Source organism: Mesorhizobium vachelliae (assembly GCF_033977325.1).
GTDB classification, from domain to species: Bacteria; Pseudomonadota; Alphaproteobacteria; order Rhizobiales; family Rhizobiaceae; genus Mesorhizobium; species Mesorhizobium vachelliae.
On sequence record NZ_JAVIIR010000008.1, the window covers coordinates 111,659 to 164,888 of the forward strand.

Below are 53,230 nucleotides of genomic sequence, written 5' to 3' on the forward strand. Positions count from 1 at the left end.
AGCGATGATCGGCGCTGCGTGCAGGTCGGCCAGCGTCAGCTGGTCGCCGAGCAACCATGGTCCTTTCGCTTTCAGCGATGTCAGAACCTTAAGCACCGTCTCTGCCTGGCGGAGCCCCGCGGCGATCAACGCCTCATCCGGCGGCGTCTTTTCCAGCCGCTCGACGGCGACGTCCCAGACCATGGCGCGGTAGCCATAGGCGTCGAGCATGCCGATGATCTGGCCCATCCGGGCGCGGCCGCGGGCATCCGCCGGCCGCAGCGCGGGACCGTCGAAGGCTTCGTCGATGTAGCGTGCGATCGCGCCGGTCTCGAACAGGCGAAAACCGTCATGCTCGAAGGCCGGGATGAGGCCGAACGGGTGAAGCTCCAGATACCAGGCCGGGACTCCCTCGGCGGCGAAGATGTCGAGCGGCACCAGTTCGTAGCCGACGCCTTTCTCCTCCAGCGCCATCCGCGCGATGCGTACATAGACACTGTAGTCCGCGCCGTAGAGAGTTGGCTTGCCCATTTGGCCTGACCTCGCTTCCCCGCTTGCCGCACAAAAAGCGAAGGCTCCTTTCGGAGCCTTCGGTATGCTGGAAATCCGGGTTTACCCCATGGCCTTCTGCAAATTCTCGTCGATCTTGTCGAGGAAGCCGGTGGTCGAGAGCCAGGGCTGGTCGGGGCCGATCAGCAGCGACAGGTCCTTGGTCATGAAGCCGCTTTCGACGGTCTGGATGCAGACCTTTTCCAGCGTCTCGGCGAAGCGCTTCAGCTCGGCATTGTCGTCGAGCTTGGCGCGGTGGGCGAGGCCGCGCGTCCAGGCGAAGATCGAGGCGATCGAATTGGTCGAGGTTTCCTCGCCCTTCTGATGCTGGCGGTAGTGGCGGGTGACGGTGCCGTGCGCGGCCTCTGCTTCCACCGTCTTGCCGTCCGGCGTCATCAGCACCGAGGTCATCAGGCCGAGCGAGCCGAAGCCCTGTGCCACGGTGTCGGACTGCACGTCGCCGTCATAGTTCTTGCAGGCCCAGACATAGCCGCCCGACCATTTCAGGCTGGAAGCGACCATGTCGTCGATCAGGCGGTGCTCGTACCAGAGTTTCCTTGCCTTGAACTCGGCCTCGAACTCCTTCTCATAGACTTCCTGGAAGATGTCCTTGAAGCGGCCGTCATAGGCCTTGAGGATGGTGTTCTTGGTCGACAGATAGACCGGGAAATTGCGCAGCAGGCCGTAGTTCAGCGAGGCGCGGGCGAATTCGCGGATCGACTCGTCGAGATTGTACATGGCCATGGCGACGCCGGCGCCCGGCGCGTCATAGACGTCGTGCTCGATCACCTGGCCGTCCTCGCCGACGAACTTGATCGTCAGCTTGCCCTTGCCGGGGAAGCGGAAGTCGGTGGCGCGGTACTGATCGCCGAAGGCATGGCGGCCGACGACGATCGGCTTGGTCCAGCCCGGCACCAGGCGCGGCACGTTCTTCATGATGATCGGCTCGCGGAAGATGGTGCCGCCGAGGATGTTGCGGATGGTGCCGTTGGGCGACTTCCACATCTTCTTCAGCTTGAACTCCTCGACGCGCGCCTCGTCGGGGGTGATCGTCGCGCATTTCACGCCGACGCCGTATTTCTTGATGGCGTTGGCCGAGTCGATCGTCACCTGGTCGTTGGTGGCGTCGCGGTTCTCGATGCCGAGATCGAAATAGTCGAGCTTCAGGTCGAGATAAGGGTGGATCAGCTTGTCCTTGATGAACTGCCAGATGATGCGGGTCATCTCGTCGCCGTCGAGCTCGACGACCGGGTTCGCCACCTTGATCTTCGCCATGGAAAGAATGCCTCGTTGCTGGGGGATCTGAACGGCCTTGCCCGCATGGTTTCGGCCAGGGATGCGGGAGCGTATATCAAAGGCTTTTTCGGCGCGCAAACCGCGATCCGCCTGGGCGGACGAGGTGCCGCTGTTGTGAATGCTTCATTTTCCCAGCCGGATGTGGCAGGGGACGCCGAAACGCCGCAAACCCCGGTTACCCACAGCCATGCCAGCCATCGAAGACACAACCAAGACCGCTTCCGCCGGACCGGCGATCATCCTGGTCGAGCCGCAACTTGGCGAGAATATCGGCATGGTTGCGCGGGCGATGGCGAATTTCGGGCTGTCGGAACTGCGCCTTGTCAATCCGCGCGACGGCTGGCCGAGCGAGAAGGCGCGCGCGGCCGCCAGCCGCGCCGACCATGTCATCGACGCCACCAGGGTCTTCGACGATCTGGCATCGGCGGTTGCCGATCTCAACTTCGTCTTCGCCACGACCGCGCGCGAGCGCGACGGCTTCAAGCCGGTGCGCGGTCCGGTGGAAGCGGGCAGGGCGCTCCGGGCTCGCGAGCAGGCCGGGCTGCGTACCGGCATCCTGTTCGGCCGCGAGCGCTTCGGCCTCTATAATGACGAGGTTGGGCTCGCCGACGAGATCGTCACCTTCCCGGTCGATCCCGGCTTTTCCTCACTCAACATCGCGCAGGCGGTGCTGTTGATATCCTATGAATGGATGAAGTCCGGCCTCGCCGACGAAACCCAGACCAATTTCTCCGGACCGGAACTGGCGCCGGCGACCAAGGAGCAACTGCACAGCCTGTTCGCCTATCTGGAAAACGCGCTGGAAGCGCGCGGCTATTTTCGCCCGGAAGAAAAGAAGCCGAAGATGGTCGACAATCTGCGCGCCGTGCTGACGCGCCCGGGCTTCGCCGAGCCGGAGCTCAAGGTGCTGCGCGGCATCATCTCCTCGCTCGACCGGTTCTCGCCGGCGATGCCGCGCGGCGACGGCTCGCCTGGGGATGATCCGCGACGGCAGCCGGCCTCTGCGCGCGCGAAGAAGGAAAGTTGAACCGGGCGAAGAAGAGCGTGCGCGTTCACGCGGCCTGCGGAAAAGCTGCTGGCATTTGCCATTTCAACACCATGATCGTTCAAGATAGGAGCACCGCTGGCCAGATCACGGGCCGGTCTTCTCTGGGGCCGACAAGATGAACCATCGATCAAGCCAACGCCCGATCCTGATGTTCGATTCCGGCGTCGGCGGGCTGACGGTGCTGCGCGAGGCGCGCGTGCTGATGCCCGACCGCCGCTTCGTCTATGTCGCCGACGACGCGGCTTTTCCTTACGGCGCCTGGGAGGAGCCGGCGCTCAAGGATCACATCCTCACACTGTTCGGCAAATTGCTCGATCGCCTGCGGCCGGCGATCTCGGTCATTGCGTGCAATACAGCCTCGACGCTGGTGATCGACGCGTTGCGCGAGACATTCCCGGGCCATCCTTTCGTGGGCACGGTGCCGGCGATCAAGCCGGCCGCCGAGCGCACCCGATCGGGCCTGGTATCGGTGCTGGCGACGCCCGGAACGGTGAAGCGCCAGTACACGCGCGACCTGATCAGCAAATGGGCGCAGAAATGCCATGTGCGCCTGGTCGGCAGCGACCGGCTGGCGGGGCTCGCCGAAATCTACATGCGACAGGGTTTCGTCGACGAGGAAGCCGTGCGCACCGAAATCGCGCCCTGTTTCATCGAGCGCGAGGGCAACCGCACCGATATCGTCGTGCTCGCCTGCACGCATTATCCTTTTCTGGTCAACCGCATGCGCAAGACCGCGCCCTGGCCGGTCGACTGGATCGATCCGGCCGAGGCGATCGCGCGGCGCGCCATGTCGCTGCTTGAGCCTGTCGGAGAAACATCCGGCGACAGCGAGCCCGATCTTGCCGTCTTCACCTCGGGCAAGGTGGATTTTGCCACGCGTCGGCTGATCCAGGGCTTTGGACTGACCGCGCGCTAGACCGGTTCACCGTTCCATGGAACGGTGAACCCCCATCTCTTTGTTTTAACGCAATTCCGGACGGAAAACCGTTTCACACTTTTCCTGGAATTGGCTTAGGCAGCGGGTTCGAAGACGATGCTGCGCTGATCCGGATCGGCCGAGACCAGCTTTAGCGTGAGACTATCGCCCTGCCTGAGCCCGGAGGCCTTCACATTGGCCACGACAGGCATGTCGGCAAGCTGCACGCGCACGCCATGGTCGACGATATCGGTGACGGCGGCCTTGAAAATTTCACCCTCATGTCCCTTGAGCATCACCGCCTCGGCGAGGTCGATGGCCGCGTGGCTGATCTGCGAAGCGCGGGCATCCGCACGCCCCATCACCTTCGGCAACCTGGCGAAGGCGTCGGTAACCGCCTGCGGCACGGGCTGGCCGTTGACGATCGCCAGCGCGCAGCGCACGACGTAGCGGTCGGCCAGCCGCCTGAGCGGCGCGGTGGCATGGGCATAGGTCGCGGCCATCGCCTCATGCCAGGGGACGACGCCCTCCTGGTAGGGCTGGTAGGACGCGCCATTGCCCGCGCGGCGGATTTCCAGCATCAGCGCGGCCTGTTTCGGATCGGCCGGATCGAGCGTGCGCTGATAGTCGCGCAGGCTGGCGGAGGCCGGCCAGGACAGGCCGAGCGCCTGTGCCGCGTTTCGCAGCCGTTGCACCTTGGAAGCGTCCGGCCCCGACATCACCCGGAACAACCCGGTCTTGTGCGCCAGCATGGCGTCGGCGATCGCCATGTTGGCGGCCAGCGAAAGCGCGGCATTGTCCTGCTCGGATTGCAGCAGCGGCCGGAACGAAAGCCGGAACGTGCCGTCGGCTTGCCTGTCCACCTCTTGCTCGGGCGGATCGACGCGCGAAGCGCCGCGGCGCTCCTCGTTTGCCGCCATGCGCCGCGCCAGTTCCGCGAAGCCGGCCGGAACGTCGGAGGCCTTGACGCTGTCATAGGCGAGCTTGGCGCGGCTTTGGATGATCGCCCGCTCCGCGCCATCCAGTTTCACCGCACCGTCCCCGGCAACCCGGATGGTGAAGATGACCGCGGGACGCGGTCCATCGGGCAACAGGCTCGCCGCCGCCTCGGCAAGCAGGGGCGGGTAGAGCCCGGCCTTGCCGTCCGGCAAATAAAGCGTCTCGCCGCGGTTCCAGGCTTCGATATCCACCGCATCGCCGTCCTCGACGAACCAGGCCACGTCGGCAATGGCATAATGCAAGAGAAGATCGCCGCCGCTGGCCTCGATCGAGAAGGCCTGGTCGAGGTCGGTGGAACTCGCGGGGTCGAGCGTGACGAAGGGCACTGCAGTACGGTCGGCATGCTGCCCGGGCACACGCCTTGCCGCCGCCTGCGCCGCGGTCGCCACCTCCGGCGGAAATCCATCCGGCACGTGGAACTCGGTGCGGATTTTCGCAAGTCCGGTGGAGAGTGCCTGTGAGGGGTCGGTCAGCGATTTCATATCGTTGTCCTACACTGGCGTTCCCGGCACGGGAAGGCGTGCCAATGAAACCGCCAAGGCCGGATGAGCATATGCCGGCGCTGGAACTGCCGCTGCGGCGCGGCGTTCTCCTATGATCAGAGGAGAAACGCCATGCCCGCCACTTCGCAAGCCCAGCAAAAGGCCGCTGGTGCGGCCCTTTCCGCCAAGCGCGGCGAGATCAAGAAAAGCGAACTCAAGGGCGCTTCGCGCGAGATGTATGAATCGATGAGCGAGAAGCAGCTCGAGGAATTCGCCGAAACCAAGCGCAAGGGGTTGCCTGGCAAGAAATCCGGGAATTGAGCTCGCCCCGAGTCCAGGCGCCAAGATGATAGAAGGCCCGCGAAACGCGTTGCGGGCCTTAGGATTCGTCTTTTGGATATCGGTTGACTACCAGACGCGGCCGCGGCAGCTCTGCGCCCTTATGAACACCAGTTTGCGGTGACCGTTGCGCCAGACGTATCTCTTTATCTTGACCCAGTGGCACACCGGCTTTGGATGCGCCGCCGCCGGTCCCGACGCCAGCGCGATCGATCCCGCGAGCATCGCGATGCCGGCCAAGGCAAGGAAAAACTTCTTCATGTCAACGGGCTCCCTCTGGCTCCAGTCGTCTTGGTGCCGTTGGCGCAAAACTTCCCGCGACATCGGCATCGCATCGACGTCCTGAACTGTACAAGGCTGCCTTGCGCCACGCCATTCACGAGCTTGACACCGACTGAATCTCCCTTTAACAGGCCCACCAACACCGGGTGGCGACGCCCGGTGGTTTCTTTTGACGTGTCCCGTGGGTTTTCCGTCGCTTTGCGTGGGAAACCCTGTCAGGTCTCGAAAACGGAGGCCAGAGGAGGGCGCGTTTCCTTCGCCCGGAGCCATGGGGTTCCGGGTATATTGTTTTGAAAGGGAATGCGATGAGCAAGCGCGAATCCGCGAAATACAAGATCGACCGCCGTCTTGGCGAAAACATCTGGGGCCGCCCGAAGTCCCCGGTCAACAAGCGTGAATACGGCCCCGGCCAGCACGGCCAGCGCCGCAAGGGCAAGCTTTCCGACTTCGGCCTGCAGCTGCGCGCCAAGCAGAAGCTGAAGGGTCACTATGGCGACGTTTCGGAAAAGCAGTTCCGCAAGGTTTATGAAGAGGCCAACCGCCGCAAGGGCGACACCTCCGAGAACCTGATCGGCCTGCTGGAGTCGCGCCTCGACGCGATCGTCTATCGCGCCAAGTTCGTGCCGACCATCTTCGCCGCCCGTCAGTTCGTCAACCACGGCCATGTCAACGTCAACGGCAAGCGCACCAACATCGGTTCGTATCGCTGCAAGCCGGGCGACGTCATCGAGGTGCGCGAGAAGTCGAAGCAGCTCGTCATCGTGCTGGAATCGGTCGCTCTCGCCGAGCGCGACGTGCCGGATTATATCGAAGCCGACCATAACAAGATGACCGCGACCTTCGCTCGCGTTCCGGGCCTGTCGGACGTTCCGTTCGCCGTGCAGATGGAACCGAACCTCGTGGTCGAATTCTACTCGCGCTGATCGGTATCGATCAGCCGCAACGTTCAAGGCCGCCTCTCGAGGCGGCCTTTTCTTTGGCGCCCATGTCCGCTAATTCGGGCGCCAACAGAACCATGGGGCCGGCGCCATGAACATGCTGCCAGATGTCAAATCGCTTGAGCCGATCGCCGATGAGGCCGAAGGCGGCTTCCATCCGCTGTTCCGCGACGTGCCGTCCTCCGTTGAGTTCAACAAGCTGCGCAAGCGGCTCTTGAAGCTCACCCGCCAGGCGATCGAGGATTTCGCCATGGTGAAGCCGGGCGAACGCTGGCTGGTGGCGCTTTCCGGCGGCAAGGATTCCTACGGCCTGCTTGCCTTGTTGCTCGACCTCAAATGGCGCGGCCTGCTGCCGGTCGAGCTGCTTGCCTGCAATCTCGACCAGGGCCAGCCGAATTTCCCTAAGCACATCCTGCCCGACTATCTCAACGCCAACGGCATCGCGCACCGCATCGAATACCAGGACACCTATTCAGTGGTGACCGACAAGCTGCCGGAGGGCAGCACCTACTGCTCGCTCTGCTCGCGGCTGCGGCGTGGCCATCTCTACCGGATCGCGCGCGAGGAGGGATGTTCGGCGCTGGTGCTTGGCCACCATCGCGAGGACATCCTCGAGACCTTCTTCATGAACCTGTTCCATGGCGGGCGCCTCGCCGCCATGCCGCCCAAGCTCCTCAATGACGAGGGCGACGTTATGGTGCTGCGGCCGCTTGCGTATAGTGCTGAGGCCGACCTGGAGAAATTCGCTAACGCCATGAAATTCCCGATCATTCCCTGCGACCTGTGCGGCAGCCAGGAAGGGCTGCAGCGCAACGCCATGAAGGCGATGCTCGACGATATCGAGAAGCGCATGCCGGGCCGCAAGGACACGATGATCCGCGCCATGACCAATGTAAGGCCCTCGCATCTGTTGGACAGGAAGCTGTTCGACTTCGCAGGGCTCGCCACGAACCCAGGACAAGACATTTCCGATGAGATTTGACGATAAAGCGATCGACTGGCTGGCCGAGCTTCTGGCCGACGCGGCAAAGGCCGAAATCATGCCGCGCTTCCGCCGGTTGGGCGAGGGGGATGTGCGCCAGAAGACGTCCGCCGCCGACCTCGTCACCGAGGCGGACGTCAACGCCGAAAGGCTGATCACCGCCCGGCTGCGCGAACGCTATCCCGATGCCATGGTGGTCGGCGAGGAGGCTTGCTCCGACAACCCGGCGCTGCTGTCGGGCCTTGGAGATGCCGCGCTTGCCTTCGTCATCGATCCGGTCGACGGCACCTTCAACTTTGCCTCCGGCGTGCCGCTGTTCGGCGTCATGGCCGGCGTCGTCGTCAACGGCGAAACAGTCGCCGGCATCATCCACGATCCGGTCGGCAAGGACTGGCTGATCGGCGCCAAGGGCGCTGGCAGCCATATCCGCCACGCGCATGGCGCGCTGGAGAAGGTGGGCGTCGCGGAACCTGTGCCGATGTCGCAGATGACCGGCGCCGTTTCCTGGCAGTTTCTCGAGGAGCCTGAGCGCTCGCGGCTTGCCCGCAACCAGACCAAGACGCTGTCGCAATTCGCCTATCGCTGCGCGGCGCATGAATATCGATTGCTGGCGAGTGGTCACGCGCATTTCGTGCTCTACAACAAGCTGATGCCCTGGGATCATCTGGCAGGCGCGCTGATCCATCAGGAAGCTGGCGGCCATGTCGCGCGCATCGACGGCAGCGCCTACCTGCCGTCGCATGTCGATGGTGGGCTGCTGGTGGCGCCGGACAAGCAAAGCTGGAGCGAGCTGCGCCGCGAGCTCTGGGCCGATTAGGATCGATTCCGTTGCCGGGCTGGGGCGGCCGAACCCCCTGGCTCTGCATAGAATCGGAGGGTGCCAATGAATTTCCGCTACGTGCTGGCGGCTTTTGCTTTCGCCTTGATTGCGAGCCCGGGTTGCGGGAAGGCCCAGGCACAGCAACGCGCCTGCGGCAGCCGCGACCCGGTCAACTCGATCGCGGAGATGTCGGGCGCTATCTACGCGTGCTGGCAACCGCCCGCCGGAACCGGCGGCATGTCGCTGACCTTGTGCTTCTCCCTTCGCCGCGACGGAACGCTTGTCGGCAAGCCGCGTGCAACCTTCTCCAAGCTGGGGCCGGACGACCGTTTGAACAAGGCTTTCGTTGCTTCGGTGCTCGAGGCCCTCAACAAGGAACTGCCGGTGCCTTTCACCAAAGGCATGGGTGGCGCGATCGCGGGGCGCGTACTTTGCCCGCTTTTCAGGGCGGCGGCGGAAGGCAGATCCTGACTTCGTAGCGGCGACGATCAGTGCAGATCGGTGACGTGCCCCGAAACGGGGGGATTGTGGGGCTGGAACATCCTGCCCCGTTCGGCAATCAGGATCATCAGCAAAGCCGCGACCGAGACGCTGCAGAAGCCGGCGGCCAGGGGGGTCACGGTACCGTTATAGGCCTGGCCGATCGCCGCGCCGATGAGGGCGCCGAGAAAAGTCTGCATGAAACCAAGGATGGATGCCGCCGTGCCGGCGAGCTCGCCGAGCGGCTCCATGGCCAAGGCGTTGAAATTCGCGCCCAGTCCGCCGAAGGGCAGCATCGCGCCGGCAAAAAAGGTGACGAAAAGCCAGAGCGGCATCTGCATCTCCAGCGAAACCACCAGCCAGGCAAGGCTGATGCACAGAAAGATGAGCAGCGCGCCTTGCGACAGGCGGCGCATGCCGATCTGTCCGACCAATCGCGAATTGAGATAGTTGGAGAAGGCGAGCACACCGGCGACGCCGGCAAATATCAGCGGGAACAATTCGCCGACGTGAAAGATGTCGATGTAGATCTGCTGCGCCGAACTGATGAAGCCGAACATGGCGGCGAAAATGAACGTGCTGGCAAAGGCGTAGCAAAGCGTGAGCCGATTGGTGAGTACGATGCGGAAGCCGCCCAGCACGGACGCTACCGTCAGCTGCCGGCGATATTCGGGATGCAGCGTCTCCGGCAGGCGCAGCAGGGCCCAGGTCGAAACGATCAACGCGCCGATGGCCATGGTCACGAAAATCCAGTGCCAACTGGCGAACAGCATGACGAACTGGCCGATGCCGGGCGCGATGACGGGGATGGCCATGAACACCATGAAGATCAGCGACATAACCTCGGCCATGCGCCGGCCCTCGAACGTGTCGCGCACGATCGAGACGGCGATGACGCGGGTTGCGGCCGCGCCGATGCCCTGGATGAGACGCCAGGTCAGCAACAGGGCGAAACTGGGCGCTATGGCGGCGGCAGCCGCGGCCACCACATAGACGACCAGGCCAAAGACCAGTGGCGTGCGGCGTCCGAAGCGGTCCGAAATGGGCCCGAACAAAAGCTGCCCGCCGCCGAAGCCGAGCATATAGGCGGTGATGACATATTGGCGGTGGTTCTCGCTCTCGACGCCAAGCGAGGCGCCGATCTGCTGCAGCGCCGGCAGCATGATGTCGATGGCCAGGGAGTTGAGCGCCATCAGCGCTGCGCAGAGCGCGATGAATTCCCAGCGCGGAATGGGCAAGCTGCTTGCCCGTTGCGACGCTTCTACCTGCTTGTCCACGGCAAAGTCCGATCTTTCAAACGAACAAGCGCCGGCTGGCCGGCGCATTGGTTCGTCTCATCCCCGAGATTCGGGGTTTATGAATTGCCGAGGTGGGGGCAGCCCCGGGTGGTGCTTGCCGGCTGGAGGTTTTGCCACCGCGCCGGCGAGCAAAAATTGAATCAGGCGGCGCCTTTGACGCTGACGCCCTTTTCGACCAGGAAGTCCTGCAACTCGCCGGCCTGGAACATCTCGCGCACGATGTCGCAACCGCCGACGAATTCACCCTTCACATAGAGCTGCGGGATGGTCGGCCAGTTCGAATAGTCCTTGATGCCCTGGCGCAGTTCGGCAGAGTCGAGCACGTTGACGCCTTTGTAGTCGGCCCCGATGTAGTCGAGGATCTGCACCACCTGGCCGGAGAAGCCGCATTGCGGGAAGCCGGGCGTGCCCTTCATGAAGAGCACGACGTCATTGCTCTTCACTTCATTGTCGATGTAGTCGCTGATGCCGGTCATGGACAATCCTTTCACGCCTGTGGAAGTCAGGCTCGAAGCATGTCCTTCAAATAAACCCATAGGGTGGCTGAAACAAGACGTTAGCCGCGACGCTACTTGAATGGCGCAAGGGATAACGCGATTTTGGGCCAAGCCTGAGGGACGGCAGCGCTCAGTCGGGGACGCTTGTCTGCAGCGCCAGCGCGTGCAGCACGCCGCCCATATTGCCCTTCAGCGCATCATAGACCATCTGGTGCTGCTGGACACGGCTTTTGCCCCGGAAACTCTCGGCCACCACTTCGGCCGCATAGTGGTCGCCGTCACCGGCCAGGTCGCGGATCGTCACCTTGGCGTCCGGAATGCCTTCCTTGATCAGTTTTTCGATGTCGTGGGCATCCATTGCCATGGCAAAATCCTGTTTCAAGCGGGCAGGCTGTCTGTGTGACTCGGCGTGAGCCTAAAGCCTTTCCAGCCTGGATTGAAGCCGTTCCGTCGGGTGAGGCAGCCTATGGGTTATCCTGGCTCGAATGAACGACGCCGTCTTCGGTGATGTCATCGCGCGTCGAATAGGCGCGGCCGAGGCTGAAAACCAGCACGTAGAGCGGGATGTTGATCAACAGGCCGACGATCGGAAGATAGCTCGTCATCTGCCATGCGGGTGAGAAGAAGGGCTGGCCGTAGCCGTCGCAGGTCAAGGATGTGCCATAGTCCCAGACCGCCCCGATCACCGCGGCGACGGCGAAGAGCTTGATGCAGGTCGCAACGTGCCTTGCTCGCCCCGGCTCTGGAGAAAGCCTGCTCCAGAGCACCAGGCAGACGATCGGAACCGCGTAGATCAGGGTCTGCACGACGAGCATCGGCAGCGTGCCGTTGGCCGCGGCAAGGAACTCGGCGCGGGTTTCCAGTCGCGGACAGACCTCGCTGGAAGTCGTCGACAGCAGGAACAGGACGAACGGTCCGAGAAACCAGAAGAAGAACAGGCACGGCCAGAAGACGACTGCGACCAGCGCCTTGGCGGTAAGCCTCGTCAACTGGCCTGATCCATGAAGCGCGGGAACCAGCCTTCATGGGCGGCGGTCAGCTCGCTGACCGGGATCGACCGTGCGTCGCCGAGCTTCAATTCACGTCCGCCGGTGGTGCCGATCCAGGGCGCGAAGATGCCGAGCTTCTCCTGCTGCTGGCGGATCCTCTCCCATTCGCCGCTTTGCGGGTCAATCGACAGCGTCAGCAGATAGCGCCCCTGATCCTCGCCGAACCAGACCGGAATCGGGTCGGTGCCGGTGAGGCCCGGAATGGTGGCGCCGATGCCAGAGGCCATCGCCATTTCGGCGAGCGCTATCGCCAGGCCGCCATCGGACAGGTCGTGGGCGGCGGTCACGATGCCGGACGCGATCAGCGAGCGCACGTGGTCGCCGACGCGCTTCTCATGGTCGAGATCGACAGGCGGCGGCGGACCGTCGGTGCGGCCATGGATGTCTCGCATATAGACGGACTGGCCGAGATGGCTGCCCCAGCTCGGCGGCGCGCCGACCAACACGATCATCTGGCCCTCGGCGGCAAAGCCGATGCGCGCCATCTTCGACCAGTCGGCGATGAGGCCAACGCCGCCGATGGTCGGCGTGGGCAGGATGCCGCGGCCATTGGTTTCGTTGTAGAGCGAGACATTGCCGGAGACGATTGGGAAGCCCAGCGCGCGGCAGGCATCGCCGATGCCTTTGATGGCCCCGACGAACTGGCCCATGATCTCGGGCCGCTCCGGATTGCCGAAATTGAGGTTGTCGGTGGCGGCGAGCGGCAGGGCGCCGGTCGCCGTCAGGTTGCGCCAGGATTCGGCCACGGCCTGCTTGCCGCCTTCGTACGGGTCGGCCTCGCAATAGCGCGGCGTGACGTCGGAGGAGAAGGCGAGCGCCTTGGTCGGATGGCCTTCGACGCGCACGACGCCGGCATCGCCGCCGGGAAGCTGCAGCGAATTGCCCTGGATCAGCGTGTCGTACTGCTCCCACACCCAGCGGCGCGAGGAGAGGTCCGGTCCGCCGAGCATTTTCAGCAGCGCGTCGGCGACATCGGCCTTTGGCGCATCGTTCGCGGCCAGCGGCGCCGGCTTCTTCGTTTCGACCCAGGGGCGGTCATATTCCGGCGCCTGGTCGCCCAGCTCCTTGATCGGCAAATTGGCGACCTCGTCGCCCTGATGGATGACGCGGAAGCGCAGATCATCGGTGGTCTTGCCGACGATGGCGAAGTCGAGCCCCCATTTGCGGAAGATCGCCTCGGCTTCCTCTTCCTTCTCGGGGCGCAGCACCATCAGCATGCGCTCCTGGCTCTCCGACAACATCATCTCATAAGCGCTCATGCGCTCCTCGCGCACGGGCACCTTGTCGAGGTCGAGCTCGATGCCGAGGTCGCCCTTGGCGCCCATCTCGACAGCCGAGCAGGTGAGGCCGGCGGCACCCATGTCCTGGATGGCGATGACGGCGCCGGACGCCATCAGCTCGAGACAGGCTTCCAGCAGGCATTTCTCGGTGAAGGGGTCGCCGACCTGCACGGTCGGGCGCTTCTCCTCGATCTTGTCGTCGAATTCGGCCGAAGCCATGGTGGCGCCGCCGACGCCGTCGCGCCCGGTCTTGGCGCCGAGATAGACGACCGGCAGGCCGACGCCCTTGGCCTGCGACAGGAAGATGGCGTTGGTCTTGGCAAGGCCCGCCGCGAAGGCGTTGACCAGGATGTTGCCGTTGTAGCGCGCGTCGAAATTGACCTCGCCGCCGACGGTCGGCACGCCGAAGGAATTGCCGTAGCCGCCGACGCCGGAAACCACGCCGGCAACGAGATGCCGGGTCTTGGGATGGTCCGGCGCGCCGAAGCGCAGCGCGTTCATCGCCGCGATCGGCCGCGCGCCCATGGTGAAGACGTCGCGCAGGATGCCGCCGACGCCGGTCGCCGCACCCTGATAAGGTTCGATGTAGGACGGGTGGTTGTGGCTCTCCATCTTGAAGACGACGCAGTCGCCGTCGCCGATGTCGACGACGCCGGCATTCTCGCCTGGGCCCTGGATGACCTGCGGGCCACTCGTCGGCAGGGTGCGCAGCCATTTCTTCGAGGACTTGTAGGAGCAGTGCTCGTTCCACATCGCCGAGAAGATGCCGAGCTCGGTGAAGCTTGGCTCGCGGCCGACCAGATCGAGGATGCGCTGGTATTCATCGGGCTTCAGCCCATGCGCGGCGACGAGCTCGGGGGTGATCGGCACGGAATTGGAAATGGTCATGAGCGGCGATTTTTGTCCGTGGGAGAGGGGAGGTTCTTTGAGTCTCCTCTTATCGCAAGCTTTCGCGCGATACACCCCCACTAGATAGGGAAAACGCCGGAAAACCGCCACTGCTGGCGACGCTCAAGGTCCGAGGCTTGCCGGCTCGGTCAGGAAAAACTGTCGTAGCCGGCGCGGCCTTCATCGAGCAGGCGGCGGATGACCGCGACGCCGCCGGCGACATCCTTGCTTTGCCGGGGTTGCGACACGCCAAAGCGCACGCCGTGAAAGACCTGCTCGGAGCGGCCGGCCTTGAACTCGTCCTCATCGTCGATGAGCACGCCTTGCGCCAGGCAGGCGTTCTTGAAGGTGCCGGACAGCCACGGGTCCGGCAAGGTCAGCCAGACGAAGGGCACGTTGTCACGCGCCTTGAAGTCGAACCCCGCCAGCACGTCACGCACGATAGCGAGGCGCGCCTGGATTTCGGCAATGCAGCGCTTGCGGATCTCGCCCGCCTGGCCGGACGCCACCAGCCTCGTGCCGACCTCGGCCAGCAGGAAAGGCAGGCCGCCGGTCATCATCTTGTGGGCGACACGGATGCGGTGCCGGTAAGCCGACGGGCAGGAGAGCCAGCCGCCGCGCACACCTGCCGCGACGGATTTGGACAGGCCACCGGCGACGATCGTGCGCTCGGGCGCATATTCTGCCAGCAGCGGCGTTGGGTCGTCGGTGAGCTCGCCGTAAAGGTCATCCTCGATCAGCGCAACATTGTACTCGCGCGCGATCTTTGCGATCGCCTGTCGCCGCTCCGCCGACAATGTCACCAGGGTCGGGTTCTTCGCGGTTGGCATCAGGAACATCACTTTTGGATGCTTCTGCGCGCAGACGCGCTCGAAATCATCCGGGTCGATGCCGTCCTCGTCAGTCGAAACCAGCGCCGTGCGGCGGCCGATCAGCCCGGCGCTGCGCGCGATCTGCGAATAAGTGAGGTGCTCGAAGACCACGTAGTCGCCGGGCATGGTCAGCGCCGCGATCGCCGCCATGACCGCGGCGTGGGTGCCCAGCGTCGGCACGATCGAATCGGGCGAGGGGCGGAAGGCATTGCGCGCCAGCCAGCGGCTTCCTGCTTCATACCACCGTTCGGGAAAATCCCGCGTGTAGCTCGAAATGTCGTGCGGATGCTCCTGCGCCGTGCGCGCCAGCATGTCGGCGATCACCGCGCCCTGGCCGACATCGGGCGCGGCGGTGCTGTCGAGGCGCAGCTTGCCGCTCGGCGCGTCGATGGCGCGCGTGCCTTGCAAGCTTGGCTCGACATCGGATTTCGGGGTGTCGGCGCGCTGGGCGAGCACATAGGTGCCGCGACCGACCTCGCCGCTCACCAGACCGCGTTCGCGCAGCAGCTGATAGGCCCTGCCGATGGTGCCGACGGTCGTGCCGATGTCATAGGCGAGGTCGCGCTGCGGCGGCAGTTTTGCACCGGCATCGATGACGCCCTTGTCGATATCTGACTCAATGCTGTCAGCAAGACGCTGATAGAGCGGACCGGAGCCAGAGGAGAGGTCAGGGAGCCAATTTGTCATGGTGACAATTTTCTATATTGCACCGCGTGATGAGTCAATCCATATCGGATCTGCGATTGAAAAGGTACAATCGAGACAAGGCAGAATGGCAATGGGTACAATCGAGACAATTCGCCACGCCGACCCGGCGTTTGGCGCGCAAACCGATCCTCAGAACCGTCGCGGCTTTATCGGCCGCCTGGTATTTGTGCTCCGTTCCGTTGCCAAACAAATCGATCGCATGCTGGAGCGCCGGCGCGGCCGCCTTGCGCTGATGGAGATGACGGACGATCAGTTGAAGGACATCGGCATCTCGCGTTGTGACGCCCACCGCGAAGGCATCAGGTCGTTCTGGGAGTGACGACCTATCCCATGCGGGTTGCGGGTTTTGCCCGCAACCGGCCAATGCCGTGATCGACAAGCACGGCGAGCACGCTCAATCCGATGAACAGGGCTGTGACGCCCAAAGCCGAAACGGCGACGCTGGCCGCGCCGTTCTTGGCTACGTCAAGGAACGGGTAGGGCACTTCACCGGCGAATGGCGCGCGTATCAGCGTGCAGGCGAGATAGGCCAGCGGATAGATCATCCACCAGGAGATATCGCGCCAGCGCGTGCTGCCATCGGCGCCTGCGATGAGCCACCACCCGACGAACACAAACGGCGTGACGTAGTGGAGCAGGATGTCGCAGAGCAGGAACAGGCCTTGCGGTTGCCAAAGCCTTGCCAGCACGGTTGTGTAGACGATGAAGACCAGCATGATGGCGACCGCGACGCCGGCCCGCACGCGCGGCCCGGCAAAGGCCGGGAACCAGGCATAGCCGGCCGGCGAGACCAGCGCGGCATGCACCATCACCGCGGCGGAGTTGGTCAGGACGGTGAAGAAGCTGAAATAGAAGACGATCGAGCCCAGCAAGGTGCGTCCCGCCGCCATCGATGCCGGTATGGTGATGGCGAATTGCAGGACAAGCGCAACCAACCCGATAACCAGCCCCGCGATCTGCAGGAACCGGCCCATCGCAAGCTCAGGCGGCAGCCGCGCAGGACGGATTGCCGGCCTGCCAGCGGGCGATATCGGAGCCGATGCGGGCGCCGAGGGGCTCATTCATCAGCGGCCCGAACACGTCGACGCGGCTGGAATTGCCCTGCGCCTGCACGACCAGCAGCGGCTTGCCGCCATAATGCTTGGCGGGCACCAGCAGGAAGCGCGGCGTGCCGCTGTACGAATTGAGTTCGTTGGCCATCTGGTAGGCCTTGAAGGCCGGATCCTTGCTGGCGATCCAGCATTTATGCGCCGAAATGGCGACCTGTTCCATGGCCAGCAGCGAGGCGCTCTTGCCTGACGGTGCCGGCGTTGTCTTGGGGTTGGACTGGCAGGAAGCCAAGGCGAGCCCGCCGGCGGCCAGGAGAGCAAGGCGAGCGATCGTCAGTCTCATGGTCAGTCCGCCCTTGCGTTCCGATAGGATATTAAAGGATCAAGCCGCGATGCCGAGCGTGCTTTCGAACAGCGCTCGCCCGTCATTGCCGCCATGCGCCGCTTCGATCAGGTTTTCGGGATGCGGCATCAGGCCGAGCACGTTGCCCTTGTCGTTGACGATGCCGGCAATGTCATTGATCGAGCCGTTGGGATTGGTGCCTTCGGCATAGCGGAATACCACCTGGCCTTCGCCTTCGAGCCGGGCAAGCGTCTCGGCATCGGCGAAGTAATTGCCGTCGTGATGCGCCACAGGCGAGCGGATGATCTGTCCGGGACGGTAGCGGCGGGTGAACATGGTGTTGGCGTTGGCGATCTCAAGCTTCACCTGCCGGCAGACGAATTTCAGCGAGGCATTGCGCATCAGCGCCCCGGGAAGCAGCCCTGCCTCGACCAGGATCTGGAAGCCGTTGCAGACGCCGATGACGGTGACGCCCTTGGCGGCCTTTTCGGCGACCGCCCGCATCACCGGCATGCGCGCCGCGATCGCGCCGCAGCGCAGATAGTCGCCGAAGGAGAAGCCGCCGGGGATGGCGATCAGGTCGACATCGGGGATTTCGGTGTCGGTCTGCCAGACGGTCGCCGGCGCCTGGCCGGAAATCTTGGTCAATGCCGCGATCATATCGCGGTCGCGGTTGAGGCCAGGCAGGAGGACGACGGCTGATTTCATTGTCAGGCGATCTCCACCGCGTAATTCTCAATCACCGTGTTCGCCAGAAGCTTGTCGCACATGGCCTTGAGGTCGGCTTCGGCCTTGGCCTTGTCGGTCCCCGTGAGCTCGATGTCGAACACCTTGCCCTGGCGCACCTGGCCGACGCCGTCGAAGCCCAGCCCGGAAAGCGCATGCTCAATCGCCTTGCCCTGCGGGTCGAGAACGCCGTTCTTGAGGGTCACGGTGATACGGGCTTTCATCGATACTCCTGGGCAGACGGTCGTTAGGGAAAAGAGGCCCGCCATTGTCGGGCGGGCCGCCTGGTAATCAGTGCTTCAGGCCCTTGGGCGGCTCGGAGGAGGCGACGAGCACCGGGCCCATCGGGCGCGGCGGCTCGTTCTCGTTGATGATGCCGAGACGGCGGGCAACTTCCTGATAGGCTTCGACCAGGCCGCCCATGTCGCGGCGGAAGCGGTCCTTGTCGAGCTTGTCCTGGGTGGCGACGTCCCACAGCCGGCAGGAATCCGGCGAGATCTCGTCAGCGACGACGATGCGCATCATGTCGCCCTCGAACAGGCGGCCACACTCGATCTTGAAGTCGACGAGCTGGATGCCCACGCCGAGGAACAGGCCGGACAGGAAGTCGTTGACGCGGATGGCCAAGGCCATGATGTCGTCGATTTCCTGAGGGCTCGCCCAGCCGAAGGCGGTGATGTGCTCTTCCGACACCATCGGGTCGTCGAGCGCGTCGGCCTTGTAGTAGAATTCGATGATCGAGCGCGGCAACACCGTGCCTTCCTCGATGCCGAGGCGCTTGGACAGCGAGCCGGCGGCGACATTTCGCACGACGACCTCGAGCGGAATGATCTCGACTTCCTTGATCAGCTGCTCGCGCATGTTGAGCCGGCGGATGAAATGGGTCGGGATGCCCATGCGGTTCAGATGGTTGAAGATGTGCTCGGAAATGCGGTTGTTGAGCACGCCCTTGCCATCGACCACTTCGTGCTTCTTCTTGTTGAAGGCGGTGGCATCGTCCTTGAAAAACTGGATCAGCGTCCCCGGCTCAGGTCCTTCATAGAGGATCTTGGCCTTGCCTTCATAAATGCGGCGGCGATTTTTCATTTGATTTTTTCTCTGGATCTGCGGACAGGCGGCAAAGTGACCGGTTCCTGTCCGTCTGCCTAAATTAGTATGGCGAAGGCGGCGTTCAATGCCGGTGTTATCGCAATCGCCTTGTTTGCTCAATCGGCAAATCCCGCGAATCAACCGCTTTCGGAACCGAAATGCCGCAGCGCAGCATGCGACGAAGCATATTGACCGGCCCGCGGCCTTTTGGTTTGTGCATGCCCATCACACATATTCACTGCCAAGCGAATCGGATTGATCGGAGGGACGTTATGAGCAGCATGAAAGACCGCGAAGAGGGTTTTGAGCGCAAATTCGCCTTCGATGAGGAACTTCGCTTCAAAGCCTCGGCGCGCCGCAACAAGGCGCTTGGCCTGTGGGCCGCCGAGAAGCTCGGTAAATCCGGCGCCGATGCCGAAGCCTATGCCAAGGAAGTGGTGGTCTCCGACATCGAGGAAGCAGGCGACCACGACGTTTTCCGCAAGATCCGCAAGGATTTCGACGCCGCCGGCGTTGACCAATCCGACCATCAGATCCGCCGCACCATGGACGAGCTGATGGCGCAGGCGATCGAGCAGATCAAGAACAGCTGAGCTGTGCGGGCATGATGTTGCCGGAAAGCCGCTTCACGCTTTTCGGTATCGTGCTCTATCTCTTTGTTTTTACGCAATTCCGGACGGAAAACCGTTACACACTTTTCCTGGAATTGCTCTGACTGGACCAATCGACCGCCCGGCAAAATCGGGCGGTTTTTCTTTGCCTTAACGCCGTTTCCGGCCGAAACTGCCGATCGTCAACGAGGAAAGTTCCGATGTCGCTCAAATCCCGCCTGGCCGCCGACGAAACGCTGTTCACCGCCTGGTCGGGCGTCCCGGACGCGCTGACGGTCGAGATCATCGCCAAGCAGGGTTTTGACGCCGTCACCCTCGACATGCAGCATGGCGGCCACCACGAGGACAGCGTGCTGCGCGGCCTGGTGCCGGTTCTGGCCGCCAACAAGCCGGCGCTGGTGCGCATTCCGGTCGGGCGCTTCGACATGGCGAGCCGGGCGCTCGATTTCGGTGCCGAGGCGGTGATTGCGCCGATGGTGAACTCCGTGGCCGAGGCAAGGCAGTTCGCCGCCGCGATGAAATATCCGCCGCTGGGCGAACGTTCCTGGGGCCCGACCTATGCCTTCCCGCGCCACGGCAAGGGCGACCATGCCGAGTGGCTGCGCGACACGAACCAGCGCACCATGGCTTTCGCCATGATCGAGACGCGGGGGGCCCTCGATGCATTGGACGGTATCCTGGATACGCCCGGTATCGACGGCATCTTCGTCGGTCCGTCGGATTTCTCGATCGCCTGGTCGAACGGCGCCACCGTCAGCTCGACGCTGGAGAGCATGATGGAGACGGTCGCGTCGATCGCCGAGCGGACGCGCAAGGCCGGCAAGCATGCCGCGATCTATGTCATCGAGCCGGCGATTGCCGGGCGCGTCGTGTCGATGGGCTTTCGGCTTCTCGCCATGGGCTCGGACCACACGCTGATCTCGCTCGGCGCGAAGACGCTGCTGAAGAGCATGCGGGATTCGATCGGTTCTTGAGGACCGGCCTTACGGCTGCTTCAGTTCCGTCAGGAATTTGGCGAAGGTCATCGAACCCTCGGGCCAGGGGCCGAAGCCGGCGTCATGGTTGAGATGGCCGGCCTCGCCGGCATCGATGAAGAGCGATCCCCAGGCGGCGGCAATGTCCTCGGCGACCTCAAAGGCGCAGAACGGATCGTTGCGGCTGGCGATCACGATGGACGGAAAGGGCAGGGGATCGCGCGAATAAGGGCCGAAGGTCATCAGATGCCTCGGCCTGATTTCCGGATTGGAGACGTCGGGTGGTGCCACGAAAAAGGCGCCGGCGACCGGCTTCTTGAATTGCGGGATAGCCTGCACCGCCGCCGCGACGCCAAGCGAGTGCGCGACAAGCACCACCGGCCGCTCGGCCTCGTTGACGGCGTTCGCTACGCTCGCCGTCCAGTCCTCGCGCACGGGCTTGGTCCATTCCGCCTGCTCGACACGGCGCGCCGTCGACAATTTCGACTGCCAGCGGGTCTGCCAGTGCTCGGGACCGGAATTGGTGTAGCCCGGCACGATCAGGATATCTGCGTCTTTGACTTTCATGGCGCCGATGTAGCGAGCGGTCCTGCCGCCTGCAACCCTGCTTGCATATCGATCGATATCACAATTGTGAACAACCTGTTCTATTCTTGCCGTCTTGTGTGAACGATCGCAATCGACGATTTGAAAGGAGAGCAAGGAACAAGAGCTGGCGGCCTGGAAAATCCCATCTTGGGAAGTGTCGCCCGAACGGAGAGTTTTGATGAGTGAACTGCCTTTTGCCGCGACCACCCCGGTCAGCGTTTCGCGTGTCGGGCTGAAGGCGCGCGACGCCGAGAGCCTGGCCTCCTATTACCGCGCTGTCGTCGGCCTGCAGGAACTGAGCCGAGCCGGAGGCGCGATCACGCTTGGCACCGCCAACCGGCCATTGCTGGTGCTTGAACAGGATTCTTCGGCCAAGCCGGACGATCCACGCAGCGCCGGACTTTTCCACACGGCTTTCCTTTTGCCGTCGCGTGCCGATCTCGGCCGCTGGATCGGCCACGCCGTCGCCAACCGTATCGGCATCGAGGGCGCGTCGGACCATCTGGTCAGCGAGGCGCTTTACCTGACCGACCCGGAGGGCAACGGCATCGAGATCTATGCCGACCGCCGCCCGCTGGACTGGAAATGGAACGGCGACCGGATAGCGATGGCGACCGAGCGGCTGAACCTGCCAGCGGTTGTCGGCAGCGTACCGGAGGGCGATGCCGGCTGGCAGGGCGCGCCGGAGAACACCATCGTCGGCCATGTGCATCTGCGCGTCGGCCGGCCGGAAGATGCGGAGGCCTGGTGGCATGACCAGTTCGGCTTCGACACCGTCGCCAAATATGGCGCCCAGGCGGTGTTCCTGTCGTCCGGCCATTACCACCACCATATCGGCGCCAATGCCTGGCAGAGCGCCGGCGCCGGCCGCCGCGATCCGTCCCGCTCAGGCCTCGCCTGGGTCGAGATGCGCTCGGACAATGTAAAGGCCGAGACGAGCCGCGAGGATCCGTGGGGCACGGTGATCAGGACCGTGCCTGGGAAGGCGTGAGCGAGGCGTTCGTGACCGCGTTTTTCTCCCCGTCACTATACGGGGAGAAATGCCCGGCAGGGCAATGAGGGGCAGCGCCAACGTTTCGGAATTATCGTTCTTGCGCAATAGGATAGGTTAGCTTTATCGCCGAAGTCGGCGCTGCCCCTCATCCGCCCTTCGGGCACCTTCTCCCCGTCAACGGGGAGAAGGAAAGGTCAAGCTTCTCCGAACACCCGCTTGAAGATCGTATCGACATGCTTGGTGTGGTAGCCGAGGTCGAATTTCTCGCGGATCTCGGCTTCGGAGAGGGCCGCCGTCACGTCCTTGTCGGCAAGCAGTTCTTCGAGGAAATCGGCGCCGTGTTCCCACACTTTCATGGCGTTGCGCTGCACCAGCCGATAGGCGTCCTCGCGTGACAGGCCGGCCTGCGTCAGCGCCAGCAGCACGCGCTGCGAATGCACAAGGCCGCGGAACTTGTTGAGGTTCTTCTCCATGTTCTCGGGGTAGACGAGCAGCTTGTCGACGACGCCGGTCAGGCGTGCCAGCGCGAAGTCCAGCGTCACCGTCGCGTCCGGCCCGATCATGCGCTCGACGGAGGAATGCGAGATGTCGCGCTCATGCCAGAGCGCCACGTCTTCCATGGCCGGCAGCGCCATCGACCGCACCATCCGGGCAAGGCCGGTGAGGTTTTCGGTCAGCACCGGGTTGCGCTTGTGCGGCATCGCCGACGAGCCCTTCTGGCCGGGCGAGAAATATTCTTCCGCTTCCAGCACTTCGGTACGCTGCAGATGGCGGATCTCGATGGCGAGGCGCTCGACCGACGAGGCGATGACGCCAAGCGTGGCGAAGAACATGGCATGCCGGTCGCGCGGGATCACCTGGGTCGACACCGGCTCCGGCTTCAATCCAAGTTTTGCCGCCACATGCTCTTCGACATAAGGCTCGATGTTGGCGAAGGTGCCGACCGCGCCCGAGATGGCGCAAGTTGCGATGTCCTCCCGCGCATGCACCAGACGCTCGCGGCAGCGCGAGAACTCGGCATAAGCCTGCGCCAGCTTGACGCCGAAGGTGGTCGGTTCGGCATGGATGCCGTGGCTGCGGCCGATGGTGACGGTGTCCTTGTGCTCGAAAGCGCGGCGCTTCAGGGCGCCAAGCAGCGCGTCGATGTCGGCAAGCAGGATGTCGCTGGCCCGCGTCAACTGCACGGCGAGGCAGGTGTCGAGCACGTCCGACGAGGTCATGCCCTGATGGATGAAACGTGCGTCCGGGCCGACGAACTCGGCCAAATGGGTGAGGAAAGCGATGACGTCATGCTTGGTGACGCGTTCGATCTCGTCGATCTTGGCGACGTCGAATTTGGCGGCGCCGCCTTTTTCCCAAATCGTCCTTGCCGCTTCCTTCGGGATGACGCCAAGCTCGGCCAGCGCATCGCAGGCATGCGCCTCGATCTCGAACCAGATGCGGAAGCGGGTTTCGGGCGACCAGATGGCGACCATTTCCGGCCGGGAATAGCGAGGGATCATCCGTTTTTGAGTCCTGCCTAGATAAGCGTTGGCCGCGTCCTAACAGAGGCAGGCCCAATGCTCAACGCCGCTGCCGCGCAAACCCGATGCTGACCCCGACAAGTGCCGTAAAACCCGCCGGAAAATAGAGCCGCAGCCGATCCGTGAGACCGCGGCGCAACGGAACTTGCTGCAACGGTGTCATGGGCGGCAAGCCCTATCGTGCGTCGCATGGCCGGGCAGACTGAGCGTCATCTGTCTCATCGGCGTCATGTCTATCACGCCATGGTGAACGAGACGTGCCGTGCGATGCATCCAATCCGGCGTTCATTTGTTATTGTCGGCCGTCTCGCATCCGAAAGGGCAAATCGCCATCCAGCGGAGAACCAGCATGAGCACCGACATCAGCAAGATACGCGGACACATGGAAGTGATCGGCGCCGATGGCGTCCATATCGGCACCGTCGACAAGGTCGAGGGTGACCGGATCAAGCTGACCAAAGCCGACAGCGGCATGGGCTCGCACAAGGGCCATCATCACTATATCTCGCTTGCCCTGGTCGCGGAGATCGACGGGCAGAAGGTGTGGCTGTCGGCGAATTCGGATGTCGCCGTCACCTTCGAGGAAGAGAAATCCGATCCGACCTGATCAGCGCGACGACCAGACGGGGAACAAATCGCCGTCTGCAGGTGTCGCGGCGTGCACGCCGCGGCTGATGGCGCGCGCCATGGTGGCGCCGGCCGCCGCGAAAAGGTCGATCGCGGCATCGGCGCTAAGCTCGATGCCGCTCCTGCCGGTCGCCAGCGCAAACACCAGATCGCCGTCGGCCGGCGTGTGCGTCGGCCAGATGGCGCGGGCAAAGCCGTCATGCGCCGAAATCGCCAGCCGCTTGGCCGCGGCCTTGGTCAGCACGGCGTCTGTGGCGATGACGGCGATGGTGGTGTTGGCGCCATCCTCCTGTCCGCCGACACGCCTGTCGCGGTATTTCAGCAGGATCTTCCTGGCGTCTTTGGGCATCTGGACGGGATAGCCCAGGCCGCCGAACTCGTCGCCGATCTCGAAGGGCGCCGCCCAGAAATGGCGGCTCCGGCCGACCGTCACCGAGCCGGTCGGATTGACGGCGGCGAGCGCGCCGATGGCGACGCCGCTGTCGAGCACGGTCGAGGCTGAGCCCAGCCCGCCTTTCAGCCCCGAGGTCAGGGCGCCGGTGCCGGCGCCCGCCGTGCCGATGGCGAAATCCGCCGTCGCCGTCTGCACGGCCTCATAGCCGAGCTCGCGATAGGGTGGATAACGGCCCCAATCCTTGTCGCCGCCATTGCGCAGGTCGAACAGGATCGCGGCCGGCACGATCGGCACGCGGAAGCCGCCGACCTCGACACCGATGTCTTTCTCGCGTAGCGCCGCCTGCACGCCGGAGGCGGCGTCGAGCCCGAAGGCCGAGCCGCCCGACAGGACGACGGCATGGATCGTCGCGATCGAGTTCTGCGGCTCGAGCAGATCGGTCTCGCGCGTGCCCGGCGCGCCGCCCAGCACCTGGATGCCGGCCACCGCGGGCTCATCGCACAGCACTACCGTGACGCCGGATTTCAGCCTGGCGTCGGCGACATTGCCGACGCGAAGGCCGGCAACATCGGTGATGAGATTACGCGGACCGGTGCGGAACATCACTTGTCCTCCAGCGTCACGAAATGCGTGCCGTCGAAGCGGAAGAGACGGAACGGGCTCTGGCTGAGATCGCCCTTGTCGTCGAAGCGGATGGTGCCGATCGCGGTGGTGAAATCATGGCCGGTCAGCGCCTGGCCAAGCGGCTGGCCGGAGCTTTCCGCGCCAGCCAGCGCGGCCTTGGCGACCTCGACCGCGGCATAGGCCGGCAGCGTGTAGCCATCCGGCACGATGTTCTTCGCCCCGAAAGCCTGCACCACCTTAGGATCGGCGACCTCCGCCCATTCCGGCGTAGCGATCATCAGCGTGCCGACGGCGTAAGGCACATCGCCCGGCGGCGTGCGCAGGTTCTCACCGCCGGCAAAGGTGATGCCGGCATCGAGCTGGGCGGCGTCGCGACCCATGATGGCGATGTCGTCGCCGTCGCCGCCGGCGAACACTTTTGTCGCGCCGGCCTTCTTCAGCCGGCCGACCAGTCCGATCTGGTTGTCGAGCTGCGGCCGGAACGTGTCGACGAAGACCGGCTTCAAGGCAGCCTGCTCGGCTGCGGCGCGAAAGGTTTCGGCCATCTCGCGGCCATAGATGGTGCCGTCATCGACGATGGCGAACAGGTCGTCGCGCCAGAGCTGGGTGAGCTTGGTGGCGACCACGTTGCGCTCATCGTCGCCGCGCGGGCCGAGCCGGTAGATCGGCCAGCCGGTCTTGGCGCGTCGGTCGGTCAGGCTTTCGGTGCGCACGCCGACCGTGATCACCGGTATGTTGGCGTCTTTCAGGATCGGCAACGCGGCTTCGATCGCCTCGGTGCAGAGAAAGCCCACCACGACATTGACCTTGGCGTCGATGAATTCCTTTGCCGCCGCGGCGCCGCCATCGGCGGTGCAGGCGTCGTCGACGGCCTTGATGGCGATGCCGCTTGCCTCCGCCGCCAGACCCGCGCCGGCCTCGACCTGGTTGCCCAGGATAGCCGACGGACCGGAAAGCGGCGCCGCAACGCCGATCAGCGTCTCGGCGGCGGCGCTTGCGGCCAGCCAAAACAACGCGGCCGTTGCCGTCGTCAGCGCGGCTATTGTCGTCGTCAGAAGGCGCATTCGGGCGAAGAGATCCTCCGTGCCGGGCGTATGGTTCCGACACTATTCCAAGAAATGCCTAAAGGCTGGCTAAGCGCCGCGCAACACGCGAATTTGCGGATTGCAGTCAAGCACTTCGCCCGTGCTATGCAGCTTGTGGCGTGCGATATGCCGCCATATATAACGAACTGGTTCCGACAGGTGGATTATCGGGTGCTGAAGATCAATGATATCGGGCCGCAGCACTATCGCGATGCGATGGCGCATTTTGCCGGCCATGTGCATGTGGTGACGACGGACGGGCCCGGCGGCAAACGGGGTGCGACGGTGATTGCCGCCTGTTCGGTCTCGGACACGCCGCCGACGCTGCTGGTCTGCCTCAACCGCGAGAACGTCAAGAACGAGGCTTTCGTCAAGAACGGCAAGTTCGCGTTGAACACGCTCGCCTCTGACCAGGAAGCCGTATCCGTCGGCTTTTCCGGCATCACCGGCCTGCCGGCTGAGGAGCGCTTCGCGCTGGCCGAATGGGATGTGATCTCGACCGGCGCGCCGACGCTGAAAGGTGCGCTTGCAGTGTTCGACTGCGAGATCATCGATGCCAAGGACCTTGCCACCCACCGTGTGCTTTTTGGCAAGGTGACAGGCCTGCGCATCGGCGATAATTTGCGGCCGCTGATCTACCACAACCGCGGCTACCACGTTCTGTGAAACAAGCGGGCGGGATCCACGGAGACAAGATGACCGCGCCGCGCCCCGCGCCGAAAACGATCGACGAGACGCTCGATCTTTTGACCGGCGCGGACTATGTCGCGGACCGTTCGCTGGCGACGGTGCTGTTCCTCTCGTTGCGTATGAAGCGGCCCCTGTTCCTCGAAGGCGAGGCGGGCGTCGGCAAGACCGAGATCGCCAAGGTGCTGGCCGACGCGCTCGGCCGCCGGCTTATCCGCCTGCAATGCTATGAGGGGCTCGACGTCTCCTCGGCCGTCTATGAGTGGAACTACGCCGCCCAGATGATCGAGATCCGCATGGAGGAGGCGGCCGGCAAGGTCGTGCGCTCCGACATGGAGCGCAACGTCTTTTCCGAGAAATACCTGATCCGGCGCCCGGTGCTCGACGCGCTGACCGGCAAGGCTGGCGCGGCACCAGTGTTCCTGATCGACGAGCTCGATCGCACCGACGAAGCGTTCGAAGCCTTCCTGCTCGAAATCCTCTCCGACTTCCAGGTCACGGTTCCCGAGCTTGGCACGATCAAGGCGGAAGAGCCGCCGATCGTCATCATCACCACCAACCGCACGCGCGAGATCCATGACGCGCTGAAGCGGCGCTGCCTCTATCACTGGGTCGATTACCCCAATGCGGAGCGCGAGCTGGAGATCGTGCGGCGCAAGGTGCCGCAGGCGAATCGCCGGCTGTCGGCAGAGGTCGTGTCCTTCATCCAGAAGCTGCGCCAGGTGGAACTGTTCAAGGCGCCCGGTGTCGCCGAGACCATCGATTGGGCCGGCGCGCTTACTGAGCTCGACAAGGTGGCGCTTGATCCCGAGACCGTGTCGGACACGATCGGCGTGCTTTTGAAGTACCAGGACGACATTGCCCGTATCGGTGAGGGCGAGGGCCGGCGCATCCTCAATGAGGTGAAGGCCGAGCTTTCGGCGGCGGAGTAGGCGCGATGCCGTCGCCGCGTCCAGAACCCAAAGAAGCGACCGCTGACGGTCGTATCGCCGACAACATCGTCTATTTCGCGCGAGCGCTGCGCAAGGCCGGCATGCGCGTCGGCCCGGCCTCGGTGAAGGACGCGATCGAGGCGGTGCTTGCCGCAGGCATCGGCTCGCGCGACGATTTCTACTGGACGCTGCATGCGGTGCTTGTCTCGCGGCACGAGGATCATCCTGTCTTCGACGAGGCCTTCCGCCTGTTCTGGAAATCGCGCGAGCTGATCGAGAAGCTGCTGGCGATGTTTTCGCCGGTTGCGCCGGACGACCGCGAGAAGCAGAAGCCGCGGGCCGCCGAGAACCGCGTCAGCGAGGCGATGTTCGAGGGCCATCGGAAGAACCAGCCGGTGCGGGAAGTGCCGGAGATTGAAGTCGATGCGCGCCTCACCTTTTCCTGCAATGAGGTGCTGCGGGGCAAGGATTTCGCCCAGATGGACGCGGCGGAGATGGCCGAGGCCAAAAAGGCGATCACGGCCTTGCGCCTGCCGTTCGATCTTGTCCGCACGCGGCGCTTCAAGGCCGACGCGCAGGGGCGCCGCATAGACCCGCGCGCCATGATGCGCTCGGCCGCGCGCACCGGCGGTGAGCTTATACTGCCGAAGTTCCGCTCGCCGCGCGAAGTGCACCCGCCGCTGGTGGTGCTGGCCGATATTTCCGGCTCGATGAGCCAGTACACGCGTATCTTCCTGCATTTCCTGCACGCGCTGACGGAAAAGCGCCGCCGCGTGCATGCTTTCGTCTTCGGCACGCGGCTGACCAATTTGACCCGGCAGATGCGCCATCGCGATCCCGACGAGGCGCTGGCCGAATGCTCGGCGGCGGTGAAGGATTGGTCGGGCGGCACCCGTATCGGCAACACATTAGCCGAGTTCAACCGGCTGTGGTCGCGGCGGGTGCTGGGGCAGGGCGCGGTGGTGCTCCTCATCACCGACGGGCTGGAACGCGACGACGTCACCTGCCTGTCGCAGGAGATGGAGCGGCTGCATAAATCCTGCCGGCGGCTGATCTGGCTCAATCCGCTGTTGCGCTTCGACGGGTTCGAGGCGCGCGCCCGCGGCGTCAAGGCGATGCTGCCCTATGTCGACGAATTCCGGGCGGTGCACAATCTCGAGGCGCTGGCCGACCTTTGCGCCTCGCTCGACCAGCGGCCATCGGCTGCGGTCGATCCGCGTCGCTGGCGGCAAACTGGCGACAGGCGGGCCGCGTAGCCATATGATCCTTGGAATCTTGCCTCGGGAAAAACAGACTTTGTGAGAAGCGACGATGGATGAGAGCATTTATCTCGATGAGGCCCGCGATCCGCTGATTATCGCGGAAGGGTGGATGAAGGACGGCAAGGATGTCGCCATCGCGACCGTGGTCGAGACCTGGGGTTCGGCGCCGCGTCCGGTCGGCAGCCATCTGGTCATCGACGCCGAGGGGAATTTCCACGGCTCGGTCTCCGGCGGCTGTGTCGAGGGCGCCGTGGTGACCGAGGCGATCGACGTCATCGACAGCGGCAAGGCAAAGATGCTGGAGTTCGGCGTCGCCGACGAGACCGCCTGGCAGGTGGGCCTTTCCTGCGGCGGCCGCATCAAGGTCTATGTCGAAAGGCTGGGCTGACCGCCGTGGATCCCTATGTCCTGAAGACACTCAACGAAGAACGCCGCGCCCGTCGGGCGGCTGTGCTTGTCACTGACCTTGGCGATGGCCGCGACCGCATCGTGCGCGAGGGCGACCATGTCGCGGGCGATCTCGGGGCGGCAATCGCCGACGCGTTCCGCACCGGCAACTCACGGTCGGTGGAGGCGGAAGGGCGGACCTTCTTTCTCAACGCGCATTTGCCGCGTCCGCGCCTCGTGGTGATCGGCGCGGTGCATATCAGCCAGGCGCTGGCGCCGATGGCCAAGATCGCCGGCTACCCGGTCGAGATCATCGACCCGCGCACTGCGTTTGCCACCCCAGAGCGCTTTCCCGACGTCTCGCTGCATGCCGAATGGCCGGAGGATGTGCTGAAGCGCGCGCCGCTCGACAGCTATACCGCGCTTGCCGCCGTCACCCATGATCCGAAGATCGACGATTTCGCGCTGAAGGCGGCGCTCGACGCGCGATGCTTCTATGTCGGGGCGCTCGGCAGCCGCAAGACCCACGCCAAGCGTGTCGAACGCCTGCTGGCGCTTGGTGCCGGCGCCGAGCAGATCGCCCGCATCCACGCGCCGATCGGCCTCAATATCGGTGCGGCCAGCCCGGCTGAGATCGCTGTCGCCGTGCTTGCGCAGACCATCCACGCCTTCCGCTCGCGCGGTCTCGAAGCAAAAGGCGCCGTGGCGTGAAATTCGGGCCGGTTTCTATCGACGAGGCGGAAGGGGCGGTGCTGGCGCATGCGACCGCCGCCGGTGAAAAACGGTTCCGCAAGGCGCACCGGCTGAGCCGCGAGGATGTTGCGGCGCTGAAGGCGGCAGGCGTCGGCGAAGTCGTCGCCGCGGTCCTTGACCAGCACGATCTCGGCGAGGATGCCGCCGCAGCGAAGATCGCCGCCGCCATGAGCCATCGCAACATCGAGGTCAAGCCGGCCGCGACCGGGCGGGTGAACCTGCATGCGGGGGCCTCAGGCGTCTTCACCGTCGACGCAGGCATGATCGACGCCATCAACGCCGTCGATCCGGCCATCACCATCGCGACGCTGGCGCAGCATGCGCCGGTCGAGAAGGGCCAGATGGTGGCGACGGTGAAGATCATCCCCTTTGCCGTCGCCGCAAGCCTGGTGGACAGCGTGGTGAGGATCTGCGCCGGCCGCGAGATCTTTGCCGCCAATGCCTATCGGCCCATCACTGTCGGGGTCATCCAGACGGTGCTTCCCGGCGTCAAGCCGAGCGTGCTCGACAAGACGCTGCGCGTCACCGAGGCGCGGCTGGCGCGTTCCGGCGGCCGGCTGGCGGCCGAGCGGCGCACGCCGCATGAGATTGCGCCCGTCGCCGCGGCCGCGACCCAACTGGCGCGCGACAACGACATGGTGGTGATCTTCGGCGCATCGGCGATGAGTGACTTCGCCGATGTCGTGCCGGCCGCGATCGAGCGTGCGGGGGGTACCGTCGTCCGCGCGGGCATGCCGGTCGACCCCGGCAACCTGCTGGTGCTGGGAACACTCGACGGCAAGCGTGTCGTCGGCGCGCCCGGATGTGCCCGCAGCCCGAAGGAGAACGGCTTCGACTGGGTGCTCGATCGCCTGGTTGCCGGGCTCGAAGTGACGGCGCGCGATATTGCCGGCATGGGCGTCGGCGGGCTTTTGATGGAAATCCCGTCCAGGCCGCAGCCGCGCGAGCCGGCGCCGCAGCCGGCAAGGTCGGCGCTGAAGGTCGATATCGTGCTTCTGGCGGCCGGCCGCTCCAGCCGCATGGGCGGGCCGAACAAGCTGCTGGCGCTGTTCGACGGCGAGCCGTTGGTGCGCCGTACCGCTCGGCGGGCGCTGGGCTCGAAGGCCGCCAGCACCATCGTCGTCACTGGACATCAGCGCGAGCGCGTGCGCTCGGCGCTTGGCGGACTCGAGGTGAAACTCGCCGACAATCCCGACTTCGCCGACGGCCTTGCCTCGTCGTTGAAGGCAGGCATCGCCAAGGTCGCGCCCGACGCGGCCGGCGCCATGATCGTGCTAGGCGACATGCCCGGCGTCTCGTCGAGGGACCTCGACAGCCTGATCGATGCGTTCCGCCGCTCCGGCGGTCACGCCGTAGTGCGCGCCTCGCACCAGGGCAAGCGCGGCAATCCGGTGCTGTTGCCGCGATCGCTTTTCGCGGCCGTCGCGCAGCTCGAGGGCGACACTGGCGCCCGGCATCTGGTCGAGGCCGAGGGTCTCGACGTCATCGATGTCGAGATCGGGCAGGGCGCCTCGATCGATGTCGACACGCGCGAGGCGCTGGAAGGGGCGGGCGGCGTTCTGCAGGATTGACAAAGCAGAGCCGAATTTCGCATGCCTTTCGGCATGGCTTTCCGCTTCCGACGTCTCTTCGCCCTGATCGCCGCAACAGCGCTTTCCCTTTCGTCTGCCGAGGGGCAGACGCTGTCGCTGAAGCCGTTCAAGGACGATCTCTTTGCCTATCCGGCGGCGCTTTCGACCGGCGACAACGGTGCTTACACCGTGCTCGACTATCACGAGATGCGCGACATCAATCAGCGTGACGAGGTGCCGGAAAAGCGGGTGCGTGCGCAATACACCGATCCCGGCGTGCGCAAGGTGCAGCAGGATCTGATGCTGAAGACCGACGCCGGCGACATCCGGCATGTCGCGGTCGGCAGGACGGAAGGCGCTTCCATCATCGTGCTCTACCTGCACGGGCAAGGCGGCAGCCGCAAGCAAGGCGTCGACGACTTCACCTTTGGCGGCAACTTCAACCGCATCAAGAACCTGATGGCCGCCAATAACGGCCTCTATCTTTCGCCGGATTTCCCCGATTTCGGCGACAAGGGCGCGGCGCAGGTCGCGGCGCTCATCGACCACTATGCCCAACAGTCGCCGGGCGCGAAGATCTTCGTCGCCTGCGGCTCGATGGGCGGGATGATCTGCTGGAAGCTGGCGGACCGAAAGGACACTGGCGGCCGCATCAACGGCTTGCTGTTGCTCGGCTCGCTCTGGGACGACAGCTTTCTCACCAGTCCCGCCTTCAAGCGTCGCGTGCCGGTGTTCTTCGGCCAGGGCAGCCATGACGTGGTCTTCCCCGTGGAGAAGCAGGAAGCCTTCTTCCGCTCGATCCTGGCCAAAAAATCCTATCCGACTCGCTTCGTGCGCTTCGAGACCGGCACGCATGGCACGCCGATCCGCATGGTCGACTGGCGCGGCACGCTGAACTGGATGCTGACGAAGGCGCCGTGATTGCGCTGCCGAAGCTCACGGCGCTGTGTTGTAATCGATCACGGTCTGCGGATTTACCTCGCCGTCATAGGAGGCATCGACGTCGTACTGGACGAGCGAGAAGTCGCCGTTGCGGAAGAGATACGTTCCCGATGACGAGGCATCCCCAACACCACGCCATTTGTTGGATGTGGTGATGGTTTTGGTGTTGTCGTCATAGTCCGAGTTGGTCGCCCAGCCACTGGTCTTGAACCCGATGATGTGGATCGATTCGACCTTGCCTTCGCTGTTGTTGTTCTCGTAGCGGATGTCGAGATCCGGCTCGGTGAACTGCAGCTGGGTCACACCGTTGACGTCGTCGGCGATGTAGTAGACCGCCGTCTCGTTGTAGGCGGCCATTGAACAGAAGAAGCGGAACAACCGCGTCTCTCGCTCCGGGTCGCTGGGCTGGGCGTCCTTGCCCTTGTAGTGGATGGAATGCGCCTCGGGCTCGCCGATCGGCTTGCCTTCCGGATCCTGCTTGTCGCACTGGCCGCCATAGGTGGCGAGGAAAGCTTTCTTGGCTTGCTCCAGCGCCTCGTCCTTCTTCGGCGGCGGCGGACCGTCGCCGCAGCTTGCCGGCACGGCGCTGTCGAAATCCTCGGTCGACGGCTTCAGCGCGCCCTTGTCGATGAAGATCGGCTGGAAGGGCGGCTCCTGGATCTGCGCATTGACCTGGCGGACAGTGTAGCAGCCCGCGAACACCTTGGCCTCGCCCTTCTTGTCGGTCGCCTCGATGACAACCGGGACGCTGTAATAGATGCTGCCGGCCGCGCCTTCGTTCGATACGGCGCCGGTCTTGACCTCAACGCTATCGGTGCCGTCGTAACCCTTGACGAAAGCGTTGAAGTCCTTAGCCGGCTTCGTATCCCCGAAATAACCCCAGGCGCGGGCGAATTCGTGGCGGTTGATGGCGCTGTAGAGCGAGCGAATGACCGCATCCGCACTTGATCGGTCGTCGATATAGGGCGCGTCGGCCGCGAGTGCCGACTGGCCGATGCCGGCCAGTGAGAAAAAGACAGTCGCTGCGAAAGTGGCTCTTTTCATCGAATCCTCCGCTCGGTAACGAAAATACTACCATGGCGATTGCGGCGGCGCGGTGACGCCATGGGCAGGGCCGCTTGAAGAATCGTGGCGGGAGGCGCTAGGTCACGGCCCGAGGCGCTGGGGCCGCGTGGGAGGTTACCCGTGACCATTTCCATGTACGACATATCGGTGGGCGTCTTCTCCGCCAGGCTGAAGGCGCTGGCCAGCATCCTGACGGCGGCGGAGGAGAATGCCGGCGAGCGCAAGATCGATCCGCAGGTGTTACTCACCGCGCGGCTGGCGCCGGACATGTTCGCGCTGACAAGGCAGGTCCAGATCGCCACCGACCATGCCAAGGGTGCGCCGTCGCGGCTCGCCGGCCGTGAGGTGCCGAAATACGAGGACAATGAAGCGAGCTTTGCCGAGCTCCAGGCCCGGATCGCCAAGACGCTCGATCATCTGGCGACGTTTACGGCGGCCGATCTGGAGGGATCGGAAGACAGGATGATCGAGTTAAGGCTCGGCGGCCGTGAAGCTACGTTGCCCGGCCTGCAGTACCTGCTGCATGTTGCTACGCCGAATTTCTACTTCCACGTCACAACGGCCTACGACATCCTGCGCCACAACGGCGTGCCGCTCGGCAAGCAGACTTTCCTCGGAAATCGTTGACTTTTTAATAGGTTGGAGGTTTCCCGGCATCCCGGGAAACCTCTTTGGTGCAGCGCGTCCTCAGCGGATCGACATTTCGCGCGCGATGCGGGGAAAATCCGCCGGCTTGATGCCGACATCGGCGCGGTCGGCATTGCTCATCGCGTTCAGAAGCGCGAGCGCCGAGCGGTAACGCTGGTGTTCCTGCGGCCTCGGCCGAGCGAACATTTCAGTGAAGAACCCCATGACTCAAGTTGCCCCTGTTGGTCCTCCCGACGCCATGATATAGGTGATTTGTTAAAATTGTGCAGTGCAGCAATTGCATGGCTGCCATGCCGGACGAAATTTTTTCCGCCACAATCGGCTTTTCGTGAAACTTTCGGGCGGGCTCGACCGTAAGGACTGGTGCCGGCTCATGGCTGGCTTTTTCCTCGCCACTCCTGGCGACCTTGCCGGGCTGCACGAATGCAGTCCGGCTTTTTCCTATGGTCATCTTCCAGGTGTAAAAGCCGCCAATTGTTAACGTCGCCAGCATTCATTTTTAACGAGAGCGCCCTATGGTCGCGGCATCAATGCATGCCATCACCACAGGGGGAGGCTGAGATCGGCACCGGGAACAAGCTCGATTTCGCTTCGTTGCTCGACGACCTGATCGTCGCCTCGGAGAAAGGCGAGGAAGAGGGCGCCCGGCCGTCTATCCCATTCGACTATCTGTCCGTGGCCGATGAGCTGCATTCCGGCCGCATCAAGGTCGCGGGCGAAAGCGTCGCCGCCGAATATCGCGAGTCGGGCGCCGACCTTGCGGCCGAGTTCGCGGCACTTCTCGACCAGGCGAAACTGACGCTGGCCGGCGAAGAACACCAGCCGGAGGAAAAGCTGCCGCCGATCGATCCCGAGGCGATCGCTGGCGAGCTCGGCCTCGACCGTCCGGCCAAGAACGCCGATTTCGGCCGCATCCGCCGCAACTTCGCCTTCGCCAACCACCCGGACCGGGTCGCGCCGCATCTGCGCCAGCGCGCCATGATCCGCATGCAGGTGGCCAATATGCTGATCGACGAGGCCAAGCGGCGGGCTTTGGCGGCAACACGTCGGTAGCCGCACGCAATCATTTGAAAGTCTGAGGGTGCAGGGCTTGGAGAAACTCCGGCCTATGCTTTATGCTTGAACTTCCTTCCCGCGCTGCCCGCGCAAACCTCCCGCCGGAGAACCCCATGCATAAACGCCGCCTCGGTCGGACCGATCTTCTTGTTTCGCAAATCTGCCTCGGCTCGATGACCTGGGGTCAACAGAACACCGAGGCCGAAGGCCATGCGCAGATGGATCTGGCGTTCTCGCGCGGGGTGAATTTCATCGATACGGCCGAGCTTTACCCGATCCCACCCAAGGCGGAGACCCAAGGGCGGACCGAGAAGACCATCGGCAGCTGGATGAAGGCCAATCGCAACCGCGACAAGGTCATCCTTGCCTCGAAGGTCGTCGGCCGCACGGCCAACGCGTGGTTCCGCGGCGATCGTCCGTCGAAGCTGGTGCGCGCCGACATTTTCGACGCTGTCGAGAAATCACTGGCCAAGCTCGGCACCGACTATATCGACCTTTACCAGATCCATTGGCCGGACCGGGACATTCCCTGGGGCTCGAACCCGACGCGCGTCGGAGCGGTGGCGCGGCGCGCGGATGCGGCAGGCGCTCCGGGAGACGAGACGCCGGTCGCCGAGACGCTCGCTGTCTTCGAGGAACTGGTGAAAGCCGGAAAGATACGCCATCTCGGCCTCTCGAATGAAAGCTCCTGGGGCGTCATGCGCTTCGTCTTCGAAGCCGAGAAGGGCACCGGCCCGCGCGTCGCTTCGCTGCAGAACGCCTACAGTCTCGTCAACCGCACGTTCGAGGTGAACCTTGCCGAGGTCTGCGAGCGCGAGGAGATCGCGTTTCTTCCCTATTCGCCGCTTGCACAGGGGTACCTCACCGGCAAATACAATCATGGCGCGCGGCCGCAGGGCTCGCGCTCGCAGCTCTTCAATCGCGGCCAGCGCTACGAGACGCCGAATGCGGCGGAAGTGCTGCTGGAATACACCGAGCTGGCGCGTTCCTTCGGCATGGAGCCGGCGCTCTTCGCTAACGCTTATGTGGCGAGCCGGCCCTTCGTGACGGCGAATATCGTCGGTGCGACCACCCTCGCGCAGCTCGAGATGGCGCTGTCCTCGGCCGACGTCACCTGGACCGACGAGATGCAGAAAGCGGTCGACGCCATCCACCAGCGTGTCGGCAATCCGTGCCCGTGATCGGGAATCGTTTAAAAAACAAAGGGGTGGAGACGATGGCAGATTTTCCGATCGAGGCCGTGCGCGGCAAGTTTCCGGCGCTCTCGCTGACCGATGACCGGCGCCGGCGCATCTATCTCGACAATCCCGCCGGCACGCAGGTGCCGCTCGCGGTCGCGGACGCGGTGTCGCGCTGCCTGCTCTCGACCAACGCCAATCTGGGCGGTTTCTTTGAGACCACGGTCGCGGCGCAGCAGGTGGTTGACGGGGCTCATGCCGCGATGGCCGATTTCCTGAACGCGTCAAGCGTCGAGGAGATCGTCATCGGCGCCAACATGACGACGCTGACCTACCACATGTCGCGCACGCTCGGCCGGACGATGGAGCCAGGCGACGAGATCATCGTCACGCGCATGGACCATGAGGGCAATGTCTCGCCCTGGCTGCAGCTTGCCGAGGATCTCGGCCTCGTTGTTCGTTTCCTGCCGTTCGACGAGCGGAGCTGGCAGGTGGAGGAGGCGGCGCTCAAGGCGCTGCTTTCTGACAAGACGCGGCTCGTCGCGCTGAACTATGCCTCCAACCTCACCGGCTCGATCAACCGGGTGAAAGGGCTGACGGCGATCGCCAAGGGGACCGGCGCGCTGGTCTATATCGATGCCGTGCAATTCGCACCGCACGGGCTGATCGACGTGCAGGAACTTGGCTGCGATTTCCTCATCTGCTCGGCCTATAAATTCTTCGGGCCGCATATGGGCATATTGTGGGGACGCCGCGACGTTATCGACGCGCTACAGCCATACAAATGCCGCTGCTCTTCGAACGTCCTGCCCGAGCGGTTCGAGCTTGGCACGCCGCAGATCGAGCTGATGGCCGGGCTGACCGCGGCAATCGACTATTTCGCCGATCTCGGCGCCGCGGCCGGCGAGGCTGGATCGCGGCGGCAGAGGATCGCCAAGGCGTTCGAGGTGTCGATCGCTTACGAGAACACGCTTGCCCGGCAACTGATCGAAGGCCTGTCCGATATCGAAGGGCTGGTCATCCACGGCATCACCGATCCGGAGCGGCTTGCCGAGCGGGTGCCGACCATTTCCTTCACTGTCGAAGGCATCGAGCCGGAAACGATCGTGCGGCAGATGAATGCCGAAAACATCTTCCTGTGGTCAGGTCACAATTATGCGTGGGAGGTCGTCCACCAGCTCGGCATTCCGGCCGAGCAGGGCGTCGTGCGCATCGGCATCGCGCATTACAACACGGCCGCCGAGATCGCGGAGACGCTGGAAAGCGCGCATCGCGTGATCGCGATGCTGAGGCAGCAGCGCGGCTGAACACCGTTATCGCTGCTTGCCGCCGAAGCTTGTGAGGAAGGCGGTGAGGTTGTCGCCGAGCGCATCGCAGAGATAGCCGCCTTCCTGGACGATCACCGTCGGCAGGCCGAGCCCGGCAATCGCCTCGCCGATGCGCGAGAAGCCCGGCGTCGTCACCGACAGGCCGCCGAACGGATCGCCTTCGAAGGCGTCGAGGCCGAGCGCCACCACAAGCGCATCCGGCGCGAAGGCGCGGATGCGCTGGAAGGCTGTCGCCAGCGCTTCGAGGAAGGCTGCGTCGCCTGATTTGCGCGGCAGCGGCAGGTTGAGATTGTAGCCGAGGCCGGGGCCTTCGCCGCGCTCGTTGGCATGGCCCCAGAAGAACGGATAAAAGCGCACCGGATCGGCATGCAGCGAGACGGTCAGCACGTCGGGACGGGCGTAGAAGATGCCTTGGGTGCCGTTGCCGTGGTGCAGATCGACATCGAGGATGGCGACGCGGGCCGCCTGTCTGCGCAGAACCTGCGCCGCGACGGCCGAATTGTTGATGAAGCAGAAGCCGCCGGCGACATCGGCGAAGGCGTGATGGCCCGGCGGGCGGCAAAGCGCATAGGCGGAAGGCGCGCCGGCCATCACCGCTTCAGCGGCCTCCACCGCGCTCCAGGCGCTCCACAGCGCGCTGTTCCAGGTCTCGGCAGAGATCGGGCAAGCGGTGTCGGCCATGTGGTAGCCGGCCTGGCCGACCGCCGAGGCGGGATAGGAGCCGTTGCGGGCGGTCGGGTGGATGTTCGGGATGACTTCCGCGGAAGCGCCTTCGATGCGCTGCCAGCGCGTGAAAATGTGCTCGAGGAAATCCAGATATTCAGGCGTATGCACCGCCGCGATCGGGCCAAGCCCATGATTCCTTGGGCGTTCGACCGTTAGGCCGGCCGATCTTGCGCCGGCTAACAATCTCTCGATCCGCTCCGGCTTTTCCGGGTTCGGCTGCGGCGCGCCGCTGGAGAGGAAAGCCCTGGGATCGTGGCGTTTCTGCTCCTCGGCATAGAAGGCTTTCATCGTCATTCCTCCGGCCTGTCGGCAAAGGCGAAGAAGGCATCGCCGACAATCTTTTGCACCTGTTCGTAACTCGACCAGCCGATGCCCAGTTTCTCATAGAAGGCCTTGGCGGTCTCGTTGTCGGTATCGACGGACAGCCTCAGATAGACGCCGCCGGCCGCGCGGCACTCTTTCGCGACGCGGCGCAGCAGCCTTTCGCCGACCCGGCGGCCGCGAAAACGATCCTCGACGTAAAGATCCTGCACATACACGCCCGGCCGACCCATCCAGGTCGAAAAGATGGGGAAATGCAGGCAAAGCCCGGCGAATTCGCCGCCGATCTCGGCGATCAGGGTCGAGAAGGCGGGCTTTTCGCTGAAGCCGTAGCGGCGAAGGTCTTCGGGTGTCGATTGGATCTCTTCCGGCGCGCCGATATGGGTGCCGAGGCGCAGTAGCGCAGCGTGGATGGTTTCGACGTCCTCGATGCGGCCGGGGCGGATGGTGACCGGTGCCGGCATCAAAACACCTTTCTCACCCTTCCACCGGCAGGTCGAGTTCCTCCGCCAGCGCCTCCAGCGAATCGCCGATAATAGAAATCATCTCGCCGATCTGCTCTCTGGTGATGATCATCGGCGGCGCCACCATGAAATTGTCGCCGTCGACGCCGCCCTTGACCTTGCGGCCATAGATGATGAGGCCGCGCGCATAGGCGTGGTCGAGCAGGCGTTGCGTCGCCTTGCGCGCCGGGTCGATCGGCTTCAGTGTCTCCGGGTCGGCGACCATCTCGGCACCAGTGAGCAGGCCCTTGCCGCGCACGTCGGCGATGAAAGGGAAGCGCTTTTGCAAGCCCTTCAGCTCCGCCATCAGCACGTCGCCCATCGCGGCGGCGTTGGCGATGAGGTCGAGCCGGTCCATTTCACCGAGGACAGCGAGGCCGGCGGCGCAGGCCAACGGATTGCCGGCATAGGTGTGGCCATGCTGGAAACCGCCAGAGGCGAGCAACGGCTCGACCAGGCGCATCGGCGCGGCAAGGGCGCCGAGCGGCGCATAGCCCGAGCCCAGGCCCTTCGAGAGTGCCACGATGTCCGGCCTGCAGTTCCAGTGATCGCCGCCGAGGAATTTGCCGGTGCGGCCGGCGCCGCTCATCACCTCGTCATGGATCAGAAGGATGCCGTAGCGGTCGCAGATTTCGCGGATGCGCGCATAGTAACTGTCGGGCGCGACAAGGGCGGCGGTCGCAGCTCCCCCGATCGGCTCCATGATGAAGGCCAAAACGCTTTCCGGGCCCTCGGCCTGGATCTTTTCCTCCAGCATATCGGCATAGCGGATGCCGCGTTGCTCCGTCGAGAGGTTGTCGCGGTCGCGCCAGGCGGTCGGCGCCGGCACGGTCGGCATCACTCGCATCATCGGCGTGAAGGTCTCGGCCAGCGCGTCGTCGCCGGTGATGGAAAGCGAGCCCAGCGTGCCGCCGTGATAGGAGGGGAAGCGGGTGACCACCTTCCAGCGCTTCGGCTGGCCGGTGGCGACCGCCCATTGGCGGGCGAGCTTGATGCAGGATTCCGTCGCTTCCGAGCCGCCGGAAACAAAGAAGATGCGGTCCATGCCTTCGGGTAGTTTGCCCGCGAGTACCCGCGCCAAATCTTCCGCCGGCTGGTTCTCGAAATGCAGCCGGTAGGCGAAGGTGGTCTTGTCCATCTGCCGCTTCATGGCGTCGAGCACGTTGCGGTTGGAATGGCCGATATTGGCGACCATCGGCCCGCTCGAGCCGTCGATGAAACGGCGGCCGTCCTGCGTCCAGAAATAGATGCCCTCGGCGCGATCGACGAGCGGCCGGCGCAGGCTGGAGAGATAGAACAGATGCGATGGCGACCGTGCTTCGATTCCGGGCGATGGCTTGGCTTGGGACATGTCAGGACTTTCCGAGATAGCGGTCGAGAACATTCTTGGTCACGCGTTCGACCATCGCGTCCTGCCTTAGCAGGCCGGCGACCCATTCGCAGCTTCCGGCATGGAAGACCTCGCCCTTGCCGCGCGGGAAATTGACGATCATGCCGTTGCCGCGCTTGACCTTGTCGAGATTGGCGTCGCTCGCCTCGCCGAACAGCGTCTCGGCGGTGAAGCGGCCGTCCTCGTCGGTGAGGAACTGGTCCTCGATCGGAATGTCGGCGCTTTCCTCGACCTGGCTCGCCATGCCGACGGCCAGGACCTGCAGCCCGTCCGGCGCGCCGCTGGTCGCTGTCGGGTAGGGCAGGCCGCCGCGGATCTCGAAATCGAGACCGTCGACCTCATAGCCATAGACGTGGCTGTCGATGCCGAGCAGGTCGCCATAATAGATGCCGGTGCCGGCGAAGGCCCAATGCTCGGGCCGATAGACCGGAAAGCCGCGCACTCCGCGCGGCGCGCAGCCGCCCCAGCCGGCATAGACGCCTCGCGTCGCATTGAGGCCGAAGGTGGCGCTGCCCGGACGGCCGATCTCGGGCGCCTCCCAGGAATTGGTGGCGCGGGTGATGTCGCCGCCGCGATAGACGGGGTCCTCGGCGCGCGCCTTGTATTTGTAGCAGACCTGGCGGCGGCCCTCGTCCTCCAGCCTCGTCTGCCACATGAAATTGCCGGCGAAGCGGGCCGCATGGCCGCCGCGGGTCACATAATTGTCGACAGCATCGCGCATCTCCCAGGTCCAGTATTCGTCATGGCCGACGAAGACGACGCAGTCATAGAAGTCGAGGATTTCGGGCGAGAAATGGAGCTCGTGCTGGCTGGCGAGATCGACCTGGTAGCCGGTGCGTTCGGCGAAGCGGAAGAAGTGGCTGTCGTAGCTCGCCCAGCCGGAAGAGGCGTATTTCTTCGAATGGCCGGTGGCGAAAGCCCATTCCATATGCGGATAGCGCGGCACGGTTTTCGGCGGCACCGCGACCTCCAGCGGCACGCGTGGCGCGTCCTTGGGCAGCACAACGAAGCCGCGGCACCAGGGGCGCTGCGTCGACACTGTCGTGGCATATTGATCGTGGTTCGGGCCGGTAATGCCCTGATAGTGGTTCGAGCCGCCCCAGGTGTTGTAGGCGAGCCATGTGCCGGTCGCGGCGACCTGCAGCAGGCGGCCGGGCTTGCGGCCGGGCAGGGGCGCGACGATGAAGAGATGATGGCTGCGGATCGGATTGCCGTCGCGGCCTTCGGCAAGAAGCGTTACGCGATAGGCGCCTGACGGCCAGTCGTCGCCGATGCGGAATTCGAACGACGCCTCCCAGCCGCAGCCTCCGACCGAGCATTGGTCGGGCGTATCCTGCCAGCGCGCCGCCATGCCCGCTCCCTCGAAGACCTTGGTTTCGCCGTCGCCGTCGCGGACGACGGCAAGGCTGAATTGCGGCGCCGTCGCGCTGACGAAAAGCGTCACCGTCTCGCCCGGACGATAGGAAAACCGGTCGCTGTAGGCCCAAATCTCACCGCTCGAACCATCCATGCCCGGCCATTCGTAATAATGGCCGCGCACCGCCTCGCGGCGCTGCTCGGGCGTCAGCCCGAAATCGGGGAATTCGGTGGGCAGTTGCGTCAAGAAGCACCTGAAATCACGAACCCGTCATTGAGACCATTGGTCGGCCAAGCGTCAAATGGAAAGCATCGGGCCAGCGCGCTTGGCCATATCCGGCAAACAGACTATTTCATCGGAAGGCGACGTTCAGTGCCAAGGAGCCGACATGCTGCGGGTGCAAAAGATCAAGGTCGACGACATCTATGTGCCCACGGCGCGGCGCAAGACGCTGCATCCCGAGACCGTGCGCCATCTCGCCGAGGATATTCTCGACAACGGCATGAAGACGCCGATCCAGGTGCGGCACGACGGCAAGCGCCACATCCTGGTCGAAGGACTGCATCGGCTCGAAGCGGCGAAATGGCTCGGCGAGACCACGATCGACGCCTATCTCGTGCAGGCAAAGCGCCACTGATCCCAAGCGTCCGGCCGCTGCATCACCGTTACCGATCGCATTCCATCAACGCTTTTTGATTGACGCTGCCGTGCCGGCGGTGGAGCGTGCCGCTACTCCAGGAACAGGATGCTTACCATGGCAAAATATGAGGGCGGATGCCTGTGCGGCGCGGTGCGCTACAAGGCCGAAGTCGAACCGGTCAACGAACGGGTCTGCCATTGCCGGATCTGCCAGAGAGCGATCGGCGCCGCCTTCAACGCGCGGCTTCTGTTCCGCATCGACGACGTGACCATCGAAGGGCCGGTGGCGACAATCCACTCCACGCCGGACCTCAAGCGCGGCTTCTGCCCGGCCTGCGGCACGACTTTGTTTTCACGGCGCGACTCCCGGGGCATCCTCGGCGTCACCTCCGGCTCGCTCGACGACCCGTCCCTGTTCAAGCCGGACATGCATTTCTGGACCGCCTCGAAGCAGCCCTGGCTGATCCTTGACGATGGCCTGCCGCAATATGAAGGCGCGCCGCCGGCATAGGATCTTACCTTTTCCCACAAGGGGAGAAGGGGAAGGGCCTGCACAAAAATTTCATCTTCGATTCACGACATAGCCGGCAAAGCGTCATTGGCGGGCCATCTTTGCCTGCCTATCTAAGCGCCTTGCGGGCGGCATCGAGGAGGCGACGGATGAGCGAGAGCATCAACACCCTGGACGAGCTTTTGAACGACCCGATGATCCAACTCGTGATGGCGCGTGACCGTGTGCGCCCGGCCGAGATCCGCCTGCTTCTGGAAAAGGCTCGCGACAGGGCCAGTGATGATTCCCGCTTCGACCGGGCTTCGGTGCCACCAGCGCATATAGTGGCAAGAAGCTGCCTGAAGCAGTGGCTCTACCGCTGAGGCGGCCCCGGTCAGCTCGAATGCGCGGGCAGGTAGCTGTAATGATTACGCAAATAGGCGAGCTTGAAGCCGAGCCGGTCGTAGTTGCGATAGGCTGGCCCGTCGCGGTCGGGGCGCGGCGCCTCGATGTCGGCGACAAACAGCTTCGCGCCGGCGGCGATGCCGTCGCGAACCAGTCTTTCGCCAAGCATGGCGTCAAGGTCGAAGCTTGGCGCCATAATGCCCGGCACCGGCGCGTCGATGCCGCTCCAGGCGGCGCCGTCTGAGATGAAGAGCGAGCGCACGGCAGCGACCGCGCCCCGGCGTTTCAGCATATAATGATGCCAGCCCTTGCGGCCGACAAGCGCCATGAGCCAAGGCGTGGTGGGGAACCTGTATTTGGCATCGATGAAGGAAGCCCATTCCGAAGCCGTCCTGGGCGTGACCTCCTCGACCACCAGATCGTCGACCGGGATCAGCGGGTCGCCCGGGAAAAGCGGTGCGTCCGGCAGTGGCGTCGCGTCGCGATGGATACGCTCCCAGCCGCCCTGGTGCTGCAGGCCGCGCGCTTCCAGCCAGCACCGCAGCCGCGCCGGCTCGGCATGCGGATTGGTATAGAACCATGGCCGCATGATGCCGGCCGCGCGGTAGTGCGCGAGCAGTGCATCGACCTGTTCTTCCGTTGCCGGACCATCGACGCCGATATTCTTCACGCAGTTGAAATGGATGAACGGGATCGTCGCGCAGGTGGTCCAGACCAGATCGCCTTCGCGCGCGATCGACAGCCCTTGCCGCGCCGCGAAATCGGCGGGCGCCGCTTCGTAGAGGTCGAGCCAGGCAGCCACTTCGGCGCGCTCGATGGCGCGGCTGAAATCGCACGACACCTTCTCGATCGCGATTTCAGGGACATGCGTCTCCGGCCGCGTTACCGGCTCCAGTTCCGAGAGGGCGGTCGACATTGTGATGCTCCTCCGATTTGCCTTACAGTGTAAGATTAGGGAAGGATAATATGGTGAAACCAGTTGTCAAGCAGGATTAGCGGCACCTTACAAATCCGTGAGTTGGAATCACGCTATCGTGAGGCTAAGCCTGTCTTCCAGGGCTTTCCGAATGACGATTCACTTTTGCCTCGGGCCGGGGCGATGGGAAAAGGATTGAGATGACCGACGTCTGCACTCAAGGGTTGGATACCGGCTTTGTCGGCCTGGGTTATGCCAAGGTGGCGTTTCTAGGCATCGTGCAAGGCATCACCGAATTGCTGCCGATCTCGTCGACCGCGCATATGCGCATCGTGCCTGCCGTGCTCGGCTGGCAGGATCCCGGTTCGGCCTTTTCGGCCGCCATGCAGCTTGCGGCGCTGGCGGCAGTGGTCAGCTATTTCTGGAGCGACGTCAGGGACGTGACCGTGGGATCGCTGTCGGCGCTCGCCCGGCGCGATTTCAACGACCGGTACTTCCGCCTGGCGATGAGCATCGTGCTTGCAACTGTTCCGATCGTGATTGCCGGGCTTGCGCTTTCGGGCGTTCTTAACGCCTGCAATTCGCCTTTGCGCGGCCTGGCCGTCATCGGCTGGGCCTGCATCGTGATGGCGATCCTGCTGGCTCTGGCCGAGATCTACGCGAAGCACAAGCTCACGCTCAACCAGGCGTCGATACTCGACGCGCTGCTCGTCGGCATCGCGCAGGTCGGCGCGCTCATTCCGGGCGTCTCCCGCTCTGGATCGACCCTGACGGCGGCGCTTGGACTGGGTTTCGCCCGGCCGGAGGCTGCCCGCTTCTCATTCCTGCTGGGCTTGCCGGCCATCGCCCTTGCCGGTCTCAAGGAACTTTGGGAGCTACATAAGGTCCATCTCGATGGGCATGGCTGGTCGGTGCTGGCCGTCGGCCTCGTCGTCGCCTCGATCTCGGCCTTCTTCGCGATATGGGGGCTGATGCGTGTGCTGGAGCGTTTTTCCGCCTGGCCGTTCGTCATCTATCGCGGGGTGCTTGGCGTCGTCCTGTTGCTCGGTCTTGCCCTGGGATGGCTGTCTTAGCGCATCCCGTCCTTTCGACGGCTCGTGGACGAGGCGCGCGCCACCTCGCGGGTTTTCTCGGTTATCTGATCCTGGCGCTGCCGGTGCCGGAAGTTCATGGCCAGGACGGCCAGTCCTGGCAAGCCGGCCAGTATTCCTTCTCGGATGAGCTTGGCGGCTTTCATCCGCTCTGTTTCCGGCAGCGGAACAAAGGCCGACCCGATTATTCTGGGCGAAGAACTGGACTCCCCCGATCCCATCATCCTGACGATCCGCGCGCGGCAACTGCCGACCAATGCCACCGAAGGGATCCTCTATTTGCGCGTCGTGGCGCTCAATGGCAGCGGCCATCCCTGGGTCGATTTCCTGTTCGAGCTCCAGTCGATCCTCGACAAGCCCAGCGATTTCGGTGATGGCCTCTCTTTCGACCAGGTCCACACCCCGTCCGAATTCATCTCTTCCGACAGTTTCGCAACATACCGCCGCGAGATCGAACCTTATGACCGCCTGCGGTTCCTCGAAGGTCATGTCGACCCGCTCCATCGGGCGGCCTTCGATTTTCCGATCACCGACTTCAATCCCAAACGCATTTTCTACTTGCTCCAAGACCCGAGCATTCCGGCGACGTGACGATCCTGCGGGGCCGGTAAATAATCCCGAGGGGAGAGCTTTGGCTGTTCGCCTCGCCGCTCGCTTCCCCTATTGGTAGGCGCATGGATATTTCGACGCTTCTGCAATCGGTGCCTCTGCTGGTGATGCTGGCAAAATCGGTCCTGCCCGCCGCGGTCGGCATGGGCATGGGAGCCGGCCAATGGCTTGCATCGCTGCCGCCATGCCGCGGCTTCAGCTTCGAGGCGGCCACCTACCTCGTCTGCGAGGCCGACCCCCGACATTATTCGATCGAGCTTTTCTGGAAAGACCCGGCGGGCAACCTCTACCGGTCCCTGCACAATCTGCGCAGCGCCGAGCAGGCTGCCGGACGCACCATGCTCTTCGGCATGAATGCCGGCATGTACCATCCGGACCTCGCGCCGGTCGGGCTTTACGTTGAACGGGGCCGGCAGATCTCGTCGGCGAAAACCGGGCCGGGCACTGGCAATTTCTCGATGCAACCCAACGGCATCTTCTACCTTAGCGACGGCAAGGCAGGGGTGCGCGCGACGAAAGACTATCTCAAACAGAGCCCGCGGGCGGACTACGCCACCCAGTCTGGGCCGATGCTGGTCATCGACGGCAAGCTCCATCCGAAATTCCAGGCCGACAGCGCTTCGCGGAAAATCCGCGATGGGGTCGGCGTGCGCGCCGACGGCGTCGCTGTCTTCGCCATCTCGAACGACGTCGTCACCTTCCACGAATTCGCGCGGCTTTTCCGCGACGCGCTCGGCTGCCCGAATGCGCTCTTCCTCGACGGCTCGATCTCCAGCCTCTATGCGCCGGCGATAGGCCGCAACGACGATTTCTGGAACCTGGGACCGATGATCGGGGTGTTCAGGAAATAGTCAGCGCGCTTGCTGCGTCGCCGCTTCAGGTTCAGCTGGAGGCGTCCTGGATCGCGGACAGCAGCCACGGTTCTCCGGCCTGGCGCGTGAAGGTCCACAGCTCGCTCGCTTCGACCGGATTGTTGGCATCGCCCTTCTCGACGGCGCCGGTCTGGCGGTTGCGCATGATATCTATCGCCGACCAGCGCATCGCCACGGTGGCATAGTCGCGCGGGCCTTCCCGCCACGCCTCCGCTACTTCGCCCTTCAGCAGCCGAAGGTTCGTCACCTCGTTCTTGAGGCCATGGGTCGCGTTGTCCGCCAGTTCCTCCGAAAGGTAGGAGACCATTTCGGGGGTCGTCAGCCGGCGCAATCCCTGGTGATCCTCGCGGGTGAAGGCAGCCTGCACTTCGCCGAGGATTCGTTCGAACGCGTCGCGATCGGCGTCCGTGATGCCGATTTCATCCGCGCCGGATGCGTCAGTGGAGCCGAAGCTCGCAGCGTTGGACGAATAGTTGGGCGGCGCGCCTCCCCAACCTTGCCGTCCGAACGGAACGCCGGCGCTCCGCATGTTGGCCGGCGCGGCGTTGTCGCGATTGAGGAACCGCATGGCGAGCATCACGAGGCCGCCGATCAGCAGCAGCTGGAAGACGAAGCTCAGTCCGCCGCCTAGGCCGCCGAAACCATGGCCCAGCATCATGCCGAACAGGCCCTGGAAGAACAGTCCTCCCACCAGGCCGCCGACAAAACCGCCGCCGAAGCCGCGCCAGAATCCAGGGCGCGTGGAGCTGGGAAACGACTGCGACGATGGGATCGACTGGGTGGTTTGAGGCGTCATCGAGCGCGTGACGGGCGCCGTGTAGGGGGCTGTCCTGGTCGGTGCGGGAGCCTGATAGGTGCGGCTGCCACGGCTGCCGAAACTGCCGCCCATCCGCGCCTCGGCGGGACCGATGGAGACGGTCCCGAGCGCCATCAACAGTATCATCAGGATCGACGCGACTTTGATTGTTCGAGACTTTGACATTAAGCACAGTCCTTGAGTACGCAGCGCTTCATTTGCGCGAGCCCCGTATATGGGGTGCCAGGGGGGCCAGGTTTAGCCCCTGCTTCAATGCGTCCGCCGATCCGGCGACGATCGTCCTGATTCTAAGCTCGCCCGCGGCTGCGCCTTCCACTGCGGGCGAGGAGCTTGATGCCGCCCAGGGCCACGACAATCGCGGCGACGATCGCGACCGCCGCAAGCAGCAGTATGTTTGTGGCGTTGAAATGGATGAGCTCGCCTGCTCCCTTGGCCGCCAGCCATCCTGGCATGAGAATGGCCGGCGCCCAAACCAGCGCCGACAATATGTTGGCGAGCTGGAAGCGGGACCGGTCCATGCCCATCATGCCCGCGACCAGGGGCACCGTGGCCCGTACCGGGCCGAAGAAACGGCCAAGGAATATCGCGGCGAAACCGTAGCGGCGGAAAAACAGCCGGGCGCGGGCAATTTCGTTCCGGTGGCGGTTGAGCGGCCATTTGTGGACGACGCCGCGCCCCAGCCAAATGCCGAGATAGTAGGAGACAATGTCGCCAAGCGCTGCGCCGATGATCGCCGCGACCACGACCGGCAGCGGATGGATGAGGCCGGCGCCGACGAGGCCGCCGACGATCACCAGCACTGTGGTGCCCGGCAAGAGAATGCCGATCAGGATCAGCGACTCGCCGAAAGCCAGCAGCCCGACCAGAACACCGGCCCAGGCCTGATGCGTCTCGATGAGACGCACGCACTGGTCGACGAAGCTCTCCATCGAAACGGTGGCCCTCAGCTGCCGCTGTCGAGCGCGCTTCTCAACTCGTCGAGCTTGTCGTTGACCAGCCAGCCATAATAATTCTCGACAGGCAGCTTGTTGGTCGTGCCGCCGGCGATCGCCGCGCGCAGTTCCGCCGCCCGGCGCCTGGGCTGGCCGACATTGTAGAGCGTGGCCGTGATGCCCGGATTGCCCGATATGTCGAAGCCCTGTTCCTTGTAGGCTTCGATGGCGTCATGCACGATGGCCCCGATGTAGACGATGCTGCGGTCGGGATCCATCACGTCGCGATAGATGGCTTGCGGGTTGTCCGGGGTCAGCTTGTCGCAGCCGCTCACCCTGTTGACGAGGTCGGTGACCTCAAGAGCGGTCAGCGGGCTGATCTGGCCGAGCCCGAAGGTCTGGCCGGCGAAGAAGGGCTGGAAGAACGCCTGCTGGAAGGTCAACGGCTCATAGGAAACGCCGTCCACGGTCTTGCCCCTGAAATGCTGCATCCAGACCATGTCGCGGCAGCTCCACAGGGCCGCGCTGCCCTTGGCCTGCTCACAAACCGCGAATTCCGGGCGCTTGACGAAATCCTGCACGCGCACGCCCTTGTAGCGGAACGCGAAGTCGAGGCCGGAATAGGAAAGCGCCTTGACGTAATAGGTCTGCACGGAACCAACCGCGGTGACGTTGTAGGTATGCTCGCCAACCAGCGCACCGACGATGTGGATGGGATCGATGCCGTAGATGGCGGCGACCTGCTTGATATGCGCCCTGAGCTTCGCCTCGTGCTTCAGCAGCGCGACGATCTTCTGGTATTTTTCCTCATAGGTGGTCTTGAAGGCGCGCGTGCGGTTGGCCGATGCGCTCGGAATGGGCGGTTGGGTTTCAAAGCGGTTGCCGGGTGGCACCACGATCAGTTTTTCCGCATGCGCGGCCGGAGCGCCGACAAGGCAAGCCAGAACGAGGAGGAGACGAAACACACGGGCCATCTTTGGTTGGCGCCTTTATCGAGAGCGAACGGATTATCCCTGTCTCAACGTCGAGCGCCAGATCTGTCAAGCGCGGCGAGGGCAGGTCGGGGTGGGCATTCTGTCGAATTCGCGCGGGGGAGGTGGCGGAGCCACACCCCGAATCGCGCTGGCCCGCGTCGGTCCAAAAGTAAATTTTGATTCAAACTTTGTTGGTAATTTCTCATTAGGAATGGGGCTCCGGCGGCGCTGTTCCTGCCTTCGGTCTGTTTTGTTTTGCGTACAGGTCAAGATGCGGATTTTTGGCGTCGTCAGTTTCGTGCTCGCATCGCTTTGCCTTGGCGGCTGCTCGTCCACGTCGGGCGTCGATGCCTTGCAGATGCCGTCCAACGAGACGACGAGCTCGGTCGTGCGGCCGAGCGCGCCGGTGTCGAAGGGCGTGAAGACCGCCGCAAGGGAAAAAAACGTCGAGACCGCGTCGATGTCGGGCATGGCGCGCATCAAGCCGCCGGCGCCGCTGCTTGATGAGAGTAATGCGAGCCCCGGTGACGAGAACTCGCGCCCTGGCGACGAAAACTCGCGCCTTGGCGACGAGAATTCGCGCCCTTTCGGCCTCGCCGAGGAGGAGACTGTGAACTTCCCGACGGCCGATCTTCCGGACAGTGTCGAGCCGCCGGTGCAGGAGGCCGCGCTCGTCTCGCCGCCGAAGCGGCTGTCGCGCGCCGCGCCCGCCATGCTCGCCAGCCCGGTCACGCGCTATGCGTTCCGCGATGCCAAGCCGATCAATTTCGGCCGCTCTTCGCCACGCCATCTGGCCGTGCACGGCGTCGACGTCTCGCGCTGGCAGGGCAACATCAACTGGGAGAAGCTGCGCGCCCAGGGCGCCAACTTCGCCTATATCAAGGCGACCGACGGCGGCGATCATCTCGATCCGATGTTCATGAAGAACTGGCGTGGCGCCGATGCTGCCGGGCTGAAGCGCGGCGCCTATCATTTCTTCTACTGGTGCCGCACGGCGGGCGAGCAGGCCGACTGGTTCATCCGCAACGTGCCCAAGGTCGACGGCGCGCTGCCGCCGGTCATCGACGTCGAGTGGAACGGCGACTCCTCCTGCCAGCGGCGGCCTTCGCGCGAGAAGGTGCTGGAGAAGATGCAGGTGTTCATGGACAAGCTGGAGCGCCATTACGGCCAGCGGCCCATCATCTACACCAGCCCCGATTTCTATCGCGACAACCTGCGCGGCGCCTTCCCGGATTACCCATTCTGGCTGCGCGCCGTGGCGGCGCATCCGTCAAAAGTCTATCCGGGCCGCAAATGGCTGTTCTGGCAGTATTCCGGCTCCGGCCTGTCGCATGGCGTAAGCGGCCGCGTCGACCTCAATGTCTTCCATGGCGACGAGCGGCAATGGCGCGCCTGGCTGGGCGGCGGCGGGCAGATGGTGGCCGACGCGGACTGAGGCGCCTCTTCTCCTTCTGGGGTGAGAAGCGACCCGCGCAACGGACGAAAAGCCAATTGCTTGGCTTTTCGAGCTTCGAACGCACTACAGCGCTCTGCCCCTTGGACGCGCAAAGGAACGAGTCTTCTAGGATTGTTTCTTTGTTGTCGATCGACCCAACACTCGATCCAGGGTCATCGAGGGGCTTTCGCCGTAGATCTCGCGGTAGAAAACGGAAAATCGCCCCAAATGGAGAAATCCGTTCTGCATGGCGATGCGTGTAACGGTTGCGCCGTCGTCGGGATTCAAAAGGGCTTCGCGGGCGAATGCCAGATGACGGCGATGGAGATAGGTGAGAGCCGATACACCTGTCCGGCTGCGAACAATAGCCTCGACTGTGCGAAGTGCCATGCCTGTTTCCTCGCAGAGCGCCTGCAGGCCCTCCGGATGGTCGCGATGATCGTCGATGAAGCGTTCGATCCTTGCCATCGAGGCAGTCTGTCGTTGCCGGGCGCGATGGTCACGTTTCACATCGCTCGAAATCGCTGTGTCGAGGAGCGCGGCCATCACCTCGTCCCGCAACAGCACTATTCCAGGCAGGCCGATATCTCCGAGATCGGTTGGGTTGTGCTCTGTGAGCAATTTCGCGGCTGCCGCATATACGCGTTTCAAATGGTCGAAGCTTTGGGGACGCGCATCTGTCAGCGAGGCAGGGGTTAACAGCAGTCTTGCGTGTTCGCGGCCCGTATAGGCCGCGGCGGCTCGCCTCAGGGCTTCATGAAGCACCACGACAGCGCCCAATTCGTATGGACTGAAGGTCCGCAGTTGGGGCGTTTGGCCCGGCTCGCGCGAAACCAGGGTAGATCCGGACATCTCCTTGCCATCGAATAGAGAAACCGCGCCGGGCGTCGCGGGAAATAAGTAAGTGATCGATGGTGCCGGACCCCCGATGAATTCCGATCTGAACGCCAGGGCATCCGATGTTGAAAAGCCGCGGACGGCAACACCCTGAGTGAGATTGGTCGCATGGGCCATCGCACGAAAGGAATGCTTGCCGACCGGCAAGACACCAAAATTTCCTCCCGGAATTGCAGCCGCGAATGCGTCGGGATCGTCAAAATGCCTGAGGAAGGATTTCGATGGTGAATAACGATCGTCCTGCATTCGCTTAAGGGATTTGCTTGGCGGCCTGGCGAATTTTCCAGGCGAGATAAGCGAGTGAGCCGCCGACGCTGACCAATTCAATGCCGAGCAGCAACCCGATCAGCCAAAGGGCGGTAACCGGCAGGCGCGCCCAAAGGATCAGTGAAAGCACGATGCCGACTGCGCCGCTCGCAAGCACCCATCCCCAGTTCTGGAGCGGCCGGATCGTCAGCGCAAACACGACCTTCGAGATGCCCTCCATCATGAAGAAGACGATCAAAAGCAGGGTGATGGTGAGCAGGCCCTGGGTGGTGTCCCTAAGAAACAGGAACCCGATGAGAATGGCGAGCACGACCGATATGAGCTGAAGCCAGAAATGGGGCAGGTGACGTGAGCCAAAAAGGCTGATCGCCTGGGCCAGGCCGCTAATGATGAGCAGCCATCCCAGCAACGTGATGACCGCCATGGAAGAGAGCACGGGATAGACGATGGC

61 protein-coding genes and 2 pseudogenes (2 of these 63 cut by a window edge) are annotated in these 53,230 nt (G+C 63.9%); 31 read left to right on the top strand and 32 right to left on the bottom strand.

From position 1 onward, the window contains the following. Both RFM41_RS18215 and RFM41_RS18220 read right to left on the bottom strand, forming a co-directional pair. On the bottom strand, nucleotides 1-510 hold the 5' portion of the coding sequence (locus RFM41_RS18215) for a glutathione S-transferase family protein (protein ID WP_320244896.1). 117 nt of this gene lie to the left of the window's left edge; 510 of the gene's 627 nt are visible here — the first part of the coding sequence; it begins with the start codon at nucleotides 508-510; its stop codon lies beyond the left edge, outside the window. Nucleotides 511-591: 81 nt separating this feature from the next. Further along, nucleotides 592-1,803, bottom strand: coding sequence for an NADP-dependent isocitrate dehydrogenase (locus RFM41_RS18220; RefSeq protein ID WP_320244898.1), 1,212 nt, complete (start codon nucleotides 1,801-1,803; stop codon nucleotides 592-594). A 208-nt stretch (nucleotides 1,804-2,011) separates the two neighbouring features. Between RFM41_RS18220 and RFM41_RS18225 the strand changes: the two genes are divergently transcribed. Together RFM41_RS18225 and murI are read left to right on the top strand one after the other, a co-directional pair. Next, nucleotides 2,012-2,851 (top strand): RNA methyltransferase, encoded by an 840-nt coding sequence (locus tag RFM41_RS18225; RefSeq protein WP_320244900.1) that lies wholly within the window; start codon nucleotides 2,012-2,014, stop codon nucleotides 2,849-2,851. A gap of 136 nt (nucleotides 2,852-2,987) precedes the next feature. Continuing rightward, nucleotides 2,988-3,788 (top strand): glutamate racemase, encoded by an 801-nt coding sequence (murI, locus tag RFM41_RS18230; protein WP_320244902.1) that lies wholly within the window; start codon nucleotides 2,988-2,990, stop codon nucleotides 3,786-3,788. A 95-nt stretch (nucleotides 3,789-3,883) separates the two neighbouring features. On the opposite strand, the gene RFM41_RS18235 is transcribed toward murI, so the two are convergent. Next, a complete protein-coding gene (locus RFM41_RS18235) occupies nucleotides 3,884-5,269 on the bottom strand; it encodes an RNB domain-containing ribonuclease (RefSeq protein ID WP_320244904.1) in 1,386 nt (461 codons plus the stop codon). Between the two features lie 132 nt (nucleotides 5,270-5,401). Between RFM41_RS18235 and RFM41_RS18240 the strand changes: the two genes are divergently transcribed. After that, entirely contained in the window at nucleotides 5,402-5,590 is a 189-nt protein-coding gene (locus RFM41_RS18240; protein ID WP_320244906.1) for a DUF3008 family protein, read from the top strand. An 87-nt stretch (nucleotides 5,591-5,677) separates the two neighbouring features. On the opposite strand, the gene RFM41_RS18245 is transcribed toward RFM41_RS18240, so the two are convergent. Beyond that, nucleotides 5,678-5,869 (bottom strand): hypothetical protein, encoded by a 192-nt coding sequence (locus RFM41_RS18245; protein WP_320244908.1) that lies wholly within the window; start codon nucleotides 5,867-5,869, stop codon nucleotides 5,678-5,680. 326 nt (nucleotides 5,870-6,195) lie between these two features. Between RFM41_RS18245 and rpsD the strand changes: the two genes are divergently transcribed. From rpsD to RFM41_RS18265, 4 genes are all read left to right on the top strand, one after another. After that, nucleotides 6,196-6,813, top strand: coding sequence for a 30S ribosomal protein S4 (gene rpsD, locus RFM41_RS18250; RefSeq protein ID WP_040981269.1), 618 nt, complete (start codon nucleotides 6,196-6,198; stop codon nucleotides 6,811-6,813). Nucleotides 6,814-6,919: 106 nt separating this feature from the next. Next, the gene (gene ttcA / locus RFM41_RS18255; RefSeq protein WP_320244915.1) at nucleotides 6,920-7,810 is read left to right on the top strand and encodes a tRNA 2-thiocytidine(32) synthetase TtcA; all 891 of its coding nucleotides are present in this window, start codon (nucleotides 6,920-6,922) and stop codon (nucleotides 7,808-7,810) included. Continuing rightward, on the top strand, nucleotides 7,800-8,627 hold the full coding sequence (locus RFM41_RS18260; protein WP_320244917.1) for an inositol monophosphatase family protein: 828 nt from the start codon (nucleotides 7,800-7,802) through the stop codon (nucleotides 8,625-8,627). The genes ttcA and RFM41_RS18260 overlap by 11 nt, the downstream gene beginning before the upstream one ends. A gap of 66 nt (nucleotides 8,628-8,693) precedes the next feature. After that, nucleotides 8,694-9,101, top strand: a complete 408-nt coding sequence (locus tag RFM41_RS18265) for a UCP034077 family protein (protein ID WP_320319283.1) — start codon at nucleotides 8,694-8,696, stop codon at nucleotides 9,099-9,101. Nucleotides 9,102-9,118: 17 nt separating this feature from the next. Here the strand turns inward: RFM41_RS18265 and RFM41_RS18270 are convergent, their stop codons facing one another. The 6 genes from RFM41_RS18270 to RFM41_RS18295 all read right to left on the bottom strand — a co-directional run bounded on the left by RFM41_RS18270 (nucleotide 9,119) and on the right by RFM41_RS18295 (nucleotide 15,681). After that, a complete protein-coding gene (locus RFM41_RS18270) occupies nucleotides 9,119-10,342 on the bottom strand; it encodes a multidrug effflux MFS transporter (protein WP_430691479.1) in 1,224 nt (407 codons plus the stop codon). Between the two features lie 206 nt (nucleotides 10,343-10,548). After that, nucleotides 10,549-10,884, bottom strand: coding sequence for a Grx4 family monothiol glutaredoxin (grxD, locus tag RFM41_RS18275; protein WP_040981263.1), 336 nt, complete (start codon nucleotides 10,882-10,884; stop codon nucleotides 10,549-10,551). A gap of 151 nt (nucleotides 10,885-11,035) precedes the next feature. Next, on the bottom strand, nucleotides 11,036-11,269 hold the full coding sequence (locus RFM41_RS18280) for a BolA/IbaG family iron-sulfur metabolism protein (protein ID WP_006206026.1): 234 nt from the start codon (nucleotides 11,267-11,269) through the stop codon (nucleotides 11,036-11,038). A 100-nt stretch (nucleotides 11,270-11,369) separates the two neighbouring features. Then, on the bottom strand, nucleotides 11,370-11,894 hold the full coding sequence (locus RFM41_RS18285) for a hypothetical protein (RefSeq protein WP_320244927.1): 525 nt from the start codon (nucleotides 11,892-11,894) through the stop codon (nucleotides 11,370-11,372). After that, nucleotides 11,891-14,122 carry a phosphoribosylformylglycinamidine synthase subunit PurL gene (purL, locus tag RFM41_RS18290; protein WP_320244929.1) on the bottom strand — a complete coding sequence of 744 codons (2,232 nt, stop codon included), beginning with the start codon at nucleotides 14,120-14,122 and terminating at the stop codon, nucleotides 11,891-11,893. Before purL ends, RFM41_RS18285 begins: the two co-directional genes overlap by 4 nt. Before the next feature lie 149 nt (nucleotides 14,123-14,271). Continuing rightward, complete coding sequence (locus RFM41_RS18295) at nucleotides 14,272-15,681, bottom strand: aminotransferase-like domain-containing protein (RefSeq protein ID WP_320244930.1); 1,410 nt, start codon at nucleotides 15,679-15,681, stop codon at nucleotides 14,272-14,274. Between RFM41_RS18295 and RFM41_RS18300 the strand changes: the two genes are divergently transcribed. After that, nucleotides 15,680-16,021 carry a DUF1127 domain-containing protein gene (locus RFM41_RS18300; protein WP_430691474.1) on the top strand — a complete coding sequence of 114 codons (342 nt, stop codon included), beginning with the start codon at nucleotides 15,680-15,682 and terminating at the stop codon, nucleotides 16,019-16,021. The two genes, RFM41_RS18295 and RFM41_RS18300, sit on opposite strands and share 2 nt — an antisense overlap. Nucleotides 16,022-16,025: 4 nt before the next feature. Here RFM41_RS18300 and RFM41_RS18305 read toward each other — a convergent pair whose 3' ends face one another. The 5 genes from RFM41_RS18305 to purC all read right to left on the bottom strand — a co-directional run bounded on the left by RFM41_RS18305 (nucleotide 16,026) and on the right by purC (nucleotide 18,906). Next, the gene (locus RFM41_RS18305) at nucleotides 16,026-16,676 is read right to left on the bottom strand and encodes a Pr6Pr family membrane protein (protein WP_320244932.1); all 651 of its coding nucleotides are present in this window, start codon (nucleotides 16,674-16,676) and stop codon (nucleotides 16,026-16,028) included. A 7-nt stretch (nucleotides 16,677-16,683) separates the two neighbouring features. Further along, on the bottom strand, nucleotides 16,684-17,094 hold the full coding sequence (locus RFM41_RS18310; RefSeq protein WP_320244934.1) for a hypothetical protein: 411 nt from the start codon (nucleotides 17,092-17,094) through the stop codon (nucleotides 16,684-16,686). A gap of 39 nt (nucleotides 17,095-17,133) precedes the next feature. Further along, nucleotides 17,134-17,802: a phosphoribosylformylglycinamidine synthase subunit PurQ gene (gene purQ / locus RFM41_RS18315; RefSeq protein WP_320244936.1), complete on the bottom strand. Its 669-nt coding sequence runs from the start codon at nucleotides 17,800-17,802 to the stop codon at nucleotides 17,134-17,136. 2 nt (nucleotides 17,803-17,804) lie between these two features. Then, on the bottom strand, nucleotides 17,805-18,044 hold the full coding sequence (gene purS / locus RFM41_RS18320; protein WP_040995386.1) for a phosphoribosylformylglycinamidine synthase subunit PurS: 240 nt from the start codon (nucleotides 18,042-18,044) through the stop codon (nucleotides 17,805-17,807). A gap of 67 nt (nucleotides 18,045-18,111) precedes the next feature. Beyond that, complete coding sequence (gene purC / locus RFM41_RS18325) at nucleotides 18,112-18,906, bottom strand: phosphoribosylaminoimidazolesuccinocarboxamide synthase (protein WP_040981242.1); 795 nt, start codon at nucleotides 18,904-18,906, stop codon at nucleotides 18,112-18,114. Nucleotides 18,907-19,181: 275 nt separating this feature from the next. Between purC and RFM41_RS18330 the strand changes: the two genes are divergently transcribed. After that, nucleotides 19,182-19,502: a DUF1476 domain-containing protein gene (locus RFM41_RS18330; protein ID WP_320244940.1), complete on the top strand. Its 321-nt coding sequence runs from the start codon at nucleotides 19,182-19,184 to the stop codon at nucleotides 19,500-19,502. A 218-nt stretch (nucleotides 19,503-19,720) separates the two neighbouring features. Beyond that, a complete protein-coding gene (locus RFM41_RS18335; protein WP_320244941.1) occupies nucleotides 19,721-20,494 on the top strand; it encodes an HpcH/HpaI aldolase family protein in 774 nt (257 codons plus the stop codon). A gap of 9 nt (nucleotides 20,495-20,503) precedes the next feature. On the opposite strand, the gene RFM41_RS18340 is transcribed toward RFM41_RS18335, so the two are convergent. Next, nucleotides 20,504-21,061 (bottom strand): RBBP9/YdeN family alpha/beta hydrolase, encoded by a 558-nt coding sequence (locus tag RFM41_RS18340; protein WP_127237145.1) that lies wholly within the window; start codon nucleotides 21,059-21,061, stop codon nucleotides 20,504-20,506. A gap of 199 nt (nucleotides 21,062-21,260) precedes the next feature. Here RFM41_RS18340 and RFM41_RS18345 point away from each other — a divergent pair, with 199 nt between their 5' ends. After that, nucleotides 21,261-22,073 carry a VOC family protein gene (locus tag RFM41_RS18345; RefSeq protein WP_320244942.1) on the top strand — a complete coding sequence of 271 codons (813 nt, stop codon included), beginning with the start codon at nucleotides 21,261-21,263 and terminating at the stop codon, nucleotides 22,071-22,073. A gap of 197 nt (nucleotides 22,074-22,270) precedes the next feature. On the opposite strand, the gene purB is transcribed toward RFM41_RS18345, so the two are convergent. Further along, on the bottom strand, nucleotides 22,271-23,578 hold the full coding sequence (gene purB / locus RFM41_RS18350) for an adenylosuccinate lyase (protein WP_320244943.1): 1,308 nt from the start codon (nucleotides 23,576-23,578) through the stop codon (nucleotides 22,271-22,273). Nucleotides 23,579-23,948: 370 nt separating this feature from the next. Between purB and RFM41_RS18355 the strand changes: the two genes are divergently transcribed. Continuing rightward, nucleotides 23,949-24,206, top strand: a complete 258-nt coding sequence (locus RFM41_RS18355) for a DUF2171 domain-containing protein (RefSeq protein WP_040982323.1) — start codon at nucleotides 23,949-23,951, stop codon at nucleotides 24,204-24,206. Here RFM41_RS18355 and RFM41_RS18360 read toward each other — a convergent pair whose 3' ends face one another. Both RFM41_RS18360 and RFM41_RS18365 read right to left on the bottom strand, forming a co-directional pair. Further along, nucleotides 24,207-25,223, bottom strand: coding sequence for a P1 family peptidase (locus RFM41_RS18360; protein WP_320244944.1), 1,017 nt, complete (start codon nucleotides 25,221-25,223; stop codon nucleotides 24,207-24,209). Continuing rightward, on the bottom strand, nucleotides 25,223-26,308 hold the full coding sequence (locus tag RFM41_RS18365) for a branched-chain amino acid ABC transporter substrate-binding protein (RefSeq protein ID WP_320244945.1): 1,086 nt from the start codon (nucleotides 26,306-26,308) through the stop codon (nucleotides 25,223-25,225). Before RFM41_RS18365 ends, RFM41_RS18360 begins: the two co-directional genes overlap by 1 nt. A 192-nt stretch (nucleotides 26,309-26,500) precedes the next feature. Here RFM41_RS18365 and RFM41_RS18370 point away from each other — a divergent pair, with 192 nt between their 5' ends. From RFM41_RS18370 to RFM41_RS18400, 7 genes are read left to right on the top strand one after another with little or no spacing between them, the layout of a single operon-like run. Further along, on the top strand, nucleotides 26,501-26,995 hold the full coding sequence (locus RFM41_RS18370; RefSeq protein WP_320244946.1) for a flavin reductase: 495 nt from the start codon (nucleotides 26,501-26,503) through the stop codon (nucleotides 26,993-26,995). A gap of 29 nt (nucleotides 26,996-27,024) precedes the next feature. Further along, nucleotides 27,025-27,948: an AAA family ATPase gene (locus RFM41_RS18375; RefSeq protein WP_320244947.1), complete on the top strand. Its 924-nt coding sequence runs from the start codon at nucleotides 27,025-27,027 to the stop codon at nucleotides 27,946-27,948. A gap of 5 nt (nucleotides 27,949-27,953) precedes the next feature. Then, nucleotides 27,954-29,204 carry a vWA domain-containing protein gene (locus RFM41_RS18380; RefSeq protein ID WP_320244948.1) on the top strand — a complete coding sequence of 417 codons (1,251 nt, stop codon included), beginning with the start codon at nucleotides 27,954-27,956 and terminating at the stop codon, nucleotides 29,202-29,204. Nucleotides 29,205-29,259: 55 nt separating this feature from the next. After that, nucleotides 29,260-29,598: an XdhC family protein gene (locus RFM41_RS18385; RefSeq protein WP_040981220.1), complete on the top strand. Its 339-nt coding sequence runs from the start codon at nucleotides 29,260-29,262 to the stop codon at nucleotides 29,596-29,598. A gap of 5 nt (nucleotides 29,599-29,603) precedes the next feature. Continuing rightward, entirely contained in the window at nucleotides 29,604-30,308 is a 705-nt protein-coding gene (locus RFM41_RS18390; RefSeq protein WP_320244949.1) for an XdhC family protein, read from the top strand. After that, entirely contained in the window at nucleotides 30,305-31,921 is a 1,617-nt protein-coding gene (locus RFM41_RS18395; protein WP_320244950.1) for an NTP transferase domain-containing protein, read from the top strand. Before RFM41_RS18390 ends, RFM41_RS18395 begins: the two co-directional genes overlap by 4 nt. A 33-nt stretch (nucleotides 31,922-31,954) precedes the next feature. Beyond that, the gene (locus tag RFM41_RS18400; RefSeq protein ID WP_320245477.1) at nucleotides 31,955-32,842 is read left to right on the top strand and encodes an alpha/beta hydrolase; all 888 of its coding nucleotides are present in this window, start codon (nucleotides 31,955-31,957) and stop codon (nucleotides 32,840-32,842) included. Nucleotides 32,843-32,857: 15 nt separating this feature from the next. Here RFM41_RS18400 and RFM41_RS18405 read toward each other — a convergent pair whose 3' ends face one another. Beyond that, entirely contained in the window at nucleotides 32,858-33,907 is a 1,050-nt protein-coding gene (locus tag RFM41_RS18405; protein WP_320244951.1) for a DUF1176 domain-containing protein, read from the bottom strand. 141 nt (nucleotides 33,908-34,048) lie between these two features. Between RFM41_RS18405 and RFM41_RS18410 the strand changes: the two genes are divergently transcribed. Continuing rightward, entirely contained in the window at nucleotides 34,049-34,555 is a 507-nt protein-coding gene (locus RFM41_RS18410; protein ID WP_320244952.1) for a DUF1993 domain-containing protein, read from the top strand. Between the two features lie 60 nt (nucleotides 34,556-34,615). Here RFM41_RS18410 and RFM41_RS18415 read toward each other — a convergent pair whose 3' ends face one another. Further along, a complete protein-coding gene (locus tag RFM41_RS18415) occupies nucleotides 34,616-34,762 on the bottom strand; it encodes a hypothetical protein (protein WP_320319289.1) in 147 nt (48 codons plus the stop codon). A 1-nt stretch (nucleotide 34,763) separates the two neighbouring features. Then, nucleotides 34,764-35,069, bottom strand: coding sequence for a hypothetical protein (locus RFM41_RS18420; protein WP_320319290.1), 306 nt, complete (start codon nucleotides 35,067-35,069; stop codon nucleotides 34,764-34,766). A 41-nt stretch (nucleotides 35,070-35,110) separates the two neighbouring features. Here RFM41_RS18420 and RFM41_RS18425 point away from each other — a divergent pair, with 41 nt between their 5' ends. The 3 genes from RFM41_RS18425 to RFM41_RS18435 all read left to right on the top strand — a co-directional run bounded on the left by RFM41_RS18425 (nucleotide 35,111) and on the right by RFM41_RS18435 (nucleotide 38,117). Beyond that, complete coding sequence (locus RFM41_RS18425) at nucleotides 35,111-35,629, top strand: hypothetical protein (RefSeq protein WP_320244954.1); 519 nt, start codon at nucleotides 35,111-35,113, stop codon at nucleotides 35,627-35,629. A 116-nt stretch (nucleotides 35,630-35,745) separates the two neighbouring features. Beyond that, a complete protein-coding gene (locus RFM41_RS18430) occupies nucleotides 35,746-36,813 on the top strand; it encodes an aldo/keto reductase (RefSeq protein WP_320244955.1) in 1,068 nt (355 codons plus the stop codon). Between the two features lie 35 nt (nucleotides 36,814-36,848). Further along, nucleotides 36,849-38,117: a cysteine desulfurase-like protein gene (locus RFM41_RS18435; RefSeq protein WP_320244956.1), complete on the top strand. Its 1,269-nt coding sequence runs from the start codon at nucleotides 36,849-36,851 to the stop codon at nucleotides 38,115-38,117. 6 nt (nucleotides 38,118-38,123) lie between these two features. On the opposite strand, the gene RFM41_RS18440 is transcribed toward RFM41_RS18435, so the two are convergent. Genes RFM41_RS18440 through RFM41_RS18455 form a run of 4 tightly spaced genes read right to left on the bottom strand, consistent with a single transcriptional unit; the run spans nucleotide 38,124 to nucleotide 42,681 of the window. Further along, the gene (locus RFM41_RS18440) at nucleotides 38,124-39,152 is read right to left on the bottom strand and encodes a histone deacetylase family protein (RefSeq protein ID WP_320244957.1); all 1,029 of its coding nucleotides are present in this window, start codon (nucleotides 39,150-39,152) and stop codon (nucleotides 38,124-38,126) included. 2 nt (nucleotides 39,153-39,154) lie between these two features. Beyond that, nucleotides 39,155-39,649 (bottom strand): GNAT family N-acetyltransferase, encoded by a 495-nt coding sequence (locus tag RFM41_RS18445; RefSeq protein WP_320244958.1) that lies wholly within the window; start codon nucleotides 39,647-39,649, stop codon nucleotides 39,155-39,157. A gap of 13 nt (nucleotides 39,650-39,662) precedes the next feature. Continuing rightward, nucleotides 39,663-41,039: an aminotransferase family protein gene (locus tag RFM41_RS18450; protein WP_320244959.1), complete on the bottom strand. Its 1,377-nt coding sequence runs from the start codon at nucleotides 41,037-41,039 to the stop codon at nucleotides 39,663-39,665. Nucleotide 41,040: 1 nt separating this feature from the next. Next, nucleotides 41,041-42,681: a N,N-dimethylformamidase beta subunit family domain-containing protein gene (locus RFM41_RS18455; RefSeq protein ID WP_320244960.1), complete on the bottom strand. Its 1,641-nt coding sequence runs from the start codon at nucleotides 42,679-42,681 to the stop codon at nucleotides 41,041-41,043. A 142-nt stretch (nucleotides 42,682-42,823) separates the two neighbouring features. Between RFM41_RS18455 and RFM41_RS18460 the strand changes: the two genes are divergently transcribed. The 3 genes from RFM41_RS18460 (at nucleotide 42,824) to RFM41_RS18470 (ending at nucleotide 43,947) form a co-directional block, all read left to right on the top strand. Next, on the top strand, nucleotides 42,824-43,072 hold the full coding sequence (locus RFM41_RS18460; RefSeq protein WP_320244961.1) for a ParB N-terminal domain-containing protein: 249 nt from the start codon (nucleotides 42,824-42,826) through the stop codon (nucleotides 43,070-43,072). Nucleotides 43,073-43,189: 117 nt separating this feature from the next. Next, nucleotides 43,190-43,585, top strand: coding sequence for a GFA family protein (locus tag RFM41_RS18465; RefSeq protein WP_320244962.1), 396 nt, complete (start codon nucleotides 43,190-43,192; stop codon nucleotides 43,583-43,585). 149 nt (nucleotides 43,586-43,734) lie between these two features. Beyond that, entirely contained in the window at nucleotides 43,735-43,947 is a 213-nt protein-coding gene (locus tag RFM41_RS18470) for a hypothetical protein (protein WP_320244963.1), read from the top strand. Nucleotides 43,948-43,958: 11 nt separating this feature from the next. On the opposite strand, the gene RFM41_RS18475 is transcribed toward RFM41_RS18470, so the two are convergent. After that, on the bottom strand, nucleotides 43,959-44,885 hold the full coding sequence (locus tag RFM41_RS18475) for a hypothetical protein (RefSeq protein WP_320244964.1): 927 nt from the start codon (nucleotides 44,883-44,885) through the stop codon (nucleotides 43,959-43,961). A 200-nt stretch (nucleotides 44,886-45,085) separates the two neighbouring features. Here RFM41_RS18475 and RFM41_RS18480 point away from each other — a divergent pair, with 200 nt between their 5' ends. From RFM41_RS18480 to RFM41_RS18490, 3 genes are all read left to right on the top strand, one after another. Beyond that, nucleotides 45,086-45,958 (top strand): undecaprenyl-diphosphate phosphatase, encoded by an 873-nt coding sequence (locus tag RFM41_RS18480; RefSeq protein ID WP_320244965.1) that lies wholly within the window; start codon nucleotides 45,086-45,088, stop codon nucleotides 45,956-45,958. Nucleotides 45,959-46,054: 96 nt separating this feature from the next. Then, nucleotides 46,055-46,567 (top strand): hypothetical protein, encoded by a 513-nt coding sequence (locus tag RFM41_RS18485; RefSeq protein WP_320244966.1) that lies wholly within the window; start codon nucleotides 46,055-46,057, stop codon nucleotides 46,565-46,567. 83 nt (nucleotides 46,568-46,650) lie between these two features. Beyond that, nucleotides 46,651-47,436: a phosphodiester glycosidase family protein gene (locus RFM41_RS18490; protein ID WP_320244967.1), complete on the top strand. Its 786-nt coding sequence runs from the start codon at nucleotides 46,651-46,653 to the stop codon at nucleotides 47,434-47,436. A 31-nt stretch (nucleotides 47,437-47,467) separates the two neighbouring features. Here the strand turns inward: RFM41_RS18490 and RFM41_RS18495 are convergent, their stop codons facing one another. The 3 genes from RFM41_RS18495 to RFM41_RS18505 all read right to left on the bottom strand — a co-directional run bounded on the left by RFM41_RS18495 (nucleotide 47,468) and on the right by RFM41_RS18505 (nucleotide 50,180). Beyond that, nucleotides 47,468-48,388 (bottom strand): Tim44 domain-containing protein, encoded by a 921-nt coding sequence (locus RFM41_RS18495; protein WP_320319284.1) that lies wholly within the window; start codon nucleotides 48,386-48,388, stop codon nucleotides 47,468-47,470. Nucleotides 48,389-48,561: 173 nt separating this feature from the next. Then, a complete protein-coding gene (locus tag RFM41_RS18500; RefSeq protein ID WP_320244969.1) occupies nucleotides 48,562-49,203 on the bottom strand; it encodes a DedA family protein in 642 nt (213 codons plus the stop codon). Between the two features lie 14 nt (nucleotides 49,204-49,217). Further along, a complete protein-coding gene (locus tag RFM41_RS18505; protein WP_320244970.1) occupies nucleotides 49,218-50,180 on the bottom strand; it encodes a DUF1402 family protein in 963 nt (320 codons plus the stop codon). A gap of 271 nt (nucleotides 50,181-50,451) precedes the next feature. Between RFM41_RS18505 and RFM41_RS34190 the strand changes: the two are divergent. After that, nucleotides 50,452-50,590 (top strand): annotated as a pseudogene (locus RFM41_RS34190) (glycoside hydrolase family 25 protein); the annotation flags it as partial. A gap of 164 nt (nucleotides 50,591-50,754) precedes the next feature. Next, nucleotides 50,755-51,615 (top strand): annotated as a pseudogene (locus RFM41_RS18510) (glycoside hydrolase family 25 protein); the annotation flags it as partial. 126 nt (nucleotides 51,616-51,741) lie between these two features. Here the strand turns inward: RFM41_RS18510 and RFM41_RS18515 are convergent. Both RFM41_RS18515 and RFM41_RS18520 read right to left on the bottom strand, forming a co-directional pair. Then, nucleotides 51,742-52,758 (bottom strand): AraC family transcriptional regulator, encoded by a 1,017-nt coding sequence (locus RFM41_RS18515; protein ID WP_320244972.1) that lies wholly within the window; start codon nucleotides 52,756-52,758, stop codon nucleotides 51,742-51,744. A gap of 4 nt (nucleotides 52,759-52,762) precedes the next feature. Beyond that, on the bottom strand, nucleotides 52,763-53,230 hold the 3' portion of the coding sequence (locus RFM41_RS18520) for an HdeD family acid-resistance protein (protein ID WP_320244973.1). It continues 120 nt past the right edge of the window; only the last 468 of its 588 coding nucleotides appear in the window; its start codon lies off the right edge, out of view; the stop codon is at nucleotides 52,763-52,765.

Excerpts from the sequence above, each read along its gene's own strand:
- RFM41_RS18220 (WP_320244898.1), bottom strand. The coding sequence starts at position 1,803 with ATGGCGAAGATCAAGGTGGCGAACCCGGTCGTCGAGCTCGACGGCGAC.
- RFM41_RS18225 (WP_320244900.1), top strand. The coding sequence starts at position 2,012 with ATGCCAGCCATCGAAGACACAACCAAGACCGCTTCCGCCGGACCGGCG.
- murI (WP_320244902.1), top strand. The coding sequence starts at position 2,988 with ATGAACCATCGATCAAGCCAACGCCCGATCCTGATGTTCGATTCCGGC.
- RFM41_RS18235 (WP_320244904.1), bottom strand. The coding sequence starts at position 5,269 with ATGAAATCGCTGACCGACCCCTCACAGGCACTCTCCACCGGACTTGCG.
- RFM41_RS18240 (WP_320244906.1), top strand. The coding sequence starts at position 5,402 with ATGCCCGCCACTTCGCAAGCCCAGCAAAAGGCCGCTGGTGCGGCCCTT.
- RFM41_RS18245 (WP_320244908.1), bottom strand. The coding sequence starts at position 5,869 with ATGAAGAAGTTTTTCCTTGCCTTGGCCGGCATCGCGATGCTCGCGGGA.
- rpsD (WP_040981269.1), top strand. The coding sequence starts at position 6,196 with ATGAGCAAGCGCGAATCCGCGAAATACAAGATCGACCGCCGTCTTGGC.
- ttcA (WP_320244915.1), top strand. The coding sequence starts at position 6,920 with ATGAACATGCTGCCAGATGTCAAATCGCTTGAGCCGATCGCCGATGAG.
- RFM41_RS18260 (WP_320244917.1), top strand. The coding sequence starts at position 7,800 with ATGAGATTTGACGATAAAGCGATCGACTGGCTGGCCGAGCTTCTGGCC.
- RFM41_RS18265 (WP_320319283.1), top strand. The coding sequence starts at position 8,694 with ATGAATTTCCGCTACGTGCTGGCGGCTTTTGCTTTCGCCTTGATTGCG.
- grxD (WP_040981263.1), bottom strand. The coding sequence starts at position 10,884 with ATGACCGGCATCAGCGACTACATCGACAATGAAGTGAAGAGCAATGAC.
- RFM41_RS18280 (WP_006206026.1), bottom strand. The coding sequence starts at position 11,269 with ATGGCAATGGATGCCCACGACATCGAAAAACTGATCAAGGAAGGCATT.
- purL (WP_320244929.1), bottom strand. The coding sequence starts at position 14,122 with ATGACCATTTCCAATTCCGTGCCGATCACCCCCGAGCTCGTCGCCGCG.
- RFM41_RS18300 (WP_430691474.1), top strand. The coding sequence starts at position 15,680 with ATGGTGACAATTTTCTATATTGCACCGCGTGATGAGTCAATCCATATC.
- RFM41_RS18295 (WP_320244930.1), bottom strand. The coding sequence starts at position 15,681 with ATGACAAATTGGCTCCCTGACCTCTCCTCTGGCTCCGGTCCGCTCTAT.
- RFM41_RS18305 (WP_320244932.1), bottom strand. The coding sequence starts at position 16,676 with ATGGGCCGGTTCCTGCAGATCGCGGGGCTGGTTATCGGGTTGGTTGCG.
- RFM41_RS18310 (WP_320244934.1), bottom strand. The coding sequence starts at position 17,094 with ATGAGACTGACGATCGCTCGCCTTGCTCTCCTGGCCGCCGGCGGGCTC.
- purQ (WP_320244936.1), bottom strand. The coding sequence starts at position 17,802 with ATGAAATCAGCCGTCGTCCTCCTGCCTGGCCTCAACCGCGACCGCGAT.
- purS (WP_040995386.1), bottom strand. The coding sequence starts at position 18,044 with ATGAAAGCCCGTATCACCGTGACCCTCAAGAACGGCGTTCTCGACCCG.
- purC (WP_040981242.1), bottom strand. The coding sequence starts at position 18,906 with ATGAAAAATCGCCGCCGCATTTATGAAGGCAAGGCCAAGATCCTCTAT.
- RFM41_RS18330 (WP_320244940.1), top strand. The coding sequence starts at position 19,182 with ATGAGCAGCATGAAAGACCGCGAAGAGGGTTTTGAGCGCAAATTCGCC.
- RFM41_RS18335 (WP_320244941.1), top strand. The coding sequence starts at position 19,721 with ATGTCGCTCAAATCCCGCCTGGCCGCCGACGAAACGCTGTTCACCGCC.
- RFM41_RS18340 (WP_127237145.1), bottom strand. The coding sequence starts at position 21,061 with ATGAAAGTCAAAGACGCAGATATCCTGATCGTGCCGGGCTACACCAAT.
- RFM41_RS18345 (WP_320244942.1), top strand. The coding sequence starts at position 21,261 with ATGAGTGAACTGCCTTTTGCCGCGACCACCCCGGTCAGCGTTTCGCGT.
- purB (WP_320244943.1), bottom strand. The coding sequence starts at position 23,578 with ATGATCCCTCGCTATTCCCGGCCGGAAATGGTCGCCATCTGGTCGCCC.
- RFM41_RS18355 (WP_040982323.1), top strand. The coding sequence starts at position 23,949 with ATGAGCACCGACATCAGCAAGATACGCGGACACATGGAAGTGATCGGC.
- RFM41_RS18360 (WP_320244944.1), bottom strand. The coding sequence starts at position 25,223 with ATGTTCCGCACCGGTCCGCGTAATCTCATCACCGATGTTGCCGGCCTT.
- RFM41_RS18365 (WP_320244945.1), bottom strand. The coding sequence starts at position 26,308 with ATGCGCCTTCTGACGACGACAATAGCCGCGCTGACGACGGCAACGGCC.
- RFM41_RS18375 (WP_320244947.1), top strand. The coding sequence starts at position 27,025 with ATGACCGCGCCGCGCCCCGCGCCGAAAACGATCGACGAGACGCTCGAT.
- RFM41_RS18380 (WP_320244948.1), top strand. The coding sequence starts at position 27,954 with ATGCCGTCGCCGCGTCCAGAACCCAAAGAAGCGACCGCTGACGGTCGT.
- RFM41_RS18385 (WP_040981220.1), top strand. The coding sequence starts at position 29,260 with ATGGATGAGAGCATTTATCTCGATGAGGCCCGCGATCCGCTGATTATC.
- RFM41_RS18400 (WP_320245477.1), top strand. The coding sequence starts at position 31,955 with ATGGCTTTCCGCTTCCGACGTCTCTTCGCCCTGATCGCCGCAACAGCG.
- RFM41_RS18405 (WP_320244951.1), bottom strand. The coding sequence starts at position 33,907 with ATGAAAAGAGCCACTTTCGCAGCGACTGTCTTTTTCTCACTGGCCGGC.
- RFM41_RS18415 (WP_320319289.1), bottom strand. The coding sequence starts at position 34,762 with ATGTTCGCTCGGCCGAGGCCGCAGGAACACCAGCGTTACCGCTCGGCG.
- RFM41_RS18420 (WP_320319290.1), bottom strand. The coding sequence starts at position 35,069 with ATGCTGGCGACGTTAACAATTGGCGGCTTTTACACCTGGAAGATGACC.
- RFM41_RS18425 (WP_320244954.1), top strand. The coding sequence starts at position 35,111 with ATGCCATCACCACAGGGGGAGGCTGAGATCGGCACCGGGAACAAGCTC.
- RFM41_RS18430 (WP_320244955.1), top strand. The coding sequence starts at position 35,746 with ATGCATAAACGCCGCCTCGGTCGGACCGATCTTCTTGTTTCGCAAATC.
- RFM41_RS18435 (WP_320244956.1), top strand. The coding sequence starts at position 36,849 with ATGGCAGATTTTCCGATCGAGGCCGTGCGCGGCAAGTTTCCGGCGCTC.
- RFM41_RS18440 (WP_320244957.1), bottom strand. The coding sequence starts at position 39,152 with ATGAAAGCCTTCTATGCCGAGGAGCAGAAACGCCACGATCCCAGGGCT.
- RFM41_RS18445 (WP_320244958.1), bottom strand. The coding sequence starts at position 39,649 with ATGCCGGCACCGGTCACCATCCGCCCCGGCCGCATCGAGGACGTCGAA.
- RFM41_RS18450 (WP_320244959.1), bottom strand. The coding sequence starts at position 41,039 with ATGTCCCAAGCCAAGCCATCGCCCGGAATCGAAGCACGGTCGCCATCG.
- RFM41_RS18460 (WP_320244961.1), top strand. The coding sequence starts at position 42,824 with ATGCTGCGGGTGCAAAAGATCAAGGTCGACGACATCTATGTGCCCACG.
- RFM41_RS18465 (WP_320244962.1), top strand. The coding sequence starts at position 43,190 with ATGGCAAAATATGAGGGCGGATGCCTGTGCGGCGCGGTGCGCTACAAG.
- RFM41_RS18470 (WP_320244963.1), top strand. The coding sequence starts at position 43,735 with ATGAGCGAGAGCATCAACACCCTGGACGAGCTTTTGAACGACCCGATG.
- RFM41_RS18475 (WP_320244964.1), bottom strand. The coding sequence starts at position 44,885 with ATGTCGACCGCCCTCTCGGAACTGGAGCCGGTAACGCGGCCGGAGACG.
- RFM41_RS18480 (WP_320244965.1), top strand. The coding sequence starts at position 45,086 with ATGACCGACGTCTGCACTCAAGGGTTGGATACCGGCTTTGTCGGCCTG.
- RFM41_RS18485 (WP_320244966.1), top strand. The coding sequence starts at position 46,055 with ATGGCCAGGACGGCCAGTCCTGGCAAGCCGGCCAGTATTCCTTCTCGG.
- RFM41_RS18490 (WP_320244967.1), top strand. The coding sequence starts at position 46,651 with ATGGATATTTCGACGCTTCTGCAATCGGTGCCTCTGCTGGTGATGCTG.
- RFM41_RS18495 (WP_320319284.1), bottom strand. The coding sequence starts at position 48,388 with ATGGCGCTCGGGACCGTCTCCATCGGTCCCGCCGAGGCGCGGATGGGC.
- RFM41_RS18500 (WP_320244969.1), bottom strand. The coding sequence starts at position 49,203 with ATGGAGAGCTTCGTCGACCAGTGCGTGCGTCTCATCGAGACGCATCAG.
- RFM41_RS18505 (WP_320244970.1), bottom strand. The coding sequence starts at position 50,180 with ATGGCCCGTGTGTTTCGTCTCCTCCTCGTTCTGGCTTGCCTTGTCGGC.
- RFM41_RS18515 (WP_320244972.1), bottom strand. The coding sequence starts at position 52,758 with ATGCAGGACGATCGTTATTCACCATCGAAATCCTTCCTCAGGCATTTT.